Here is a 57671-nt window from a genome sequence, read left to right as displayed (position 1 = left end):
CGTGTAGTTCGACAGGCTCACACTCGGCGTGCCGTCGAACTTGAAGGCGCCCAGCGAGACCCACTTGTTGTTGTTGCCGTCCTGGTCGACGTACCGGTCGTACGGACCGCCGACGGCCCCGCTGATCTCGTAGTGAGCCTGATGCGCCTGCGCCCCGGTGTCCGGAACGTACACGTAGACCTCGGCGAGGTCCAAGGTGCGGCTGGGGGTCCACGTGCCGCGGATCGTCATCGAGCCGGACGTCTTACCGCCCAGATAGTCCTCGTTGCGGGTGTGCGTGTACCAGAAGTGGCCGCCGTAGCCGCCGCCGATCTGGTGCAGGTCGGCTTTCGCGTCGTACTGCCCGAGGCCCGGTCCGGTGGCCTTGGGATCGGCGTAGAAGGTGAACTGGAATGATCCGTCGGTCGTGGTGGTGCCGCAGCCGCCCCAGGTGTCGGTTCCGGCCGGTACGGACTCGACGACCTGCGCGCCCGAGGGTGCGCCGGTGCAGACGGGCGTGCCGTACTGGAGGCGGTAACCGCGGCCGGGCTCGCTGACCAAGGTGAGGTACTTGATGTGCTCGTTGCCGCAGCTGGTGGCGCAGTCGGATTTCCAGGTGACGTTGGATTCGTGCCACCAGTACTGGGCGTAGCAGGCGGCGGTGGGGCAGTTGGGCGGGTTGGCCGTGTTGCAGTTGTTCTTGGTGTTGCAGAACGCGTCGAGCGGCGGCGACACATGGGCCCGGCGGTATTTCCCGCTGGCCGGGTCGATGACGGTCCCGGCGGTGCCGTTCCAGGAGGCGGGGTAGAAGCCGGCGGAGGAGAAGCCGGACTCGCCGGGCCAGTCCTGGCGGCCGGAGGTGGCGTAGGAGTGGCCGGTGTCCTGGGACCATGCGGCCCAGCCCATCACCTTCTCCTCGTAGGGCCAGTTCTGGGGATGTGCGGCGTCCTTGGCGGCCAGCGGGTCGAGGTCCGTGTTCAGGAAGGCCAGCCGGGAGGCGGGGTAGACGGGGTTGGCGGGGTTGTTGTACCAGCCCAGGCCCCAGTTGCCGTTGGTTCCCGCGTCCGCCTTCTTGTTGAAGCCGAGGTTGTAGTTCCACACGGCGGTGAACCAGTTCTCGGGCTTGGACGGGTCGTCGTTGTTGACGGTGATCGTCTGACCGGACTGGTGCACCTCGTTCCACTTGTCGGCGAGGATGTAGAGCGAGGCGGCGATGTTGGTGGCGTAGTCAAGGGCGATCGCGCGCTGTGTGGTGACGTCCTTGGACTTCTCACCCGGCTTCTCGTGTCCGGCCTTGCGCATGCCGTCGGTGACCTGGCCGACGCCGTAGCCGCAGTCGGACTTGTCCCAGTGGATGACCCAGAAGTCGGCGAGGGAGCCGCCGGACTGGTGGCCGTAGTAGCCGTCGACGGCAGCGAGGGGGCTGCCCATCTGGCCGGGGACGGCGCCGGATTCGGCCTGCCACAGGTTGGACTCCTGGGCGAGGATACCCAGTTCGACCTGGGCGGGTATGCGTTGTCCGCTGCCGGTGTTCAGCGGCGGGTCGGGAAACATACCCTGGGGGTCGATGGTGGCGAGCCCGGTCTGCGAGCGCCAGCCGCCCTGGGTGAGGTAGCTGGAGCGCAGATCGTTCCGGACGGCCATGTCCACGGCCCATTCGACCTGGTTCGGGGTCGGCTGGAGGGCCTGGGACTTGACGTCGTTGCGGGGCACGGAGCACCAGGCGTCGGTGTCGACCGGGTCATGCGCCCTGGCGTCGTCGGCCGTGGTCAGCATGCTCATCGTGGACAGCTGCGGCTTGGAGGAGCCGGTCAGCGCCGGCGACGGCGTACCGCCCGCGGTGGTGTCGGGTTCGGCGGTCTGCTGCTTCGTGTGCCGACCCGTGCCCGCCACCGTGCCGGTGACCGTCAGGGCATGGTCGGTGTGGCCCGTCGTCTTCTCGGCCGCGGGTTCCTTGGTCGAGGTCTTGGTGAAGTCGCGGCCGGCGTTCGCGACGTTGTCGACACCCGCCTGTACGGCCGGGGAGACCACCGGGTCGACAGCGAGGCGGCCACGGGTGGAGAGCTCCGCATCGGGTGACACGTTCAACTGCTTGATACCGCTGGCCGCGAAGCTCTTGCCGTGGCTGGCGCTGCCGGTGAGGTAGACGGTGCCGTCCGTGCCCTGGCGCAGGTTCATCGCGGTGAGTCTGCCGCTGGCGACGGTCGTCTTCCTGCCGTGCGCGTAGGTCTGCACGTTGGCGTCGGTGTCACCGGTGCGGTCGATGTAGCTGACCGTGCCGTCACCGCTCACACGGATGCCGTACGGCGCGTGTTTCGTGGCGGCGAGCTGGGCTGTCCGGCCCTTGCGGTCGACGTGGACGAGCCGGTTCCCGGCGGCGGCGATCACACCGTCCCTGGTGGGGACGGCGGAGGTTATCTCGCCCTTCGCGGTGGTGTCCGCGACCGTGGCACCCTTGATGTTCACCGTGATCAGACGGGTCTTGGTGTCGCGCAGCGCGGTGAAGACGGCGGTGTGCGTGGCCGGGCTGCACGTGGGGTCGAAGTAGGCCAGGGACGCGGTGAACGGCAGCTTGGTGACGCTGCCGTCGTCCAGGTTCACGATCGCCGCGAACCCGCCGCCCATCATCAGGTCGGGCTTGTTGGCGAAGGTACGGGGAGCGTAGACGACAGCAGCGTGATGGTCGTCCATGACGCATTGGTTGCCGATCCAGGTGTCGGCCGGCAGCTGAGGCTCACTCAGCACCGCAGCCGTCTTCCAGCTGTAGCCGTTCCTGCTGTCGGCGACCATCAGATGGAGGCCGTCGCTGTCGGCGACGGCGGTCACAGCCCGGTCCGCGGAGGTCTTCCAGCCCTTCCCGAGAACGGTGTCACGATCTTTCAGCGGGACCGCCGACGCGGGCTTCTTCTCCGGTGTGACGGCCTGCTTTTGCGCCGACTTCTTCGGAGAGTTCGGTATCGCTGCTTGTGCGGCGGTCGTGGTGAAGGTCGAAGCAATCAACGCGGTCGCTGCAGAGACAACGAGCACGGATGACTGTCTCCTCCTTCTTCTTTGTGATGGATAGCGCATGATCTGCCGGTTTATCCTTCCAGTAAGTGGCCAGCCAGCTAATGCGGTTGCTGGCTTCTGGGGAGTGGGTCAGTAGTCACGGCGCCGTACGCCTACCGTGCTGGCCTGGCTCTTGACGCCATGGGCGGGCACGCCTTCGCTGCGCAGCCTGTTCGAGGCGACGCGGCAAGCTCCGTCGCCGATAGGTCGTAATTGACAGTTCGCTGGATGCAGACGAGGGCAATGGCGCACTCGGCTGTGCGGGTTCCGTTACCGGATGCGGAACTCCACATGGGTGGAGTGCCCGTGGCAGCCCGCACCAGGTGCGAGGCGGGCATGACAAGTCATGGAGTGTTGCCGAACGCCGCGCCCTGTACGAGGCCGGTCATGATCGCCATGGCCGCCAGGCACGCGACCACCGCGTGGCTCTGACGGGCTGGTCTGGGTACGTTCAACACACTCGTCCCCTCCCTGGTGCAACGCAATAATGGGCATGACAAAACGCCGCGCCCCTCCTTCGACTACATACAGGGGAGATCGGAAGAAAGGGGGCGGCGGTCGACGGGGGAAAGGGTCGGTTACGACCCGTCAAGAACCTTCTGGACGTCGCGGACGCGGACTCCCGTGAAGGCGTCCTGTTTGTCCCACGGCACGGTGGTGGTCCCGGTGTAGGTGCCACCAGGGAGGACGTGCTGCCGGACCGTCTTGTCAGGTCCGCCGAAGTCGAACGAGATCACGTAGGTGGCGGGGGCGTGCCCGGTGTTGTGGACGACGTATTCGGCGATTGCCGTGAGCTGCCCGTGGCGGGTTTCGGTGTCGTACTGGGTGACCTCGACCTCCGCCTTCTGGGAGACGGGTGCCGGGTCGGTGTTGATCTGGGTCCTGGCATACCAGGCGGTTCCGCCGACGACGACGGCGGCGGCCAGCAGCCAGCCAAGAACCGTCCTTTTGCTCGGTATCACGGTATGTCCCAGTGGGCGTCAGCGAGTGGCGGCGGCGGCGAGGACGGCATGAGCCTTCTGGACCAGCCTCTGGTTGTGGGCCCTCTCCGCCTGCAGCTCCTTCAGATGGGAGGTGATCTGTTTCTTCTGGTAGGCGGATTCGGCCTGGTACCAGGCCGGCACGAGGTCCGCGGCCTGCTTGCAGTCCACGTCGACGGTGGCCATCGCAAATTCGTCCCTGGCCGGCTTCAGACCGTGCAGCTTCGGTGTGGCGAACCGGCCCTCGGCGTCGTCGATGCTCTTGACCTGATAGCCATGCTTCTTCATGCACGAGGACCATGACGTGAGCGCGGCCTTGACGGCGGGCCGGGTGCTGGTCGCCTCGTAGGACTGCGACGCCAGATCCCCGGAAAGGTCGGTCTCGAACAGGACGCCGACCTTGTTGTTCGCCTCCGGGATGCAGGTGTCGTTCATCGCCGTGTCCCACCCCGAAACGGAAGACTCCGCGTCCTCCTTGGCCAACTCGGCGTCCTCGGACTGGGTGTCGTCCTCGGGGTCCTGCGGTGCGGCGAAGCCGAGCCGGGCGGCCTCGGTGCGGTCGCTTATGCCGTAGCGGCGCTTCATGTTCATCGCGTCGTACGCGCTTGCGGGATTCAGACCGGACGGCTCGGGAGTGAAGCTGAGGCCGAGGTGCTGCATGCACTGCTGCTTGACCAGGTCCCTGGCGTTCTCCACGTCCACGACGTCGGAGGAGGCCATCATGTAGTCCTGAAGCGGGAGCCGCATCCCCTTCGCCAGGCCCCGATCCACCTGGGCCTTCGGCCACGTGGCGCGGACCTTCGCGTCCGGCAGCACCATCGCCTGCGCCACCAACTGCCGGCTCTTGCCTCCGGTTGAGTCGTCGTGTGAGGCGCTGCACGCAGAGGTGAACACGGCCGCGGTGGCGGCAGCGGCGATGGTGAGGGTGGCCGCCCTCATTCGTGTGGTCGGCATGATCCTCAACTCCTCTTGTGTGAGCTATTGCTGTTCTGCAGGCCAGACCCGAGGTTGCGGGCGTAGCCGTCCGCCTTCGGGTAGTACTTGCTCGTGCCGCTGTAACCGGTCTTGGCGTACACCGTGTACGCGGCGTAGGGGTCCTGGTTCCACGCCGAGGCCGCGTTGTGGTAGACGGCCTGCCCTGCTCCTCTGTCGTCGCAGGGATGCGGCATGCCGTGATATGCGTCCGAGGGGAAGGCGCCGAACTCGAACCGGACAACGGACGCCCCATTGGGCGAGTAGCTGTCCTCGTTCGATCGGGAATGACGGGTCGCGAGGCAGCCGCTGAGGGACTGCAGAGTTGTTTCCGACCGTGAGTTGAAGTTGATGCGGAAGCAGTGGGTCGGATTGCTGGTGTCACTGGCGGTGCAGTCGTTGTGGACGTATGACGTGGCGGCTGACGCGGGCAGCGCCGTACAGACCACTACTGCGGTAGAGGCGACGGCAGCAGCGAGAGCGGCGGCTGATGTGGACCGGCGCAAGGATTCCCCCTCCGTGAACGAACGCAGCAGGGAAGGGGCGTGCCGGTACAGACGCTCCCCCCGGTGCGTGTGGCCAGCCGTGACGCGGAATGGTTGGTCTGATCCAATCGCCCACGGCCACGCCACCTTACCCATGGTCTGAACCAGTGGGGCAAGAGGTGACCGCAGGGATGGCGCGAAGGCGCCCTGTCGCCGGGGATTCAGGGATCCGGGGACCAGCCGCGCCGATCGCAAGATCTGTGGTTTTTCTGTGAATCAGATCTGGAAGCAGGGCGGCTGTCAGTTGATCAGGCTGGCTCAATCCCGTCCCATGCCTCGCCGCCCAGGACCTTCGCCGGAAGGTGGCCAACCCGGTCGCCGTAGGGATCGTCCCATTGTCGACGCAACGGACCATGTGGCCCATGCCCACCTCCACGATCTTCGACGACACCAGAGTGCACGCGGACACGCTGGACGCTGCCGCCACCCTCACGCAGCCCAGCCAGGTCGAGCTGTACGCCCGAGCCTTTGACCGACTCTCTCAGGGGGCCGCGCGGGGAGCTGCGGCACGTTCCCTGATAGCAGGTGCATTGGCATCCCTGGACTGAGTGGGCGTGGTTCTCGAACGGGTTGGCCACGTGACCAACGCATGACCAACAGCGGTCGGGAACGGGCAGAAACAGCAGGTGAGCATGACCAACCCGCACAGCCTCGAAGGGCGCCGAGAGGGTACGTTTTCGCAGGTCAGTCAGCTAGTGGGCGGATGCCCGAGTGGAGAGTTCAAGTGCCCCCTCGGACACCAGCTGAGACACCACTTCATGTGGGGTTTTCTGCTTGTCAGGAGGCCCTCAGCCCCGGCAGGAACTCCTTTGCCCCGAACGCCGGGCGCAGGTCGGTGAACCAGGTCGCCGTGGGGTCGTACGCGGCGAAGAAGGGTCTGCCGACCAGGTCCGGGTCACGTGCCTGGACCAGGTGGAGGGCGAGGAGCCGGGTACCCGTGACGTCCGCGACGCCGTCGACGCAGACCTTGCCCGCGGTCGTCGACATCACCGGTCCGCGGACCGTCCGGGCCAGCCCTGACACCTGGGCGTAGGCGTCACGGAAGATCTCGTGGGCACGGACCAGCGGCACCGCGAAGTAGTCCCGGGGGCCGGTGTCGCGCTCCACGAACTGGTAGTAGGGCACCGCGCCCCACCGGGTCACCGTGTTCCACAGCTCGGCCCACACGGCCGGGTCGTCGTTGATGCCGCGCACCACCGGGCCCTGGCAGCGCACGACGGCACCGGTGTCGAGGATCCGGCGCAGCGCGGTGTGCGCGATCCGCGGCCGCAGCTCCTGCGGATGGGTGAGATGCACCACCACCGCCAGGTGCCGCCCCCGCTGGACCACCTTGGCGAACAGCCGCAGCAGGGCGTCGGCGTCCGGATCGGTGACGAAACGGTACGGCCAGAAGGTCAGCACCCGGGTGCCCACCCGCACCGACTGCACCGAGTCGATCTCCAGCAGCGGCTCGATGTACCGCCGCAGCACCTCGGCCGTCATCACCAGAGGGTCGCCGCCGGTCAGCAACACGCTGGTGATCTCGGGATGGGCCCGTACGTAGGCGAGCGCGTCGTCGGCATCGTCGGTCGCGATCCGCAGCTCCGGCTCGCCGACGAACTGCGGCCAGCGGAAGCAGTACGTGCAGTAGGCGTGGCAGGTCTGCCCCTGCCGGGGGAACACCAGCGCGGTCTCGGCGTACTTGTGCTGCACCCCCGGCACCGGCCTGCCGTCCAACGTGGCGCTGTTGAGGTCGAGTTGTCCGGCGGGGTGCGGATTCAGCCCGGCCCGGACCGTGTTCGCGGCCCGCCGCACCTCGGCCGGCGGGGCCTGCCCGGCCACCAGCCGTGTCATCCGGGCCAGCTCGGGTGCGGAGAGCATGCCGGGCTGCGGGAAGGTCAGGCGGAAGACCGGGTCGGCGAGTGGCCGCGACCAGTCGATCAGCTCGTCCACGACATAGGAGTTGGTGCGGAAGGGCAGTACCGCGGCCACTGCCCGCAGGGACAGCCGGTCCATGGCGGACAGCCCGGCGCGCTTCGCCAGCGCGTCGAGATCCCGGGCCGTGAAGGCCCGGAACCGCGGCGCGGGGGGCCGCCCGCGTCCGGCCGGTCGGGTACCGGCGGACACGGAGGCAATCGGCTCGCTCATCCGGTCCGCCCCCTCCGCCACGTGACCACCCACACCCCGGCGGCGACCCCCAGCGCCGCCGGCACGCTCACCCCCGGCGGAGCCACCCCGTACCCCGCCAGCCGGGCGGCCAGTGTGACCGCCGTCCAGGTGGCCGTGGCCCCCAGCGCGCCGCCCGCCAGCGCGTCCACCCACCGGTACGGGGCACCGGCCGGCACCCCGCCGATCCAGCGCAGCAGCACCAGCGGGAGAGCGAACGCCAATGCCGCCGACAGGGCGACGAGGCAGGTCTGCAACGCGGCCGGCACGGGCAGCCGGTAGGTGAAGGCCTGCACGGTGGTCAGGGCGGTGACGACCGCGCTCAGCACGGACGTCTGGATCAGGGTGATGCGTTCGCGGTGCTCGCGGACGGCACGGTCGACAGCCTCCGCCACCACCGCGCGCGCCGCGTCCGCCCGCTCCCGCGCTGCCTCCAAATGGACCAGGTCTCCGTCCACTTGGCGGGCCAGGGCCTGCGCGGCCCCGCTGTCGCGGGCGAACAGCGTGGGCCCTTCGCCGTACCGGCGGACCTCGGGGACATGGCGCCTCATGTTCTCCAGTGCCGTGTCGACGTTCCGCCGCAGCTGACGCAGCCGGGTGATCCGCCAGAGCAGGCCCGTCGGAAGCAGGCGGTCGGCGTCCAGCCGCTGTTGGGCCCGGGACAGGTCCGGCAGTGACGGCGCCCAGCCGGCGTCCTGCGGGCGTACGGCGGTCAGCACGGAGCGCACCGCCTCGTCGGAGGACGCGACGAGTTCGTCGGCGGCGGCCGACGCCCGGTGCACCCGCGCCGCGTGCCGGACCTTCGCCGCGTGCAACAGGTACCGGGCGAACGGCATCAGCCCGCTGTGCCCGGCCGTCGCCCACACCCACCGGTCCAGCGCCCGTTCCGCCGTGTCCGGGGCGAGCACCGCCAGGGTTCGGTGGACGGCGACGGCATCGGTGTCCGCGGCCTCCCAGAGATAGAAGCCGTCCCGAGTACGGTCGTGCCCCGCACGCAGGGAGCCCGGAGCGACCGGCAGCGCCGCACGCACCGCCGCGTCCAGACGGCCCGCCGTCGTCTCGCGGCCCCGCCGGAACAGCGCCTGGTAGAGCAGGACTTCACCGAGTTCCTCGTTTGAGGGCGTCGTGGGATCCGGCACCGCGCTCCGCCACTGCTCACCCAGGGCGGTCCAGCCGTCGGCCAGTGTGCCGCCGTCGGCGTTCGGCGCCAGCATCGCGACCAGGCCCAGCACATCGTGCTCGACGAACACGAACGCCACGTACACCTCGCCGCCGCCGAGCGGCCGGCACGCCGTGGCGACGAGCCGGAACCCCGAGTCGGCGTACGGCCCCGGGGGCAGTTCGGGGCCGACGGCCGCGCCGGGCAGCGCCCCTGTCATGCCGAGGGCGCGGCAGCCCCGCCACAGCGTGCCGAGGCGGGCATGCGCCGCCTCCGACCCGGCGCGAGCGGGCGCGAAGCAGACCACGAGCAGTGCCGGCTTACTGGTTGTCGGGACTCGACGTATCACCGGTTCCGGACCCCCGTCCCGGCTCCAGCACCAGATCCAGGCCGGTGACGAGCGTGTTGCGCTCCTCGACGAGCTCCGGCGGGGCGGGCAGCTCCGCCGGACCGGGCACCTCCGAGACGCGCCGGGACAGCACCTCGATCCTGCCCAGGTGGAAGCGGAACCCGGAGGTGTCGCCCCGCTCCCCGGCCTTCCGCAACTCCGCGAGATGGTTGCCGAGCCGACGCCACTGCTCGGCGGTCAGGGTGAGCCGTTCCCCGGTGTCCGGGTCCGGCTCGGTCAAGCTGTTCAGAGCCTGCTGGGCCTGGTCCTTGTCCTCGGCGTCGAGCGGGGCCATCGATTTCCTCCCACGGGCGTGCAGGCGGCGGTTGGGACCATGAATACGCCAACTGACGCATGGCTGACTACCCATGACGCAGCGTTACCATTCAGGTGTGGGTGGGCCGGTCCGGGCCCGGGGGGACCGAACGGGGACATGCCGGATGACCGAGCGCAAGGATCGCGAACGACTACTCACCGATCTGGGCAAGCGGCTCACCCTGGCCATGCGGAGCGGCGACGCGTCCGAGCTCTTCGATCCCGCGTGCGCCGAGGACATCGGCCTGGTGCGCGCGCTCACCGTCGGGGTACGGCCGGGCACGGGATTCGAGGTCGACGTCGCGGCCGCCCACCTTGCGGCCTGGGCCTGCTTCGTTCGGGCCCGTGCACTGGAGAGCGTGCCCGGGGCGGCGGAACGGGCGGCGGTGCAGGAACACGCTCTCGGTCTCGGTCTCGCCGTCCATCTGCACGGGGTGTCCGGATGGACGCTGCCACCGCTGTACGACCTCCTCCTCGACGCTGTACTCGCCCAGAGGCCGGACGCGGCGGACCTCGGCGACCTGGAGGACGTCTACGACCAGCTCACCGGAACGCTGTTCGGGGTCTGGCAGGAGACCGAGGCCATGGACGCCCTGGCCGGGACGATCGGCCTCTGGCGCGGGGCGCTCCGGTACGCCCGGCCCGGCCCCCGCCGTACCGCCTGCCTCACCGGGCTCGGTACCGTCCTGCACGCCGCGGCCGCGTCGACCGGGGCGATGGCACAGCTCGGCGAGGCGGCCGAAGCCCTGAGCGAGGCGGCCGCGAGCGCCGCCGGGGACGACGGCAACCGCGGCATCGCCCTCAACAACCTGGGCCAAGTGCATGTGACCCGGGCGGAGCTCCACCCGGGGGGCACCGGCCTCGACGACGCCGTCACCGCCTTCCGCCGCGCCGCCGGCGCCGCGGAACCCGGCAGCCACGACCGCGCCCTGCGGCTGTCCAACCTCGGCGCCGCCCTGCTGCGGCGCGCAGAGCGAGACGGCGGCACGGCAGATGTACGGGCCGCCGTCGACGCGCGGCGGGCCGCGGTGGGAGAGGCCCCGCCCGACGACCCGTTCCGCGCCGAGTGGCTGACCGGCCTGGCCGAGGCCCTGCGTGCGCTGGGCGAGCGGGGCGACGACGGGGCGGCCGGCGAGGCACTCGACGTCCACGAGGAGGCGCTCGCGGCGAGGCCGCCGGACCCGGACGGGCCACCGCTGATCCTGGGGCTGGGCCTGCTCGCCGCCCAGCTGGCCGGACGGACGGGCGCCGTCGCCGACGTCGACCGCGCGATCCGTCTCCTGCGCACCGCGCTGCGGGAGCTGGACGACGACTCCGAGGCGCTGAGGGACGTACACATCTCCCTCGGCGAGATGCTGAGCCGCCGCCACGGCCACAGCCCCGACCGGCAAGCCCTCGACGAGGCGATCGGGCTCCTGCGGGCGACCGAGCCCAGCCGCTCCCCCCACCGGCTCGACAGCAGCCGGATCATTCTCGGCCAGGCCTTGTACCAGAGCTTCCTGGACGACGGCGACGAGACCGCCCTCGACGAGGCGGTGGAACTCCTCGACGCCGCGCTGCCGGCCGACGCACACCCCGACGAACATCCCGGCCCCCGTCTCACCCTCGTCCACGCGCTGCGGGCACGCCACGGCCGCACCCGTGACCCGGCCGATCTCGACCACGCCATCGCCCACTGCCGGGTGGCCGTGCGGATCGCCGCCGTCCGGGACCCGTCCGGCGGCCCGGACCGTGTCCCGGGTCTCCTGCTGGCCGCCATGGTGGTCAGCAGGTACACCGGTTGGTTCGACTGGGACGGCCCGCCGGGCCCGGACCTGCCGCCCGGCGGCTTCTTCGCGCTCGCCCCGGAAGGCCGGACCGGGGACCCGGCACTGCTCCACGAAGCCCTGGACGTCCTCCGGCCCACCGCGCCCCCCGGTAACGCGGACGGCGCCGGCCCGGACGACGACGGCAGGCGCACCGCCCTCGTGTCCCTGCTGACCGGGCTGCTGTGCCGGCAGTACGACCGCACGGGCGACCGCACCGCCCTGGACGCGTCCGTCGCCGCGCTGGAGCGAGAACTGCCGGCCGGCCTCGGCGACGCCCCGGAACCTGGCCTGCGCACCGGCCTGGCCGATGCCCTCAAGCGGCGCTACGAACTCGACGGCGACCCGGCCGACTTCGAGCGTGCCCGGGCTCTGCTGCAAGCCGCGGTGGACCGGAAGCCGCCAGGCAGTACCCGACTCGACGACATCCACGCCCGCATCCACCTCGGCACCATCCTCATGTCGCGTGGCATCCGCGCGGGCGACCTGGCAGCCTCCGACGAGGCGGTCACGGTCCTGCGGACCGCCCTCGCCGAACTGCCGTCCGACACCGAACCGATGATCAGGTCCTGGTGCGCCGACAGCCTCGGCAACGCGCTCCTGGAACGCCATGAGCGGGCCGACGACGACGAGGCCCTCGACGAGGCGCTGCGCAGCTACCGCATCGCCGTGGACCACACCGACGACCCGGAGTCCCGGCCGGCCCGGCTGTCCAACCTGGGCAACGCGCTCACCCGGCGGTACGAGCGCACCGGCGACACGGAGGCCCTGCGCGAGGGTGTGGACCGGCTCATGGAGGCGGTCCGCCTCACCGGCGACGGGCATCCGGAGGCGGCAGGGCACCGGCACAACCTCGGCGGTGCCCTGTTCCGGCTGGCCGAGTTCTCCGCCGACCCCGAGATCGCGCAGCGAGCCGTCGCCGTACTGCGGGAGGGAGCCGAACTGGCCCCGGCGGACTCCATGCTGCGGAGCAAGCTGCTCAGCACGCTCGGCTCGGCGCTGCGCACGTGGAGCGAGCTCAGCGGCGGATTCGACCGTCTCGCCGAGGCCGTGGACATCCACGAGCGGGCCGCCGCCGCCATGGCGGCGGACGACCCCGACCGGCACGCCCAATGGGTCAGCGCCGCCGGCGCGCGCGTCGACCACGCGGCCCGTACGGCCGACCCCGCGGCCCTGGACGAGTCGATCGAGCGGCTGCGCGAACTCGCGGAGCAAATTCCCCGCACTTCGGCATGGGCGGCGGTCCGGTTCACCCTGGGCGAGGCGCTGCGCATCCGGCTGAACTACCAGGACAGCGCAGAGGACCGGGCCGAGGCGCTACGGCACTATCGCGCGGCGTACGACACGCCGACCGCCGCGCCCCCGGCCCGAGCCCGGGCCGCCGTCAGCGCGGGGCGACTGGCCCTGCGGTGCGGTGACGTCCCGGCGGCGGGCGAGGACTTCGCCCGTGCCGTGGAACTCCTGGACGAGGTGGCCTGGCGCGGGCTCGGCCGGCCGGACCGGGAGCGACTGCTCTCGGAGTTCGGGGGTGTGGCGTGCGACGCCGCCGCGTGCGCGATCGCCCAGGGCCACGCGGACCGGGCCGTGGAACTGCTCGAACACGGCCGCGGCGTACTGCTGGCACAGACCCTGGACGCGACGTCCTCCCTCGACGTCCTGCGCTCCGCACATCCGGCCCTCGCGGACACCTATGCCGAGCTGACGAGGGAACTGGAACGCCCGTCCGAGGCCGGCTCCGGTGACGTGCACGGCACAGCACGCCGTACGGCGGCCCAGGACGCCGGCGCATGGGCCGAACTCGCCCGCAGGCGCGAGGAGGTCCTGTGTGAGATCCGCGCCCTGCCGGGGCAGGAGGGCTTCCAACGGCCACCGGCCCTGCCGGATCTCCTCACCGTCGGCCGCGAAGGCCCGGTCGTCCTCGTCAACGTCAGCGAACTGCGCTGCGACGCCCTCGTGGTCACGGCGGACACCGTCACCGCCGTGCCGCTGCCCACCCTGACCCGGTCGGCGGTCAACCGCCGCACCGACCTCTTCCTGCAGGCCGTCGGCACGGCCGCGGACACGACGGCCGACGACCACCTGCTCACGGTCGCCGAACGCGAGATCCTGGGCACCCTCGCCTGGCTGTGGACCGCGGTCGCCGAACCGGTGCTGACCGCGATCGGGTGCACGGAACCAGCGGCGGCCGACCGTCCCGCACCCCGGCTGTGGTGGTGTCCCACCGGCCTCCTCACCCTGCTGCCCCTGCACGCCGCCGGACCCTACGCCGAGGACGGGACGGGTACCGGTGCGCTCGACCTCGTCGTGTCGTCGTACACCCCGACCCTGCGCGCCCTCGTGCACAGCAGACGCGCGCGTGCCCCGCGTTCCCCGGCGAACAGGGCGCCCCTGGTCGTGGCGCTGCCGACGACCCCGGGCGCACGGCCGCTGGCGGGTGCCCGGCGCGAGCTGGAGCAGCTCAAGAAGCTCAGGCCGGACGGGCGGTACCTCGTCGGACCGGACGCGGTCGTGGAGCAGGTCGTGGAACTGGTGGCCGCCCACCCCTGGGTCCACTTCGCCTGCCACGGCGAGCAGGACCGGAACAAGCCCGGCGAGGGCGCCCTGCGCCTGTACGACGGGCCGCTGCCGCTGCGCCGGATCGCCCGGCTCGACCTGGCGGACGCCGACCTCGCCTACGCCTCGGCCTGTTCGACCTCGGGCGGCGGCCCACCGCTCGCCGACGAATGCCTCACCGTCGCCAACGCCCTGGTCCTCGCCGGTTACCGGCACGTGGTCGGCACCCTGTGGGAGATGACCGACGCCTCCGGCCCACGGGTCGCCGCCACCGTCTACGACACGCTGACGTCCGGCGGGTCGGCGGACCTCGACAGCGGCCGCTGCCCCTACGCCCTGCACGCAGCCGTACGGGAACTGCGCAGCCGGCGGCCCGCGCACCCGGCCGCCTGGGCCGCCCATGTCCACGTGGGCGTCTGACGCGTACCCGAGGAGAGAAGCCCATGGCCGAGCCGGACGGAAGCGCGCGGCTGCGTCGGCTGATGGACCGTTACGTCGACGGCGACACCGAGGCCCTGATCGGCCCCGAGGCGTCCGGTCACGCGACGGCCCTGCTGTCGGCGACGGCACCGCCCGTGCCGTACCGCACGCTGAGCGCGGAAGGGCTTGCCGGAGTGCGTCTGGACGAACCGGTGCTGGACGCCTTCCACCTGCTCGCCCGCTTCCACGCCTACCGGTCCCAGGAGTACGCCGGCCGCGGCCCCGAGGCGCCGCTGGCCGTGGACGCGGCGCAGGCGTCGGCGGTGCTCTTCGCGCTCGTGCACCGGGTGCGGCCGGGATCGGTGCCCCCACGGCTGCGCGGCAGCGTCAGTGAACTCGCCGGTGACCTGGCCGACTTGTGGCGGTCGTACGCCGTCCTGCTCTGCGGACAGGGCCGCGCCCATGGAGACGCCGGCCTCGAGGACCGCGGGATCGCCTGGCTCCGCGGACTCGCCGGGCACCTGCCGCCGGGAGACCCGCAGCGCTCGGACGCCCTGGTCGGCCTCAGCGGCGCCTTGTACTCCCGTTACCAGCACCGGGGAAACCGGGCCGACCTCGACGAGGCCGTCGAGACGGGACTGCGCGGCGCCGAGGGCCGGCCGCCGCTGGACACCGGCCGCGGCACCGCGCTGATCAACGTCTCCCTCGCCCTGCGCACCCGCTTCGAGCACTTCGGCCTGCCCGCCGACATCCACTGGGCCGTCGACACCGGCCGCCGGGCTCTGGCCGCGTACCCCGCCGACGCCGCCGACCGGCCCCTCGTCCTGGGCACGCTCGGGGCCACCGTCCGGGTCCTGAACGAACACACCGGAAACCCCGCCGAACTGACCGAGGCCGTGTCACTGCTGCGCCGGGCGGTCGCCACCATCCCCGGCGGGCACCCCTTCCTCGCCACGCACCGCAACAACCTCGGCTGCGCCCTTGTGCGGCAGTACGAGTGCGGTCCGCGTGACGGTCCGCTGCTCGACGAGGCGATCGAGCACCTCCGGCGTGGCGCCGCCCAGCCGCACCCTCGCCGGGGCGCCTACCTGGCGAACCTGGGCTCCGCGCTGTACCGCCGCTGGACCGACGACCCCCGCCCGCGCGCGGCCGACCTCCGCGAGTCGGCGCGCGTCCTCGCCGAGGCCTACCTCGCCCTGGGCCCCCACGACCCCGACCGCCACACGATCGGCCTCCTGCTCGGTGAGGTGCGTCGAGCCCTGCGACGGGCGGAGGAGTGACACCACGGTCTGCCAGGCGGCGAGAGCGGTGGAGGGCGCCAAGTCACGTCACCTCCGCGGTGAGCGCGTCGTCGGTGCCATCGCGCAGGGCCCGGTAATAGCGCAGGGCCACGACTTCCGCGATCATCAGCACCAGCAGGCTGCCCGGCGTCTGTACCGGCTCGAACCGTTCCCCCGGCTGCCCGGCGTCTGTACCGGCCGGCTTCCGGCTCGGTGGCCGGATCGGAGGCGCTTCCGGCGCTTTCAGCCGTCGCGGCCGTTCCGGAACGGGGCCGAGCCACGCGCCAACAGGATGCAGCCGACGATGCCGCGTGGTCTCTCCGCATCCGGCTCGGCGACTCCGGGAAAACCCTTTGGCGGACGAGGGCGAGCACTGCTACGTTTCCGGGGCCGTGCAAGAGAACGAGGAGGTGGTACCCGTGAACGCAGAATCGACATGGGTGCTCCCCTCCGGGGTCACGGTCGGGCGATAGGCAGGTCGTCCGGGAGCGCCGTTCCAGTGCACTCCCGAAAGGCACGACCATGCATTTCACTTCCGAGAAGCGCCTCGACGACGGCGTCCTCGAACGCGAATTCACCCTCGATGAGATCCCCGGCATCCTGTGGACACCCGCATCCGCATCCGCACCGGTACCGCTGATCCTGCTCGGCCACCCTCCCCTCGGGCTGCGCAGGATGTACCCCCGACTGGCGGCCCGGGCCCGGCACTCCGCGGCGGAGGGCATCGCCACGGCCACCATCGAACTCCCCGGAAGCGGCGACCGGCCCCGTTGGCCCGCCGTCGAGCAGGCCCGCGCCGACCTGCGCCGGGCGATGGAGGCCGGCGAGCCGGTCAGCGACGAGATCGTCGACGCCCTCGTCCTCCCGCTGGTGGACAAGGCGGTCCCGGAATGGCAGGCCGCCCTGGACGCAGTCCTTTCGCTGCCCGAGATCGGCGGACCGGTCGGGTACTCGGGGGGAGTGATCTCCATCGGCATCCGGCTGGCGGTGGTCGAACCCCGTATCTCGGCCGCCGTTCTGTTCGCCGGGAGTTTCGTGCCCCGCGCCCTGGTCGAGGAGGCCCGGCAGGTCACCATTCCCCTGCACGTCCTGCTGCAGTGGGACGACGAAGGCAACGACCGGCAGGCGGCGCTGGACCTGTTCGACGCCTTCGGCTCCCACGAGAAGTCCCTGCACGCCCATCTCGGCGGCCACACCGGCGTCCCGCAGTTCGCGGGGGACGCCGCGGCCCAGTTCTTCACCCGGCATCTGAAGTGAGGCCGGGCCGTCGGACCGGCGGCAGACGGTAGCTGATGTCGGCCGGCATGCCCCTCATCAAGGACAGGTCCCGGCCCCCGCGGCTCTCCGCACCGTGGGCCCCTGCCGAACCCTCGGCAGGGGCCCGTCCTGGCCGAAGCCATGAACTGTTCGACGTCCGCGGAACAAAAAGCACAAGCATGCCCATCACGGCCGCCACCTCACCGGAACTCCCCGGTCGCAGCGCCGCAGAACCACCGGTCTTCCTCAGTCGCGGATCCTGATACCCCCCGGGGCCTCGCGGGCGGGGCCGGCCACCGGAGTGCGGAGGGGTGCGATCGCCGTCAGGACGCCTTGCGCTGCCGCCACTCCTACGCCGCTGACCTCGGCCTTCGACGTCGGTGCAGTTCCCCTGGCGCGGCATCTCGCTCGCCGGGCCCTTTCAAGGAGGGCGCACGGGTGGTCCGCGTCGCACGCGTTCGGGCGCGCGCCGTCCGTGGCCGGCTTCCGCAGCCGGTACGTGTTCCCTCCTCGACCACGAGCCTCCCCGGGCCCCCGGTGGGCGGGCGGATCAGCGCAGGCCGGCGAAGAGGTCGTTCTCGGGCACGGCCGCGCCGGTGGTGTCCTGGACCCGTACGAAGGTCTCGACGCCCATCAACTCGGTGAACCTCTCCCGGCCCATCCTGAGGAAGAAGATGTTCTCGCCCTGGCTGGCGTGCGCGGCCAGCGCGTCGAACTTCTGGCCGCCGAACGCGGTGGTGTCCACCCAGGTGGTGATCTCCTCGTCGGGCAGCCCGATCTTCGCCAGCTCGGCGGCCTGGGCGGGATCCGGCTCCGGTACGTCCTCACCGAACTCGCGCATGGCCTCCCCGAACCGCTGCATCATCGAGCGGGGCGCCGTCGTCCAGTACACCTTCGGAGTCGGCGTGGTCATCGCCAGCGCCGCCATCGTGATGCGGTTGGCCTGGATGTGGTCGGGGTGGCCGTAGAAGCCGTTCTCGTCGTAGGTGACGACCACATCGGGCTGGTAGCGCCGCAGGAGTTCCGCGAGTTTGGCGGCACCCTCCGCCACGGGTGTGTGCCAGAAGGATCCGGGGGCGTCGTTGGTCGGCCAGCCCATCATTCCGGAGTCGGCGTAGTCCAGCGTCTCCAGATGGCTGATCTTCAGGACCTCGCAGCTTGCCTCGAGTTCCTGCCGCCGGATCAAGGCGACGGCGGCCGGATCGTGTCCGGGGTCGCCCGGCTTGACACCCCCCGGTCCGTCACCGCAACCGCCGTCGGTACACGTCACGAGCACCGTGCGCATGCCTTCCGCCGCGTACCGCGCGAGGACGCCTCCCGTTCCCGTGGCCTCGTCGTCGGGGTGAGCGTGTACCGCCATGAGCGTCAAGGGTCGGTCGTTCATGTAACAGTCCTCCTGTGTGAAGCGGCCTGGTCCGGGTCCGCGGCGCACCTGGCCGGAGCCCCTCAATAGCAGATGAAAGGGTGAACCGCGGACCCGAGGGCACCGGATCACGCCGGAACGGACGATCTTTCTGTCTCTGTGTCCCCCCGCTCACGCGGCGCCGGTCTCCCCGCCGGTGCAACACCGTCGGCCGGGCGGGCTGTTCCCGCCGTGGAAGGGACTCAGGCAACGGCCTTCGATCACGCGCTCGAACCGCTCCCCGCCTGCGTTCAGCCCGCGTGCAGGGGTCGGTGGATCTCGCGGGAGCGCGGTGGCGGCTTCGGCCGCTCCGGTGCCCATGCCGCAACAGATCAGTGATTCTTGCACCGTTGGGGGATGCCTGGTAGGACTGTGGCGCGCCGTCACCGTCACATGTTCGATCTCGCGGGGGTTCATGTGGTCGCCACGGCCTTCACGACTTCGCCGCGGCGACGCCCGGGTGCTCCGCGCCCGGCCCGACGGCTTCCCGCCGTGGCCAGGCGGGCCACCCAGCACGGACTGGTACTGACCGCTGTCGCGGTGACCGTGCTGCTGTGCGCGACGGCGCTGGCCGCGCTCGCGGCGCTGGCCGGGAGTTCGGTGCAGGCCGGGGCCGTGCGGCGGCTGGCCGCCGACCTCGACGCTCAGGTGGCCGTCAACGCGTCCTTCCGCGCCGGGGGAATGGCCGCCGCCGACCGAGACGTGCGGGCCGCCGGCGACCGGGTGTTCGCCGGGGTGCCGCACCGGACCTATGTGGGGCTGCTGGGCACGTCGCCTGTCTCGGTGACGGGGATCGACGGGATCGCGGGGCCGCCGCGCGGTCCCGGGGGCAGCGGGCTGCACCCGGTCGCGGTGCAGGACGGCGGGAGTTTCGGGCAGTTGGTCGCAGGCCGATGGCCGGCCGGCACGACCGGCGCCCCGGCCGGCGCGTTCACCTCGCTGCCCGATGTCCGGTCCGCCACCGGGTCCACCGCCCCGGTCGACGCTGCGGTGCCCGACGCGCTGGCCAGACGCCTGGGCGTCACGGCCGGTTCCGGCCTCCAGGTGCGGGACGCCTTCGACCGCGTCATGACCCTGCGGATCACCGGCGTCTTCCGGGCGAGCGGTGCCGTCGGGTTCTGGCCCGCGATGGCCGGCGTCCTGACCCAGGGGGAGACCGCCGACCAGGACCTGCTGGTGGTCTCGGCGTCGGATCTCAACGGCAGCGCCGTCCTGAACGGGCATCTGACGGTCCACTGGAGTGTGCAGCCCGACTTCTCCCGTCTCGACGCGGGCAGCCTCGCCGGGCTGCACGACCGGCTGCGTGCCTTCTCCGGCAGCCAGAGCCGTGTGTCGGTCTTCGGCGGGCGGCAGCCGTCGCTGGACGATCTGACCGTGGTCTCCGGTCTGCCGGGCGCGATCGAGGACCTGACGGTGCCGATGGTGGCGGCCCGCTCCTCGCTGTACCTGCCGAGCGTGCTGCTCGCGGTCCTCGCCCTGGCCACCTTGCTGCTGGCCGCTCGCCAGTTGACCGTGCGTCGGCGCGGTGAGCTGGCCCTCCAGCAGGCCAGAGGCGCCGGCACCCTGAGGTTGCTGCGCGGCGCGGTAGCCGAGTGGGCGCTCACCGGCGTCCCGGCCGCCGTCGTCGCGCCCTTCCTGGCCGGGCTGCTGCACCCCGGCAGCCGGGGCACCGGCGCATGGGCGGCGGTGGGTCTGACCCTGCTGGTGCACGCCGCGGCGGTGCTGCTGCCCGTGCTGCCGTCGGCTCGGTCGCGGCCGGCCCGCGGCGCACGGGCCGCCGCCGCGCAGCGGCTGGGCGCCGACCTGGCGTTGCTGGCCATCGCGGCCCTGGGATATCTGGAGCTACGGCGGCACCATTCGCTGATCGCCGACTCCGGCACCGGCGGCGCGTCCGCGGACCCCGTGCTGGTCCTGGTGCCGACCCTGGTGGCCGGCGCCGCCGCGCTCCTGCTGCTACGGCTGCTGCCGCTGACCTCCCTGCTGCTGGACGCGTTCGGCCGTCGTAGCCGGGGCCTGGTGCTCGCGCTGGCCGGCTGGCAGCTGGGCCGGCGGGCCGCGCGCAACGCGGGACCGGTGGTGCTGATGTGCCTGGCCGTGTCGGTGAGTTCCTTCGCCACCACCGCGCTGGCCTGCCTGGGAGGCCTGGCGTCCGAGCAGGCCGCGTTCACGGTCGGCGCGGATGTGCGGATCTCCGCGTCCCCGGACGACGGCTACCCCTCCGCCGTACTGGGCGCCGCCTATCGAGCCCTGCCGGCGGTGACCGCCGTGACCCCGGTGACGCAGTCGACGGCGAACCTGCCCGGCGGCGCCACCGAAACCCTGGTCGGCACGATCGGCGGGCCCGCTCCCCGCACCCCGTCACCGGCCGTCTTCGGGATACCGCTCCCCGGGCGTCCGACCGCGCTGCTGCTGGACGAGCGGCTGCGCAGCGACGGCAGCCGCGCGGCACCGAGCCTGGAACTGGCCGTGCAGGACGCGTCCGGACTCGTCAGCACCGTGACGACCCACCTGCCCGCCGCGGACGGAGCCAGGCACACCGTCGTCATCCCGCTCGACGTGGCGCTGAGCGGCGGCCACCCGCGGACGTATCCGCTGACGGTGACCGCCGTCGGCGTCCTGCCGCAGCCGAACATGCGTCCCGCGCGGCTGGACCTCGAACTGCTCCGCGTGGGCGCGCGCGGCACTGCGGACACCTGGGTTCCCCGCCTGCCCGGCGGGCAGGTCTGGGCCGACGGCACGGACCACGCCGCCGACTCCACCGCGGGGGCGTGCGAAGGAAAGCCGGCCGGCAGCTACGATCCCGGCACCCCCGGGGTGTGCTCGATCGCTCCCGGCGGCTCCGCGGCGCTCCGGACCATCATCAGCACCGGCAGCCGGCCCTCCCGGGCCATCAGCGACGCCTTCGGCGGCCTGGCCGACACCGACTACGACACCCGGCCAGGCAGCCAGGTGCGGCTCCTGGCCCACTCGGTCGGCGATCCGGCGCCGCTGCCGGTACGCGCCGACGCGACGGCGCTGCGCGACGCGCGCCTGAGCGTGGGCAGCACCACCACACTGGATCTGGGCAGCGCCCGGGTCACCGCCACGATCGTGGGCCGGGTCGACTCGCTGCCCGGACTGGGCCGCGGACAGGGACATCTCATCGCCGACCAGCGCCGACTCGCCACCGCGACAACGCTGGCCGGCGCCGACCAGGAGGATCCCGCGTTCTGGTGGATCGGCAGCACCGACAGCGCGCGCACGGCCGCCGCCGCCGAGGCGCAGCCCGCGCTGGGCCGCGTCACCACCACGGTGCGCACCGCCGCGGCCCTGCAGGCCGACCCGTTCCGCAGCGGACTGCGCCGGGTGCTGGAACTGGTCCGCTATCTGGCCCCCGGTTTCGCGGTCATCGCCTTCACCGTGCACGCGGTGGTCTCCACCCGCCAGCGCCGCAAGGAGTTCGCCCTGCTGCGGGCGATCGGCGTCCGTTCCCAGAACCTGTCCGGGCTGCTGGGCGCCGAGCAGCTGAGTCTGGCGCTGTTCGCGGTGGTGCCCGGGGCGCTGATGGGCATGGGCCTGGCATCGGCGGTGCTGCCACTGGTCACCGTGGACGACAGCGGACAGGCCCCCTATCCGCCGCTGCCGCAGGTCATCCCCTGGGGCACCGTGGCGCTGACCGCGGTGGCGACCGCACTGGCCATCAGCGCGGTCGTGCTGGCACTGGCCCGGCTGCTGGCCCGGGTGGACCTGGTACGGGTACTGCGAGCGGGGGAAGACCGTTGAGCCGGGCGGCCGGACACGACCGGAAAGAGCGGACAGCGCCGCGGCCGGTGGGCACGGGCGCGGCGGTGCCCCCACCCAGGGGCACGGGCGCGGCGGTGACCCAGCGCTTGATACGCAAGGAGACCCGCGGCGATCTGCCGCTGCTGGCCTGCCTGGCGGTGCTGGTCCTGGTGCTGACGGCCCTGTGCGCCTGGGCGCCCGTCTTCGCGGGCCGTCAGGAGGACCGGGCGCTGCGGCAGCGCGTCGACGCCGCGCAGGTTCAGGCGCCCCTGATCAGCCTGAGTACGACACCGGAGGTCTTCAACACCCAGCCGCCCGCGGTGCACATGGCCACCCTGCTCGGCGCCGGCCGCACCCTCACCGACCACCTCGGCGGCTCCGCCGCGCGGCATCTGACCTTCGCCGGCGGCGGCAGCTACGACTACAACCAGGCGTCCCTGATCGCGCCGCGGCCGCCGGGACCGACGAACACCAGCACCCGGCTGACGGTCAGTTACCTGCCGTCCGCGCGGGCCCATCTGCACTACGTCAGCGGTCGGCCGCCCGCCGACCACACACCGCTCGGCACCGCGCCCCAGATCGGGTTGTCGCAGGCCACCGCGGAGGCGCTGGGCGTCCGAACCGGCAGCCGGCTGACCCTCGAGTTCGCCAAGACGCTCGGACCGCAGAGCACACCGCCCCACGCGGGGCTGCTGGTGAGCGGCGTCTACCGCACCACGGCCGCGGCCGACGACTTCTGGACCGGCCGGGAGACGCTGGACCAGCCGTCGCGCTACCCGGCGGAGCGCTCCGCCGGTACGGTGCTCGCCGTCCGCGGCCTCGTCGGCCTCGACGCCGCCGACCTGCTGGCCGGCGCCGGTGTGGGCGGCCCGCGGGTGACCTGGCAGGTGCGCGCCGACCTGTCCGGGGCGGCGCTCGACCGGGCCCGCGCACTGACCGGGCCACTGTCCCATTACAGCGCGGACCTGAGCGCCACCCTGTGCCAGGGGCTCGACCCGATCACCGGCGACATCAGCTGCCAGGTCGGCGGCCAGGCCACCGGGCCCCTGCTGGTGACCGACTTCCTGACGCCGCTGCTCGCCGCGTTCAGCGCTCAGGACCAACAGGCCAGGGCGCTCGCGACGTTCGCCGTCGACGCGCTGGCCGCGGTCGCGCTGGCCACCGTAACCGTCGCGGTACGTCTGCTGCTGCGCCGGAGACAGGCGCACCTGCGGTTGCAGCGCGCGCGGGGCGCGTCCACCGCGCGGCTGGTGCTGCTGCGCTGCGCCGTGGCCTGGCCGGTGGTGCTGCTCGCCGCCCTGCTCGGCTGGACGGCCGGACGGGCCCTCGCCCCCACCGGCACGTCCGGATCACCGCACCCGGTGCCCGCCGCCCTGGTCGCAGCGGTGGTGGCGCTGACGGTGCCGTCGATGACCTGGCTCGCGGTCCGCGAGCCGCGCAGACCCGGCCGGCTGCGGCGCTCGCGCCGGAGGACCGCCATCGGCCGGCGCGTGGTCCTGGAGTCGACGGTGCTGTTCGCGGCAGCGGCGGGCGTGGTCGCGCTGCGCGCGCAGGGCCCCGACGGGATTCTGGGCGCGGTGCCGGTGCTGGTGGCGCTGGCCGTCGTCCTGATCCTGCTGCGGATCTACCCGCTCGTACTGCGCCTGGTGCTGCGGCAGGCCCGGCGCGGCCGGGGAACGGTGGGCTTCATCGGGGCGGGCCGGGCCGCCCACGACGCCCCGGCGACCGGGCTGGCCCTGTTCGTCCTGGTCCTGACCCTGGGCACGGCCGTGTTCGGCGGCCTCGTGCAACGTACGATCGGCGACGGCCTGAACACGGGGGCGGCCTGGACCACCGGCGCAGACGCGAGCGCGACCGTGGCCGGAACCGTAGCCTCCGCACCCCGGGCGGACACCGGGATACGGACGGCCCTCCAGCATCTGCACACCCTCGACCTGGTGGGACAGGCCGACGGCGCGGTGATCTCCCGGGTCGCCGTGATCACCCTGGATCCCCGGCAACTGGCCGCCATCGCCCCGAAGTCGCCGCTGGCCGGCGCCCTGCTGTCCGGGCTGGCCACGCCGTCGGGGACCCGGGCCGGCGCGAGCGCCCCACTGCCGGTCTTCCTCTCGCCCGACCTGCGGGCGAGCGAGCGCACCGGGGGCTTCACCGCCACGGTGGTGACCCAGGGAGAGTCCCCGGTGGACCTGAACCTCGAGCCGGTCGGCACCCTCACCGCCGCGGAACTGCGCGACCCGCTCCTCGGACCGGTCACGGCGCAGATCGCCGCCGGAACGCCCCTGCTGATCACCAGCGCCACCGCCGAGCATCTGATGCCCCAGCAGTCCTCGGGAAGCACCGTCCTGCTCCTCGAGGATGGTGCTTCCCGAGGGCCCGCCACCGCAGAGCCCGCCGCACTGCGGTCGGCGGCGGCCAAGGCGCTCGGGCCGCTGGCCCGGATCCGCGTCCGCTCCGAGGTACTGAGCACCCTGCGCGCGGACGGCCTGACGCGGGGACTCGGCACGATCTACACCACCACCTCGATCCTGGCCGCGCTCTGCGGTCTGCTCGCGCTCGCCCTGGAACTGACCCTCACCTCCCACGAGCGAGGCCGCACCACCTCGTTCCTGCGCACGCTCGGACTCAGCGGCAAGGAGGCGGGGGCGCTGCACTTCCTGCAACTACTGCCGCTGGCGGTGGCCTCGGCGGTGGGCGGCACGCTGCTCGGGCTGCTCGAACCGCGGCTCATGGCACCGGCACTGGACCTGCGGCAGTTCACCGGCGGCCCCGCCCAACCGGCGCTGCGGACCGACTACTCGCTGACCGTCGCCCTCGTCGTCGGCGTGACCGCGCTGATCCTGGCCGCCGCGGCCACCGAGACCGTCCTCGCCCGCCGGCGCCGGCTGGGGGCCGTACTGCGCCTCATGTGAACGGCCGCGCTCGCGGCGGCTGCTGCGGGAACCACCTACTGCGCGCTCGCGGCGTTCGGGCCGCCGTCCGCCGCGTCCGCCGCGTTCTCCGGGCTCTCCGGGTTCTCCGGGTTCTTCGCGTTCTTCGCGTTCTTCGCGTTCTTCGGGTTCTTCGCGTTCTCCGCGTCGGACTTCGCCCGCCGGGCGGCCTCGTCGGGCCATACGCCGATGTGGTCGCTCTCCAGGGCCAGCCGCACTCGCCTGCGCATGTGCAGGCGCTCGGTGAACTCGCCCGGCAGCTGCAGCCGACCGCTGGCGTCCAGTACCGCGTACTCCTCGGCGGTGAGCACATCGACGCCGTCCGCGCCGGGGGCGACCCGGCGCAGCACCTCGGTCGAGGTGCGGCCGTTGCGGATCCGTACGGTGCGCTGGACCTGCTCGGACACCAGCGCGTCATGGGTGACCACGATCACGGTGACGCCCAGGTCCTCGTTGGCCCGGCGCAGCGCGGCGAAGACCTCGTCGCTGGTGGCGGTGTCGAGTTCGCCGGTGGGTTCGTCGGCGAACAGCACCCGGGGCTCGTTGGCGTTGGCGACGGCTACGGCGACCCGCTGCTGCTCGCCGCCGGAGAGCGTGTCGGGCATACGGTCCCGGCAGTGGCCGACGGACAGCAGGTCGAGCAGTTCCTCGGCCCGGGCCCGGCGCCGGGAGCGCTTGACCCCGGTGTACGTCATCGGAAGCATCACGTTCTCGGCCGCCGAGAGGTAGGGCAGCAGGTTACGGGAGGTCTGCTGCCAGACGAAGCCCACGGTGGTACGCCGGTACGCCAGCCGCTCGCGGCGCTTCATCGCCAGCAGGTCGTGTCCGGCGACCTCGGCGGCACCCGCGGTGGGCACGTCCTGGCCGGAGAGGATGCCCAGCAGGGTGGACTTGCCGGAGCCGGAGGCCCCGATCACCGCGATCATCTCCCCCTGGGCCACGGCCAGGTCGAGGCCCTGGAGGGCCTGCACTTCGACGCCCTCGGTCTGGTAGATCCGCACCAGGTTCTCGCAGACGACCAGCCCCTCCTCGCGCTGCGGGGCGGCGGCCGCGGCGGCCCGCCGACGCAGCTCGTCCAAGTCCGGTATCCCGGCCGGCTGTTGGTGAACTGCCACGCGGTCCCCCGAGGAGGTGAAGTCTGCGGATGACACTGTCGGACAGCGGCCAGGGTAGTGCGGAAGTCCGTGCCGGGGACTCGCCGTCCAGGGCGTTCCACACGGGGACGTAGCCGTCGCCGCCCGCCGAGCCCAGGACGAGTCGCGGGTGGTCAGGTCCACGGCCAGGGCCAGACCATGACCAGACCAGACCAGGCCAGGCCAGACCAGACCAGACCAGACCAGGCCAGGCCGGGGCGGGCCGGGGGCGCGCTTGCCGTCCCGAACGCCCGGCGTCGGCTCTCACCGCCGGGCAGCGGGCGGTGGCGTCAGCCGTCCTCGACGATGCGGCCGTCGCGGAGTTCGAGCACGCGGTCGGCCAGTGCCAGGAGTTGCGTGTCGTGGGTGGCGACGAGGGCGGTGACGGATTCGCTGCGGACGACGGCGCGCAGCAGGTCCATCACCGTGAGACCGGTGTCGGCGTCGAGCTGGCCGGTGGGTTCGTCGGCGATGATCAGCGCCGGGTTGTTGGCGAGCGCGCGGGCGATCGCGACCCGCTGCTGCTGGCCGCCGGACAGCTCGCCCGGACGCTGGTCGGCGTGGTCGGAGAGGCCGACAAGGGAGAGGAGAAGGTCGACGCGGGCTTCGCGGTCGCGGGCCGGGACCTTCCGCAGGCGCAACGGGACCCCGACGTTCTCGGCGGCGGTCAGAATCGGGATGAGGCCGAAGGACTGGAAGACGAAGCCGATGCGGTCGCGGCGCAGTGCCAGCAGGTCGTCCTCGCCGAGGCCGGCCAGGTCGGTGCCGTCCAGGATGATCCGGCCGGCGTCCGGCGTGTCGAGGCCACCGACCAGGTTGAGCACCGTGGTCTTGCCGGAGCCGGAACGGCCTCTGAGGGCGACGAGTTCGCCGCGCGCCACGCTGAAGGAGACGCCGCGCAGCGCGTGGACGGCGGTGGCACCGCTGCCGTAGGTGCGGCGCAGGTCCTCGACCACCACCATCACGCCGGCCGGTGGCCCGACATCCGCAACAGCGCTGTGACCGCTGGACTGTTCGCTCATACTTCCCCTCCCGCCCCGCCCGGCTCGGCCGGAGCGGTCCCGCCTCCGCACCGTACGGCACGCCGGACCTCCGCCGGAAGGTCGGCCAGGGACGCACCACCGGGCGGAACGCGCTCGGCACGGCGACCTGACACGCCCACTCCGCGATCCTGACCGTTCGCACCATCCGAGATTTGCGTCGACAGGCAAGAATCTTGCGGCAAGTTGGGAGATTCATTCCTTACTTCATCAGAATCTAGCGGGGCGGATGCGTGCTCTGTACGGTCGGGGCGCCGACTTCCCCTCTTCTCTGCAGGAGCATCAGATGCTGACGATCTCCAGACCCCGGCGACTGGCGGTGACCGTCGTCGCCGCGGTCGGCGCCCTGTGCGTGTCCGCCTTACCGGCCTCCGCCGCCCAGGAGGCCCCGCCCTCCAAGGCGCTCCGGGCCGGGCCGACGGCCCCCGCTCCCCGGCAGGGGACTACGGCCCCCGCTCCCCGGCAGGCGCGGGCCGCGGCGGTGGGTGCGACGACGCCGTTCTCGGTCTACGAGGCCGAGGCCGGAACGCCGGGCGGCGGTGCGGCCGTCCGGTCGCTGACCTCGGCGCCGACGACGCAGTACGCGAGCGCCGCCCTGGAGGCCTCGGGCCATTCCTACGTCCACCTGGGTGGCACCGGTCAGTCGGTGCAGTGGACGAACACCACCGGGCGGCCGATCTCCTTCCTCAACGTCCGCGCGAGCATCCCGGATTCGGTGTCCGGCGGCGGCGTCACCGGAACGCTGGACCTGTACGTCAACGGGGTGTTCCGGCAGGCGCTGAACCTCAACTCGAAGCAGAGCTGGGTGTACGAGGGCAACGGCAACTACAACACGAGCGACAACCAGAACCCGGCCGACGGCGACCCGAGGGTCTTCTGGGACGAGTCGCACACCTTCGTCACCGGGTCCCCGATCCCGGCGGGCGCCACGTTCTCGCTCCGGAAGGACTCCGACAACAGCGCGTCCTTCTACGACGTGGACTCCGTCGACGTGGAGAACCCGCCGGTGCCGCTGACGCAGCCGGCGAACTCGATCTCGATCACGAGCTGCGGCGCGGTGGCGGACAACAACCCGACCAACGGCGCGGCCGACGGCCAGTCGGTGGACAGCCGGGCCGCCATCCAGAACTGCATCGACCAGGCCCAGCAGCAGGGCAGGACCCTGTGGATCCCCCAGGGCACCTTCTACGTGAAGGGCACCGCGGGACTGAGCGCGCGGGGGATCACCATCGCGGGCGCGGGGCTCTGGTACAGCACGATCTACCGTGACGTCCCGGTCCCCAACAGCACACCGCTGGCGGCCCTGTTCGACCTGACCTCCTGCACTGTGCGTGACTTCCACATCGACGCCAACGCGGTCAGCCGGAGCACCATCGGCGGGGACGGCGGCGCGATGGACACCACCGGCACCGGCTGGCTGGCCGACGGCATCTGGACCCAGCACACCATGTCGGGCTTCTGGGCCTCCGGCACCGGCGGCAAGGTGCAGAACAGCAGGCTGACGTCGATCTGGGCGGACGGGATCAACGTCAACAACGTCTCGCTGGGAGCGGACACCGGGAACAACCTCACGGTCACGAACAACTTCGTCCGCGGCACCGGGGACGACGCGATCGCCATCAACTCGGTCAACTACAACACCAACGGCGACGGTTCCAAGACCTACTACAACCCGATGAGCAATGTCACCGTCAGCGACAACACCTCGATCGCGCCGTGGGGCGGCAAGGGTGTCGGGATCTACGGCGGCAGCGGCCACCAGGTCAGGAACAACTACATCAGCGACACGGCCCGTTACATCGGTCTGGGCGCCGGGCGCTTCGGTGTCAACGGCAGCGACCTGCTGTCCGCGACCGTGACGGGCAACACCGTGGTCCGCTCCGGCGGCAACGCCTACAGCCAGGGCCAGCCCGCCCTGCACATCGGCAACGGCGGCGACGGTCAGAACACCGGGATCGTCGACAAGGTCACGGTGACCGGCAACACCGTCACCGACTCCCTCTACGACGGGATCGGCTTCTCCACCTCGACCAACACCCTGCTGCAGGACAACACGGTCAACAGTCCCGGCCGCAACGGCATCGCGATCGCGCCGTCGTTCTACCCGGCGCCCACCGGCTCCGCGACGATCACCGGCAACACGGTCACCGGGCTCACCGCCGGCGCCTCGGCCTTCGTCAACAACTCCACCGGGTACGTCGCGACGTTGAGCGACAACCACTGGCCGCCGGCCGCTCCCGAGGCTCCCTACGGCGGCACCCCGGCCGCCGTGCCCGGCACGGTGCAGGCGGAGAACTACGACACCGGCGGCCAGGGGGTCGCGTACAACGTCACGTCGGTCAACGGCAACGCCAACTCCTACCGCGCCGACGGCGTGGACCTGGACAACACCTCGGACACCGGCGGCGGTTACAACCTGGGCTGGACCGGCGCCGGACAGTGGTTCCGCTACACCGTGGACGTCGCCGCGGCCGGCACCTACACCGTCAGCCTGCGCGTCGCGGCCCCGGCCGCGGTGACAGGCGCGCTGCACCTGTCGGACGCCTCCGGCACCGATCTCACCGGAGCCGTCGACCTGCCCGCCACCGGCGACTGGCAGACCTGGGGTACCGCGACCACCCAGGTGACCCTGCCCGCAGGCCGGCAGACTCTGACACTCCACCAGGACACCGGTGGCTGGAACATCAACCACCTCGGCTTCACCGCCGGCACCGTCACCCCCGGGACCGACCTCGCCGCCGGCAGGCCCACCAGCGAGTCCAGCCACACCGACGTCTACGCGTCCTCGAACGTGACGGACGGCAACCAGGGCTCCTACTGGGAAAGCGCCAACAACACGTTTCCGCAGTGGGTCCAGGTCGACCTGGGCTCGGCCCGGAGCGCCTCCCGCGTGGTCCTGCAACTGCCCGCCACCTGGGGCGCCCGCAGCCAGACCCTCACTCTCAGCGGCAGCACGGACGGCACCACCTTCACCACCCTGAAGTCCTCGGCCGCCCACACCTTCGACCCGAGCGCCAAGAACACCGTCACGCTCACCTTCCCCGCCGCCACCCAGCGCTACTACCGCGTCACCATCACCGCCAACAGCGGCTGGCCCGCGGGCCAGGTGTCCGAGTTCCAGATCTGGAACTCCTGACCCACCCGCTCCACGGTGCCGCCGGACCCCCGTCCGGCGGCACCGCCATGTGAGCGGCCGGCACCGGATGCGGCCTCAGAGCGACGCATTAGATCTTGCAGCTGGAATTTTTATTGTTGCAATGCTCTGTCTAGTTCTTGCGCACCCATGTCGAGGATATTACGGTCCCCCTCGCGTCGTTACCGCCCCGTGTCTCCCCCCCTCTCCCTTTGGGTCCCCTCCCTCTCTCCGGCGGTGTCAGCGGCACAGTTCCGGTATTTCATGATCAAAGGAGTGGCAAGTGTTCCATTCCATCCGAGATCTGAGACGAGTCCTCGTCTGGGCGGTGAGCACCGCGATGGTGGCTGCCGTCGGCGTCGTCGCTCTGGCTGTCCCACCGGCCTGGGCGGCGACCGCCGCCACCGGCGGCAGCGGTGCGAGCCTGCCGTACGTCGAGGTGCAGGCGGAGAACTCCGCCACCAACGGCTCACCCATCGGCCCGAGTTACACCCAGGGCCAGTTGGCCGACGAGGCGTCGTACCGCAAGGCGACGACGCTCCAGGGCACCGGCAAGTACGTCACGTTCACCACGCCGGTGGCCACCAACTCGATCAACTTCCGCTACAGCATCCCCGACACCTCGAACGGCTCGGTCTACACCGCCGCGCTGTCCCTGTACATCGACGGCGTCAAGCAGCCCGACTTCACCCTGACCAACGCCTACAGCTGGTACTACGGCAGCTATCCCTTCACCAACTCGCCGGGCAGCAACCCGCACCACTTCTACGACGAGGCCCACCGCCTGTTCGCCACCACGTATCCAGCGGGCACGACCTTCAAGCTCCAGGTCGACGCGGGCGACACCGCCTCCTCGTACACGATCGACTTCGCCGACTTCGAGCAGGTCGGCGCCGCCCTGACCGCACCCTCGGGGTCGGTGTCGGTGACCAGCAAGGGCGCGGACTCGACCGGTGTGGCCGACGCGACCAGCGCGTTCAACGCCGCGATCAGCTCGGCGGGACCCGGCGGCACCGTGTGGATCCCGCCGGGCACCTACAACATCCCCGGCCACATCAGCGTCAACAACGTCACCATCGCCGGCGCCGGCATGTGGTACTCCACCGTCACCGGCACGGCACCCGGCTTCTACGGCAACTCCGCGCCCTCGGCCAGCACCGGCGTGCGTCTCCAGAACTTCGCCATCTTCGGCAACGTGCAGGAGCGCAACGACAGCGCCCAGGTCAACGGCATCGGCGGCGCGATGAGCGACTCGACCGTCTCCAACCTGTGGATCGACCACATGAAGGTCGGCGCCTGGATGGACGGGCCGATGGACGGGCTGACCTTCACCGGCCTGCGCATCCGGGACACCACCGCCGACGGCATCAACTTCCACGGCGGCGTCACCAACTCCAAGGTGACCAACAGCGACATCCGCAACACCGGCGACGACGGGATCGCCACCTGGGCGGACTCCGCCATCGGAGCCGACGCCAACGACACGATCTCCAACAACACCGTGTCCCTGCAGATCCTCGCCAACGGCATCGCGATCTACGGCGGCCACGACAACACCGTGAGCGGCAACCGGGTGGTGGACTCCGGCATCACCCAGGGCGGCGGCATCCATGTGGGGCAACGCTTCACGTCGACGCCGGTCGGCACCACCACGATCTCCGACAACACCCTGATCCGGGACGGCAGCCTCGACCCGAACTGGCAGTTCGGCGTCGGCGCACTGTGGTTCGACGGCAGCCAGGGCGCGATCAACGGCCCCATCAACGTGACCAACGCGCTGATCCAGCAGAGCCCGTACGAAGCCGTCCAGTGGGTCGAGGGCACCATCAGCGGGGTCAACCTCAACAACGTGACCATCGCCGGCACCGGAACCTTCGCCTTGCAGGAACAGACCGGCGGCGCGGCCAAATTCACCAACGTCACGGCGACCGGAGTCGGTTACTCGTCCCCGGTGTACAACTGCTCGGGCGGCAACTTCGTCGTCACCGACGGCGGCGGCAACTCCGGCATCAGCGGCACGCCGTACTGCGGCGGCTGGCCGGCTCCGGTCTACCCGCCCTACCCGTCGGAGGGCGTGACGGCCACCCCCGGCGCGCTCAACTTCGGGTCCGTCGCGACCGGTTCGACGAGCGCCGCACAGACCGTGACGGTCTCCAACCCGACCAACACGGCCGCGGCCGTCTCGTCGATCTCCGCCGGCGGCGACTACTCCCAGACCAACACGTGCGGCTCGTCGATCGCGGCGAACGGCTCGTGCACCGTCAGCGTGAAGTTCGCGCCGACCGCGACCGGCAGCCGTACCGGCACTCTGACCGTCAACGCGGGCGGGACCACCAGCACGGTCAGCCTCTCCGGTACCGGCACCGCGCCGGGCCCGGTGCTGAACACCGACCCGGCGAGCCTGTCCTTCGAGAGTACGGTGGTCGGCTCGTCGGCCACCGCGCAAACGGTGAAGGTGACGAACTCGGGCACCGCGTCGGCGACCGTCTCGGCCGTCTCGGCGACCGGTGACTTCAGCCAGACCAACAACTGCTCCACCCTCGCGGTCGGTGCGTCCTGCACGGTGACCGTCGGCTTCAAGCCCACCACGGGCGGATCGCGCACGGGCAACCTGACCGTCACCAGCAACGCCAACAACAGCCCGACCGTGGTCTCCCTGACCGGCAGCGGCATCGACAGCACCACCAACATCGCCGCCGGGCGTCCGGCGACGGCGAGTTCGAGCAGCAGTCCGTACGTCGCCTCGAACCTCACCGACCCGGACGCCTCGACGTACTGGGAGGGCACGAACGGCTCGTTCCCGCAGTGGGCCCAGGTCGACCTCGGTCAGAACTACAGCGTCGGCAAGGTCGTGCTCAAGCTCCCGCCGGCGACGGCGTGGTCGGCTCGTACCCAGACCCTGTCGGTGCAGGGATCCACGGACGGCTCCAGCTTCTCGACGATCAAGGCCTCGGCCGGGTACACCTTCGACCCGAACACCAACAACAACACGGTGACCATCACGTTCAACGCCGCCACGGCGCGATACGTGCGGGTGAACATCACCGCCAACACCGGCTGGAACGCCGCTCAGTTGTCGGACTTCCAGGTGTTCCCCAGCTCTGGCGGCTCCTCGCCGGCGACCTTGTCGACCAGCCCGACGTCGTTGTCGTATCCCACCCAGGCGCTCAACACCACCAGCAGTGCGCAGACGGTCACGGTGACCAATACCGGAACCGCCGCGGCGACCGTCTCCGGCATCACCGTCACGGGTGACTTCGCGCAGACCAACAACTGCGGGACGTCGATCGCGGCGAACGCCTCCTGCACGGTCAGCGTCACGTTCAGGCCCACCGCGTCCGGCACCCGCACCGGTGATCTCAGCATCGCCAGCAACGCGTCCAACGGCACGACCACGGTCGGGCTGACCGGTACCGGGGCCGGCACGGTGAGCCGGAACCTGGCGGCCGGCGCGGCCACCACCGAGTCCAGCCACACCGACGTCTACGCGTCCTCGAACGTGACGGACGGCAACCAGGGCTCCTACTGGGAGAGCGCCAACAACGCCTTCCCCCAGTGGGTCCAGGTCGACCTCGGTTCCGCGCAGAGTGCGAGCCGCGTCGTCCTCCAGCTCCCGGCGACCTGGGGTGCCCGCAACCAGACGCTGTCCCTGTCGGGCAGCACCGACGGCTCCGCCTTCACCACCATCAAGTCATCGGCCACGTACACCTTCGACCCCACCACCAACAACACGGTCACCATCACGTTCACCGCGACCACCCAGCGCTACGTCCGGGTGAACATCACGGCGAACAACGGCTGGCCGGCCGGTCAGATCTCCGAGTTCCAGGTCTGGAACACCTGAACCGACCCGATGGTGCCGCCGAGCGCGGGTGCGCTCGGCGGCACCGACCACCGACGAGGAGTCCAGATGGGTGTCACACGCAGAGTCTTCTTGAGGGCCGCGGTCGCGGCCACCGCGGTGGGAACCGTGGGCGCCACCGAGACGGTACTCGCCCAGACCGCGTCGGCGGCCGGCCAGCCGGGCGACGTGGTCGGCAAGATCACCGTCGGCTACCAGGGCTGGTTCGCCTGCGTCGGCGACGGCGCGCCCATCAACGGCTGGTGGCACTGGACCCAGAACTGGGGCCAGCCGCCGTCCCCGACCAACACCGGCATCAGCTGCTGGCCCGACGTGCGGGAGTACACCAACACGTACCAGACGTCGTACGCCGCCCTCGGCAACGGCCAGCCCGCCAAGCTGTTCTCCTCCTACGACCAGCAGACGGTGAACACCCACTTCCTGTGGATGCAGCAGAACAACATCGACACCGCGGCACTCCAACGCTTCAACCCCACCGGCGGTGAGGGCCCCACCCGAGACGCCATGGCGACGAAGGTGCGCAGCGCCGCCGAGTCGTACGGGCGGAAGTTCTACATCATGTACGACGTCTCCAACTGGACGAACATGCAGTCCGAGATCAAGACGGACTGGACGAACAAGATGTCCGCGCACACCGCGTCCTCGGCGTACGCGAAGCAGAACGGCAAGCCGGTCGTCTGCATCTGGGGCTTCGGCTTCAACGATCTCAACCACCCCTTCACCGCCGATGCCTGCCTCGACGTCGTCAACTGGTTCAAGGGACAGGGCTGTTACGTCATCGGCGGCGTCCCGCGCGAATGGCGGACCGGCACCGGGGGCTCACGGCCCGGCTACCTGGGCGTCTACCACGCCTTCAACATGATCTCGCCGTGGATGGTCGGCGCGATCGGCAATGTGACCGAGGCCGACAACGCGTACACCACCTACACCGTCCCCGACCAGGCCGACTGCAACGCCAACGGCATCGACTTCCAGCCCTGCGTCCTGCCCGGCGACGTCTCCGGCCGGCAGCGCGCGCACGGTGACTTCATGTGGCGGCAGTTCTACAACATGGTGCGGGCCGGGGTGCAGGGCATCTACATCTCGATGTTCGACGAGTACAACGAGGGCAACCAGATCGCCAAGACCGCCGAGACCCAGGCGTGGGTGCCCACCAACTCCGGCTTCCTCGCCCTCGACGAGGACGGCACCGTCTGCTCCTCCGACTACTACCTTCGCCTGACCGGCGACGGCGGCCGCATGCTCAAGGGCCAGATCGCGCTGACCGCCACCCGCCCCACCCAGCCGACCCTGCCCACCGGCGGCGACACCACACCGCCTGCCGCGCCGGGCGCCCTGACGGTCACCGGACACACCGGCAACTCCGTCTCGCTGACCTGGAACCCGTCGACGGACAACGTGGGCGTGACCGGCTACCGGATCCTTCAGGTGTCCGGCTCGACCAGTACCCAGGTGGGCACCACCAGCTCAACCTCCTTCACCGTCACCGGACTCGGCGCGTCCACCGCGTACACCTTCGACGTCGTCGCCCTCGACGCGGCCGGAAACGTGTCGCAGCCCTCCAACCAGGTCACCGTCACCACCGACCCCCCGTCCGGCACCACCAACCTCGCCCTCCACCGCCCGACCTCGGAGAGCAGCCACACCCAGATCTACGCCTCGGGCAATGCGACCGACGGCGACGCCAACACCTACTGGGAGTCCGCCAACAACGCCTTCCCGCAGTGGGTCCAGGTCGACCTGGGCGCCGCCACCGGCGTCAGACGGATCGTCCTCAACCTCCCCCCGTCGACCGCCTGGGCCACCCGTACCCAGACCATCTCCGTCCAGGGCGGCACGGACGCCGGCACCTCCACCCAACTCCTCGCCGCTGCGGGCTACACCTTCAACCCGGCGACCGGCAACACCGCGACCCTCACGCTCCCCGCCACCGTCACCACCCGCTACGTACGACTCACCTTCACCGCAAACAACGGCTGGCCGGCCGCGCAGGTCTCGGAGTTCCAGGTCTTCGGCGCGTGATGCCTGCCGGTCCCCGCAGTCTCGGCCGCCGCCGCGATCTCACCCCTTCTCAACGCCTACGCCGGTGAGTACGAGACCGCCCTGGCCGCGCTGGACAGGGCCCTCACCCTGGTCGGCGAACCGGGCCCCGGCAAGGACCAGGCGGGCGAGCGGGCCGGGTGCGTCCGGCCCGCGGCTGTCGTGGAGGGCATCTACCTGGAACGCCCCGTCCCCGCGCTCACTCGCCTCGACGCGGCGATCTCCCGTCTCACCCCCTGGGCCACACCGTGGAGACCGAGCCTCTGACCTCCCTGGCGGCCCAGCTGCGCGACGAGGGATGACAGCGCGGGGAGCCGGGGACCGCGGGGCACTGCCGCCGGAACTCGCCGTCCCCGAGAAAGAAGCCTTTGCTGTGGAGCGGTAACTCCCGCAAGGAATCGCCCGGTTCGGCGCGGCCGTCGGTCCCTTCCGCGGCGAAGGCGGGCTCGCGTCCTCGACGGCGCGGGCCCGTGCGGACGGGTGGGCCGGGGTGCGGCCGCCGGAGGGTCGGTACCCGGCCGTTCGTGAACTTCGCACTCAGAAAGTCTTGTTGGCCTCGTTGACACGCCCCAAGCACAGGCGTTTCACTCGACACTCGTGCATGGCAACGTTGTCAGGCCGTGGGAGCGACTCGGACCGTTGCCTGTCGCCGGCATTCCGGTGTTTTTCGGCGCGCCGACACCTGATGTGCGAAGCACGAACCGCTGCGGAGGCAACCGATGGTGAGACCCCGACGTTCAGCTGCACCAGCCGACCGAGCAAGATTGCGCCGACGCCTCGTTGTGGTCTGCGTCCTGGGCATGGCAGCCCTTCCGCTTCCGGCGACCGGAAGCGCCCAGGCCGCGGGCAACGCGACGCCGCCCCTCGTGAAGGACCCCGCGTCCCTCGTCAACCCCCTCATCGGCACCTCCGGTGCGGTGGACACCTTCCCCGGCCCCGACATGCCGGCCGGCATGGTGCAGTGGGGCCCCGACACCACCCCGCACCGTGCCGACGGCGGCGGCTACGAGTACGCCGACAGCAAGATCTCCGGCTTCAGCCTCACCCACGTCTCGGGACCGGGCTGCCCGGTCGCGGGCGACCTGCCCGTCCTGCCGGTGACCGGCGCGCTGTCGGGCGATCTCGCCGGCACGTCCGTCGGCTTCAGCCACGACGACGAGCAGGCCGGCATCGGGTCCTACAAGGTCACCGACGCCAACGGGGTCAGCACCGAGCTGACCGACACCACCCGGGCCGGTCTTGGCAGCTTCACCTTTCCCTCGGGGCAGCAGGCGAACCTGCTGTTCAAGCTGAGCGGGGGCGCCACCCAGGTGGACGGAACCCGCGTCCAGGTGGTGAACAGCAAGGAGATCAGCGGCGCGATCGACAGCGGTCACTTCTGCGGCGCGAGCAACCGGTACACGCTGCACTTCGACATCAAGTTCGACCGGCCGTTCGCCGCGAGCGGCACCTGGGTCGGCAGCACCATCACCCCCGACGCCAAATCGCTGAAGGCGGGCAAGGTCAGCCGGGCCCCGCAGGCGTCCAAGTCGGCCCCGCTGAAGGAGAAGCACTTCACCGTCCCCGCGAGGCCGGCCCCGACGATCCACGGCAGCGCTGCCAAGGCCTCCGGCACGGCCTCCCTGACACCGAGCGCCAGTGCCGCCTCCCGGCTGTCCAAGGCCGCCCAGGCCGCCCAGCCGCCCACGACCGGCGCGAACGGCATGTACCTGACCTTCGACACCTCCGCGAACCCCACGGTGACGGCGAAGGTCGGCATCTCGTACACGAGCGACGCCAACGCGGCGGACAACCTCGGCACGGAGATCAGGAACTGGAACGTCGGCGCCGTCGAGAAGGCCAACCACGACGCCTGGAACGCGGTGCTGAAGAAGATCGAGGTGGGCGGCGGAACCGCCGACCAGCAGACGCAGTTCTACACCGCGCTCTACCACGCCCTGCTGCACCCGAACGTGTTCTCCGACGCCAACGGCCAGTACATGGGCATGGACAACCAGATCCACGAACTGGCCAAGGGGCAGAAGGCCCAGTACGCCACCTACTCGGGCTGGGACACCTACCGCTCCCAGACCCAGCTGATGGCGATGGTCGAGCCCAAGGTCACGAGCGACGTCGTCACCTCGATGCTCAACGGCTACGACCAGACGGGCCTGCTGCCCAAGTGGGCCTCGAACAACGGCGAGAGCTATGTGATGGTCGGTGACCCGGCCGCCGGCATCATCGCCGGCGCGTACGCCTTCGGCGCGACGGACTTCGACACGGGCAAGGCCCTCGCGGCCCTCCAGCACGAGGCCACCGTCCCGAACAACGACCGACCCGGCGAGTCGGTGCGGGACGCCAAGGGCTACCTCCCGCTGGACGAGAACGACTACAACTGCTGCAACTTCTACGGCCCGGTCTCCACCCAGCTGGAGTACGACTCCGCCGACTATGCTCTCGCCGCCCTCGCGAAGTCGCTGGGCAAAACGGCCGTCTACGAGAAGTTCGCCGCCCGCGCCCAGGACTGGATGAACGTCTTCAACCCGCAGACCGGTTACCTCCAGGCCAAGAACAAGGACGGCCAGTTCGCGACCGGTTTCACCCCCGGCACCTCCAACGGCTTCGTGGAGGGCACCTCCGCCCAGTACACCCCCATGGTGCCGTTCAATCTGAAGCAGCTCATCCAGGCCCGTGGGGGCCCCAAGGCGTACTCGTCCTACCTGGACAGCCTGCTCGACAACATCACGAGCCCCGGCGGCACCGACGCCGACCTGAGCAACGAGCCCAGCGTGGAGATCCCCTGGGAGTACGACTACACCGGTCAGCCGTGGAAGACCCAGGCGGCCGTCCGCGACGCCCAGCAGAACCTGTACTTCAACGCGCCGGTCGGCTCGTTCGGCAACGACGACCTCGGCGCCATGAGCTCCTGGTACGTCTGGTCCGAGCTGGGCATGTACCCGGAGACCCCGGGCACGGACACCCTGGTGCTCGGCAGCCCGGTGTTCCCGGTGGCCCAGGTGGCCCTCGGGAACGGCAAGACGGTGCGGATCAACGCGCCGCAGGCCGCGCCCGGCGCGCCGTACGTGCAGTCACTGAACGTCAAGGGCAAGGCGTGGAACACCTCCTGGCTGACATACCGGCAGTTCAAGGGCGCGGGCACGCTCGACTACACGCTCGGCACCCAGCCGAACACCTCCTGGGCGTCCGGCCCGTCGGCGGTGCCGCCGTCGGACACCACGGGCGGCGGCCGGGTGCTGGCGGCGACCGGTCCGTCCAACGGCCTGGTCCTCCAGCCGGGTGCCGGCGGTGACGGGACCCTCGACGTGACCAACCTCGGCAGTGCGGCCGTCACGGTCGACTGGACGGCGACGGCGCCCTCCGGCGTCACACTGGACACCGCGTCCGGCTCGCTGACGGTGGCCGCCTCGGGCAGCGCGGAGGCGAAGGTCCACGTGACGGCGGGCGCGAGCGAGGGGACGTACCCGGTCACCTTCGCCCTGACCGACCACGGCACCGGTACGGCACTGTCCGGGGCGACGCTCCGCGTGGCCGTCGCCAAGCCCGGCGCGCTGTGGCCGTACGCCACCAACGAGGGCATCTACCCCGACGGCGCCAGCTACTCGGGCGGGTTCGACGGCGGCGGCTGGGCCTACTCGCAGAACGCGCTGGCGGCGGCCGGCGTCACGAGCGGATCCACCCTCACGGTCGACGGCGTCTCCTACACCTGGCCGGCGGTGACCTCCGGTCAGCTGGACAACCTGGAGATGGCCGGCCAGACCCTCCCGATGCCGGCCGGCACCTCGGGGGCGTCGCTGGGCCTGCTGGGCGCGGCGGTCAACGCGCCGACCGACGGCAGCGGGGTCTCGGGCACGCTGACCGTCACCTACACCGACGGCACCACCTCCCAGGCGACGGTCGGCTTCTCGGACTGGACGCTCAACGGCGGACCGAGCAAGCCGCTGCCGGGTGACACGACGGCCGTCACCACCGCCTACCGGAACACCGGGAGCGGGGGCCGGGACGGCGTGAAGACCTATGTCTTCGCCACGAAGGTCCCGCTGGATCCGTCCAAGCAGGTGGCGTCGGTGACGCTGCCGGTGACCGGGTCCTCGGGCACCGACCACCTGTTCGCCTACGGCTTCGGTCAGTAGGGCGCGCGGCGGCACGGACGAGGGGGCCGGTTCCCGGGCACACGCCCGGGAACCGGCCCCCTCTCCGATGCGCCTGTGCTCAACGCAGTGTGAAGTCGTCCGCGTTCACGTTGGACTGGCCGTACCAGCCGTGGGTGTAGACGGTGACCGTTCCGCTGCTGCCGGTGGTGAAACTGACCGTGAGCTGGTTCCAGCTGCTGCTGTTCGACCAGGTGCTCGCGGTGGCGCCGCCGCTGACCCCCAGGTAGGCGTACGGGCCCTGCACCCAGGCGGTCAGCGTGTAGGTGTGGTTGGCGGACAGGGTGACGGTCTGGTCGCACTCGCCGGTGCTGCTGGAACTCGGCGTGACCTGGAGGCTGTGGCTGCCGCTGTGGACCGGGCTGGAGACCACCGAGCTGCCGCCCGTGCAGGTCCACGGGCTCAGACCGCCGGTCTCGAAGCCCGCGTTGGTCAGCGAGCCCCCACCACCGCCCCCTCCGCCGCCGGAAGACGTGACCGTGAGCGAGTAGGTCGCGCTGTGGCTGCCGCCGGCGGCGGTACCGGTGACGGTGATCGGGTAGGTGCCCGCGGCCACGGACGATCCGACCGTCGCCGTCAGCGTCGAACTACCCCCGGATGTCACGGAGCTGGGGCTGAAGGAGACGCTGACGCCCGAGGGTGCGCCGGAGGCGGCGAGGCTGACCGACTCGGCGCTGCCGGAGGTGACGGCCGTGGCGACGGTCGCGGTCACCGAACCGCCTTGGGTGACCGAGGCGGAGCCCGGCGACAGCGACAGGGAGAAGTCGGTGGTGGTGCCTCCGCCGCCGCCCGAGCTGCCCTCGTAGGGCACGAACGCGTCGGTGAACGCGAGCGGGTTCTGGCTGATCTCACTGCACGTGGACAGCGAGTTGGCGGTTCCGCTGCACGGCTGGTCCCGGTTGGCCGACCAGAACGACAGCCGTCCGACGCCGTTCTGCGCGGCGAAGCTCTCCACCGTCTGGGCGTCCGCGAGGGTGAAGGTGGACCCGTCGTCGTTCTTGCCGATCATCGGGGTGATGCCGAGGTTGGCGTAGGTGTAGCCGGAATCGACGGACTGCATCTGCGCCAGCGTGGCCCGGGACGCGGAGAGGGCGGCCTGGCCCATCCCGGTGCCGGTGCCGGCGTAGTAGTCCATGGTCATGATGTTGACGACGTCGATCTTGACGCCGGCGTTCTTGGCGGCCTTCAGGATGTTGACCCCGTCGCCGGTCAGCCCGCTCGTCAGCACCGGCAGGGTCATGGAGAACTGAAGGCCCGGGTTGGCGGCCTTGAGGTCCTTCATCGCCTGCATCTGACGGGCCGCGGCCGCGGTGTCCGCCACGGCGGCGCCCTCGACGTCGAAGTCGAGCTGGGTGACGCCGTAGTCGTTGATGATGGCCTGGTACCCGGCGTCGATGCTGCTCTGGTTCGAGCACGTCCACGCGAGCGGCTCGCCGGCCGCCCCGCCGGAGGAGATGATCACGGAGGCGCCCTCGGCCTTCGCCCTGGCGATCTCCGGGTCGGTGTAGGAGTCGTTGCCGATGGGGAGCGTGTCGCCCCAGATCTGGGTGCAGCCGACACCGAGGACGAAGGCCGCCGTGTAGGCCTTGAGGTGGTGGCCGGTGATGGCCGTGTCGAGCATGCCTTCCTGACCGTTCGACATGTCGACGTAGGGCGCCACGGAGTAGACGCTGCCCGCCGCGGCGTTGCCGGCGGGGGCCAGTGCGACGGCGGCGCCGGTGGCCGTGAGGGCGAGGGCGCACGCGGAAGCCGCGAGTCTTGCCAGGTGCATGACAGTGGCCCTTTCGGGATGCCCAACGAGGGCGGAGAGGTGGGGGAGGGGCCGCGAGCGGTATTGGTACATACCAAACTCCCCGGGGTCTCCGTCGTCAAGAGGACTAGACCAAAGGCTCTCCCAAGACGCGCGTCTCCCGTCAGGGGCGCGGTTCCCCTCTCCGGCCGGCCGGCCGGCGGGCCGGAGACGGGAGGCGCCGGGCCACTTCGCGGTCAGGAACTCGTCCCCGGACAGCGGGCGAAAGACCCGCGCGTGCACCGTCGTTCGGCCCGGCCGCTCTCCGGCCGGACGGTCGCTCAGGCCGAGGTCTCGGTCACCGTGTGCTCGCCGCGCCGGACGGTGACGAGGCCCGCCCACGCGATGGCGACCAGCGGAATGACACCCGAGATGATCACCTGGCCCTGGCTGGAGACCAGGCTGTTCGGGGTGCCCAGCAGAAAGCCGAGGCCGATGCAGCTGCGGGACAGCGCCTGGAAGCAGGCCCAGGCGCTGCCGTGCACCTCGGCCGGTACCCGCGAGTGCACCGCGTTGCGCAGGCCGACGTTGCAGGCGCCGTTGCCGAAGCCCGCGATCAGGAACAGCGGGAAGATCACCGCGGCGACCGGGATCAGACCGGTGAGGAGGAGGCCCAGGCCCATGCCCGTGATGCCGCCGAGGATCAGCAGGGTGTGCCGGTCCGCCCAGCGCACGCGGCCCGCGAGCAGGGCCCCGGGGACGGACCCCAGGGCCCAGGTCGCCAGGAAGAGACCGAAGACGGTGTCGTTGCCGTCGACGACGTCCCGGAGATAGAAGACGCCCGCGACGTTCTCGATGCTGATGGCCAGTATCGATGCCGCCAGCGCCGGCATCAGCGTGCCCACCACCGGGGCGTCGCGCAGCGCCCGGTAGCCGTCCGCGAGTCTCGTGGCGGGGCGGCGGCCGATCGCCACGTCGACGCTCCTCGGCACCGCCAGCATGGTGCAGCCCGCGAGCACGAGGAAGGACACGGCGTCCACCGCGAGCAGCACGCCGGTGCCCCACTGGGAGTTGAGGAAGCCGGCCAGCGGAGGCCCGATCAGCCCCGCCACGGAGAGGCCGGCCGTCAGCAGGCTGTTCGCCCGGCCCGTGTGCCGTTCACCGGCGACGGCGGGCAGCATCTTGAACCCGGCGGCCACCGAGGCCACTCCGGCCAGGGCCGACAGGGCGATCAGCACGACCCTCACATGGAACCCGCCGGCGACGGTGGCCGCACCGAGGGACAGCGACTGGGCCAGCAGCGCCCACAGACACACCGCGCGCGCACTGAACCGGTCCACCACGGAGCCGATCAGCGGTGCCGCGAGCACCGTGGGGATGAGTTCGGCGAGCATCACCTCGGTCACCCCGAAGCGGATGTCCCGGTCCGCCGCGTGCAGCACCAGCCCCAGTGAGGCGAGGGTGTCGCCGACACGGGAGAAAAGCGTTCCCGCGATGAGCACCTGCGCGGCGACCGGCATCGCGGTACCCCGGCGCAGCGCGGCGAACGGCGCTCTCCGCGTCTTTTGCGTGTCCAATCCAGTCCTGTCCGTCCACTTGCTGTGCTCATTCAGTCTGCTCGCCGATCAGATTAGGCTTACTCGCAGAGTGGTGGAGCGTTCACCGGCCACCTGGACGGGCCGCTTTCCGGCCTTTGTACGCCCTCTCGGAATCCGGGCGCGATCCTGATTTCTCAGCCATGCGCGGTGCTTCACCGAAAATCCACACATGTTCCACACCGGCTCCGGCCGGGCCGCGGCGGATCGGCGTGTTCCGGGTGTCACCCGCGACGATGTGCATCCGGGGCGTTCCGGACGTCCATTCCAGGGTCGGCCGGGCAGGCGAAGGGGATGAACGTCCTGATGTCCCGCTGGGCGCCGTAAAGCGTGGTTTTCGGCCAATCGCTGGAGTTGCGGCGGTCTCTTCCGGTGAACCTGCTCCGCCGACGTTCACCGCCCCGGAAAGCGCCTTCCGGGACAGCGGAGTTATCGATGCCGGTCAGGTGAATGTCCGGAAAATGTCGGGACTGCGAGCCGCCCCATTCCCCGGGGGGTGGCGAAAAGGGAACGAACCGGTATCTCCGGGAAGCGCAAGTCCCCTGGTCGGAAAACCGGGTGCCGTGTCCCGCGCCCCCTGCCTACACTCGCTCGGTATCACGCACCGTAGCCGCGGAAGGCGGTCGCGGTGCTTTGCCGTGACGAGTTCGGACGATTGAGGGGAGAGGGCCATGCGCGACCGCGCGACTGCCGTCTCTTCCCGTTCCCGGTACGAGGTGATCCTCGTGTCCCCGTCCCCCCGGTGCCCGCTGCGCGGCCGGCGCCGGACTCCGTGACGCCCGACCGGCCTCTTCAACTCCTGGCATATGCCAAGACATTGACGCTACGTCAGTCGTAGGCCGGTGAACTTCGCCGCACGGAAATTGCGCCGCCCATTCCGGGCCCCGTCCGGGAACCGCATTCGAAAGGCAACGGGCCATGCGCACCGAACTCCACCCGAACTCCGTCAATCCCCTTGCGGCCGTTCGTAACCTGGGCATCCTCGCCCACGTCGACGCCGGAAAGACCACCGTCACCGAACGCATCCTCTTCGCCACCGGCACCATCCACAGACGCGGTGAGGTCCACGACGGCACCACCGTCACCGATTTCGACCCCCAGGAACGCGACCGCGGCATCACCATCTTCGCCGCGGCCGTCAGCTGCGCCTGGGCCGGCCACCGCGTCAACCTCATCGACACCCCGGGCCATGTCGACTTCGCCGACGAGGTCGAACGCTCCCTGCGGGTCCTCGACGGCGCGATCGCCGTGTTCGACGCGGTGGCCGGCGTGGAGCCGCAGAGCGAGTCGGTGTGGCGGCAGGCCGACCGGCACGGCGTGCCTCGGATCGCCTTCGTCAACAAGCTGGACCGCGCGGGCGCCACGCTCGACACAGCCGTCGAGTCGATCCGCGCCCGGCTGCACCCGGCCCCCCTCGTCGTCCAGCTGCCCGTCGGCGCGGAGGACGGCTTCACCGGCGTCGTCGACCTCGTACGCATGCGTGCGCTGCTCTGGCCGGACGACAGCGGTACGGCCGTGACGGGACCGGTCCCCGAAGCGCTGCGCGCGGAGGCGGAGCGCCGGCGGCACGCCCTGGAGGAGGCGGTGGCCGCGCTGCACCCGGCCGCGCTGGAGGAGTTCTGCGCGCCGGCCGGCCGGCTGTCCGACGGCATGCTGGCCACCGCCCTGCGCGACCTCACCCTGACCGGTGAGGGCGTCGTCGTCCTGTGCGGCTCCGCCTACCGCAACCGGGGCATCGAACCACTGCTGGACGCGGTCGTGGCCTATCTGCCCGCACCGGTCGACGTCCCCGCCGCGCGCGGCACCCACGAGGGCGCCGAGCGCCGGCGGGCCGCCGACCCCGAAGGGCCTTTCGCGGCGCTCGTGTTCAAGGTGACCGCGACGCCCACCGGACGCCTCACCCATGTCCGCGTCTACTCGGGCACGATCGAGAAAGGAGACACCGTGTGGAACCCCGCGACCCGCCGCACCGAACGCGTCGCCCGCATCCTGCGCGTCATGGCCGGCCGGCACGAGCCCCTCGACCGGGCGGTGGCCGGTGACATCGTCGCCGTCGTCGGACCGAAGTCGGCCCGTCCCGGCGCCACGCTGTGCACTCCGGACGCCCCACTGCTCCTGGAGCCGCCCGTCGCCCCGGAACCGGTGGTGTCCGTCGCCGTCGAGGCCCGCCGCCGTACCGACACCGGCCGGCTGGCCCAGGCGCTGGCCCGGCTGGCCGAGGAGGACCCCTCGCTGGTGGTGCGCACCGACGCGGAGACCGGGCAGACCGTGCTGTCCGGGATGGGCGAACTGCACCTGGAGGTCGCCGTGGAGAAGATCCGCGGGGACGGCGGCCCCGAGGTCGCGGTGGGCCGGCCGCGGGTCGCCCTCAGGGAGGCCGTGGTGCGCGGGGTGACCGGCTTCGTGCACCGGCACGTCCATCAGACCGGCGGTGCCGGGCAGTTCGCGCACGTCGTGCTGGACGTCGAACCGCTGGGGCACGAGGCGGGCTTCGAGTTCCGGTCGGCGGTCGCAGGCGGCCGGGTGCCCCAGGAGTACGTCCGCGCGGTCGAGGCCGGCTGCCGGGACGCGCTCACCGAGGGTCCCCTCGGCGGCCACCCGGTCACCGGAGTGCGGGTGACCCTCACCGACGGCTCGACGCATGTGAAGGACTCCTCCGACACCGCGTTCCGTACGGCGGGCAGGCTCGGTCTCCGGGAGGCCCTGCGCGGGTGCGCCATGGTCCTGCTGGAGCCGGTCGCCGAGGTCACGGTCACCGCGCCCGAGGACGCGGTCGGCGGGGTACTGGGCGACCTGGCCGCCCGGCGCGGCCGGGTCACCGGCTCCGCGGCCCGGGGCGGGTCGGCGGTGCTGACCGCCACCGTGCCGCTGGCCGAACTCTTCGGCTACGCGAGCCGCCTCCGCGGCCGCACCCAGGGCCGGGGCACCTTCACCACCCGCCCGACCGGCTACGCCCCGGTACCGCCCACGGCAACCGCCCGCTGACACCGGAAGGGGGCCCGGGGAGACACCGGAAAGGGGCCCGGGGACCACCTCCCCGGGCCCCGTCGCCATGGCCGACGACCCGCGTCCGCCGTGCCCGGTGGCCCGCGTCCGCCGTGCCCAGTGGCCCGCCCCCGCCGTGCGCGGTGGCCCGCCCCCGCGGTTCGCGGTGGCCCGCCCCCCACGGTTCGCGGTGGCCCGCCCCCCACGGTTCGCGGTGGCGCGCCCCTGCCGTGCCCGATCGCCGCATCCCCCGCCGTAAGCCACGGCCCGCCCGCCCTGCCGTATCCCCCGCCGCACCGCGCCCCCCGCCCCCCGCCGCACCGCGTCCCCGCCGCACCGCGTCCCCCCGCCGCACCGCGTCCCTCCGTCGAAACACAACCGTTGTGGAACGCCCCGCCGGCCCTCTCTGCCCAGGTCACGTGTCTTCGGCGCAGGTCACGACGCCTGGCGTGGGCGTACCACCGGCTCGGAACCCGGCGTTCCCGGCCCGCCTGCGCGGATACCCGTGCCGGATCCCTTGACGAGTCACTGTTCGGGGGGTTAACTCACGTCCTAAATTAAGCCATGAGGGGCTTCGGAAGCCGAACGGTGGTCTAGGCCTTCGCAATCGCGGGCGCCGGCCTTCGCGAAGCCCTCTCGGGGTTCTCGACTCCCGGAAAGGCACAGCAGGAGCCATGCGCAGCATCCGAGCCGCGGCCGTAGGCGCCGTCACCATGTCTCTCGCCCTCGCGGCCACGGCCTGCGGTGGCGGTTCGTCCACCGGGGGCGGGTCCAACGACTCCCCGAAGACGCTCACATACTGGGCCTCCAACCAGGGTGCCAGCATCGAGATCGACAAGAAGGTACTCCAGCCGGAACTCGACAAGTTCCAGAAGCAGACCGGCATCAAGGTCAAGCTGGAGGTCGTGCCCTGGTCGGACCTGCTCAACCGGATCCTGACCGCGACCACTTCCGGCCAGGGCCCCGACGTGCTGAACATCGGCAACACCTGGAGCGCCTCGCTCCAGGCCACCGGTGCGCTGCTGCCCTGGGACGCCAAGAACTTCGACAAGATCGGCGGCAAGGACCGCTTCGTCGACTCCGCGCTCGGCTCCACGGGCGCCGAGGGCAAGGACCCGGCGGCCGTACCGCTGTACTCGATGGCCTACGCCCTCTACTACAACAAGAAGATCTTCGCCGACGCGGGGATCGCCAAGCCGCCGGTCACCTGGGACGAGCTGATCGCCGACGGCAAGAAGATATCCGCCAAGGGCAAGTCGGTGCTCGGCGCCGAGGGCGGCAACGTGTCGGAGAACATCCACCACACCTTCGTCTTCGCCAAGCAGCACGGCGCCGACTTCTTCACCGCCGACCGCAAGCCCAACTTCACCGACGACAAGGTCGTCGCCGCGGTGAAGCAGTACGTCGACCTCATGGCCAAGGACAAGGCCATCCCGACCAGCGACGCCGAGTACGCGCAGAACCAGTCGGTGAGCGACTTCGCCAAGGGCAAGCTGGCGATGCTGCTGTGGCAGTCGGCGTCCTCCAACCTCAAGTCGCAGGGCATGAGCGACAGCGACTACGGCATCGCCCCCGTGCCCGTGCAGTCCGGCACCCCCGGCACCGGCGCCCAGGTCAACTCGATGGTCGCCGGCATCAACCTGGCGGTCTTCAAGAACACCAAGAACCTCGACGGCGCGACGAAGTTCGTGAAGTTCATGACCAGCGACGACGAGCAGAAGATCCTCAACACCGCTTACACCTCCATCCCGCCGGTCAAGGCGGCCCAGGAGGACCCGGCCTTCAACACCCCGGCCAACTCGGTCCTGAAGAACACGCTCGCCACCAGCGCCGCGGCGCTGCCCCAGGTGGCCGCCGAGTCGCAGTTCGAGACGACCGTCGGTACGGCCGTGAAGAACCTGTTCGCCGCCGCGGCCGCCGGCCACGCCGTCACCACCGACTCCGTGAAGGCCGAGCTGGAGAAGGCCCAGCAGCAGATGCCGGCGGCCTGAGCACCATGACGACCACCACCACCGCCGTGCACGAGCCGGTGCGTGCGAACTCCCCCGGGGCGGCGGGCGGCTCGGGCCGCCGCCCCGGGCGGATCCGCCGGATCGGACTGCCCTACCTGCTGCTCCTGCCCGCCCTGCTGCTCGAACTCCTCGTCCATCTGATACCGATGGTCATCGGCGTCGTGATGAGCTTCAAGGAGCTGACCCAGTTCTACATCCGCGACTGGGGCACCGCCCCCTGGTCCGGGTTCGACAACTACCGGACGTCGATCGAGTTCAACGCCCCGGTCGGCAAGGCCCTGTTGCACTCCTTCCTCGTCACCGTCGGCTTCACCCTGCTCTCGGTCGGCCTGTGCTGGCTGATCGGCACCGCGGCCGCGGTGTTCATGCAGGACACCTTCCGCGGCCGGGGCCTGTTGCGGACCCTGTTCCTGGTGCCGTACGCGCTGCCGGTCTACGCGGCCGTCATCACCTGGGTGTTCATGTTCCAGCACGACAACGGCCTGGTGAACCACGTCCTGCACGACCAGCTGCACCTCACCGACAAGCCGTCCTTCTGGCTGATCGGCGACAACAGCTTCTACGCCCTGCTGACCGTGTCGGTGTGGAAGGGCTGGCCGTTCGCTTTCCTGATCGTGATGGCCGGACTCCAGAACATCCCGAGGGAGCTGTACGAGGCGGCCGCCCTGGACGGCGCCGGCATGGTGCAGCAGATCCGCCGGATCACGCTGCCCTCGCTGCGCCCGGTCAACCAGGTGCTGATCCTGGTCCTGTTCCTGTGGACGTTCAACGACTTCAACACGCCGTACGTCCTGTTCGGCAAGGCCGCTCCGGAGGCCGCCGACCTCATCTCGGTCCACATCTACCAGGCCTCCTTCGTCACCTGGAACTTCGGCACCGGCTCGGCGATGTCCGTGCTCCTGCTGCTCTTCCTGCTGGTCGTGACCGGCGTCTACCTCGCGCTCACCTCACGCGGACGGAGGACCGCCGATGTCTAGCCCCAGTTCGCCGATGGCCCCGCCGCGCTCCTTCCTCTGGGCCCGGGCGATCTTCCTCACGCTGCTCACCGGGTTCGTGCTGATCCCCGTGTACGTGATGATCTCCAGCTCGCTGAAGCCGCTCGCGGACGTCACCGGCAAGTTCCGGTGGCTGCCCAGCGGGCTGACCATCCGCCCGTACATCGACATCTGGTCGACGGTCCCGCTCGCGCGGTACTTCGTGAACTCGCTGATCGTGGCGGTCGCGGCGACCGTCTGCTCGGTCGTGGTCGCGGTGTTCGCCGCCTACGCGGTCAGCCGCTACGAGTTCCGCGGCAAGCGGATCTTCACGGTCACCGTGCTGTCCACGCAGATGTTCCCGGGCATCCTCTTCCTGCTCCCGCTGTTCCTGATGTACGTCAACATCGGCAACGCCACCGGCATCGCGCTGTTCGGCTCCCGCGGCGGCCTGATCCTCACCTACCTGACGTTCTCGCTGCCGTTCTCGATCTGGATGCTGATCGGGTACCTCGACTCGGTGCCCAGGGACCTGGACGAGGCGGCGCTGGTGGACGGCTGTGGGCCGCTCGGCGCGCTGTTCCGGGTGGTCGTGCCGGCCGCGATCCCGGGGATCGTCGCGGTCGCCGTCTACGCCTTCATGACCGCCTGGGGCGAGGTGCTCTTCGCGTCGGTCATGACCAACGACACCACCCGCACCCTCGCCGTCGGCCTGCAGGGCTACTCCACGCAGTACGACGTCTACTGGAACCAGATCATGGCCGCCTCGCTCGTGGTGAGCGTCCCCGTCGTGGCCGGCTTCCTGCTGCTCCAGCGCTACCTCGTCGCCGGGCTGACGGCGGGCGCCGTCAAGTGAACCCCTTTAGTTCCGAAGCTTGTCGCGAAAGGAATTACGTGACCATCGACCTCGCCGCACTCCCGCACGACTTCCTGTGGGGCACGGCAACCGCGGCGTACCAGATCGAGGGAGCCGTCGCCGAGGACGGCCGCTCACCCTCCATCTGGGACACCTTCTCGCACACGCCGGGGAAGATCGCGGGCGACGACAACGGCGACATCGCCTGCGACCACTACCACCGCTGGCGCGAGGACATCGCCCTGATGGGCCGGCTCGGCACCAACGCCTACCGGTTGTCGATCGCCTGGCCGCGGGTGCGGCCCGGCGGCGACGGCCCGGTCAACGCCAAGGGCCTCGACTTCTACGACGAATTGATCGACGCCCTGCTGGCGGCGGGGATCACGCCGTCGGTCACCCTCTACCACTGGGACCTGCCGCAGGCCCTGCAGGACCGGGGCGGCTGGCCCGAGCGGGCGACCGCCGAGCACTTCGCCGCCTACGCCTCCGTGGTCGCCGAACGCCTCGGTGACCGGGTCCGGCACTGGACCACCCTCAACGAGCCCTCCTGCTCGGCCTGGATCGGCCACCTGGAGGGCACCATGGCCCCGGGCCTGACCGACCTCACGGCCGCCGTCCGCGCCTCCTACCACCTGCTCCTCGGCCACGGTCTGGCCGCCCAGGCGATCCGCGCCGCCGCGCCGGGCGCCGAGGTCGGCATCGTGAACAACCTCTCCACGGTGTTCGCCGCCTCGGACCGTCCCGAGGACCAGGCCGCCGTCCGCCGCCACGACGGGCACGTCAACCGCTGGTGGCTCGACCCGGTGCACGGCCGCGGCTTCCCGGCCGACATGGTCGAGACGTACGGCGTCGAACTCCCCGAGCGCCCCGGCGACCTGGAGACCATCGCCACCCCGCTCGACTGGCTGGGCCTGAACTACTACTTCCCGGCGTACATCGAGAACGACCCCGACGGGCCTGCCCCCTACGCCCGTTCGGTGCGCCGCCCCGACGTGCCGCGGACCGGCATGGACTGGGAGATCGACGCGAGCGGCATCGAGACGCTGCTGCTGCGCCTCACCGAGGAGTACGGCGCCCGCAAGCTCTACGTCACCGAGAACGGCTCGGCCTACCCGGACGTGGTCCGTCCCGACGGCACGATCGACGACCCCGAGCGCCAGGAGTACCTGGCCGGCCACCTCGCCGCCTGTGCCTCGGCGGCCCGCAAGGGCGCCCCGCTGGCCGGGTACTTCGCCTGGTCGCTGCTGGACAACTTCGAGTGGGCGTACGGCTACGAGAAGCGGTTCGGCCTGGTCCACGTCGACTACCGCACCCAGGTCCGCACCATCAAGGGCAGCGGCCACCGGTACGCGGACATCATCCGCGACCACCGGGGATCGGCCCGCCGGGCGGCCTGACCGGAACCGCGGTGGGCGCGGACCAGGGGAGTTCCGCGCCCACCGCACCGCACTCTCACACGCATGCACGACGGTCCGTGGACACCGCACTCTGATCTGTCATGAACACAACAGGTGCACCATCGACACTCGGGAGACCCGCATGCCAACCCGCATCCCCCGCACCCTCCTGGCCGCCCTCGCGACAGCCGCCCTGCTGGCCTCGGGCCCGGTTCTGGCCGTACCGGCGTCCGCCGCCGCTGCCGCCGTGACCTGGGACACCGATCGGGCGAACACCGCCTACACGGCGAACCCGAACGCCGTCACCGCCTCCGGCAGCGAGAACGGCGGCACCAGCCCCGGCCTGGCCTTCGACGGCAACGGCGCGACCCGCTGGTCCAGCAACTTCGCGGACGACGCCTGGATCCGGATCGACCTCGGCACCACCATCCGCATCGACCGCGTGGTTCTCGACTGGGAGGCCGCCTACGGCAAGAGGTACGTCCTGGAGGCCTCGAAGAACGGCACGGACTGGACGCCGTTCTACACCGAGACCGCGGGCACCGGTGGCTCCGTCACCGCGAGCACCTACCCGCAGGAGGTCACCGGCCGCTACGTCCGGATGCGCGGCCTCGAACGCGCCACCCCCTACGGCTACTCGCTCTGGAACTTCAAGGTCTACGGCGGCGAACCGGCCCCGGCGTCGACCATCCGGAGCAACCTCGCCCTGAACCACCCGGCGTACTCCAACTACTACCAGCACGCGGGCAATTCACCGGCGTTCGCCACCGACGGCGGCTGGCCGGCCGACCTGAAGGGCGACTACACCCGCTGGTCGAGCGACTGGAACGCCGACCGCTGGATCTCGGTCGACCTGGGCGCCACCTCCACGATCTCCTCCGTGGACCTGTACTGGGAGTCCGCGTTCGCGGTCGACTACCTGCTCCAGGTCTCCGACGACAACGTCAACTGGCGCACGGTGTACGAACCTTCGGCCGCGGCCATCGCCGCCCGCCGCGCGAACGTCGCCGCCCCCGGGGACGCGGCGGGCCTGCACGACACCGTCACCCTGCCCTCCCCGGCGACCGGCCGCTACGTCCGGATGCTCGGCAAGGAGCGCCGCAGCTTCTACAACCCGGCCCCCTACACCGCCCAGTTCGGCTACTCCCTCTATGAGTTCCAGGTCTGGGGCACCGGCGGCAGCGCGTCGGCGGCCTACCCAGCCCTCCCGGGCGACCAGTCGGGCACCTACCAGACCACGTTCTTCGACGACTTCACCGGCGCCGCACTCGACCGCTCCAAGTGGCGGGTCGTCCGCACCGGCACCGAGATGGGCCCGGTCAACGGCGAGTCCCAGGCGTACGTCGACTCGACGAACAATATCCAGACGCAGAACGGCGAGTTGCTCCTGAAGGCGAAGTACTGCAAGGGCTGCACCCAGGCGGGCGGCGGCACCTACGACTTCACGTCCGGCCGCATCGACACCAACACCCACTTCGACTTCACGTACGGCAAGGTCAGCGCCCGCATGAAACTCCCGGTCGGCGACGGTTACTGGCCCGCCTTCTGGCTGCTGGGCAGCAACGTCGACAACCCGTCGGTCTCCTGGCCCGCCTCCGGCGAGACCGACATCATGGAGAACATCGGCTACCCGACGTGGACCAGCACCGCGCTGCACGGCCCCGGCTACTCGGCCGACGGCAACATCGGCGCCCGCCAGACCTTCCCCAACGGCGGCACCGTCGACCAGTGGCACACCTACGCGGTCGAGTGGACGCCGACGGCGATGCGCTTCTACGTCGACGCGACCCTGGTCCAGGAGACGACCCGCAACAAGGTGGAGTCCACGCGCGGCCAGTGGGTCTACGACCACAACCAGTACGTCATCCTCAACCTCGCCCTCGGCGGCGCCTACCCGGCCGGCTGGAACCAGGTGACGAGCCCCTACTGGGGCCTGCCCCAGTCCAGCGTGGACAAGATCGCGGCCGGGGGAGTGCAGGCGGAGGTGGACTGGGTGCGGGTGGAGCAGAAGAAGTAGCCGGGGCACAGGCCCCCTCGGGCCCGGCCCCCTCGGGCCCGGCCCCCTCGGGCCCGGCCCCCTCGGGCCCGGCCCCCTCGGGCCCGGCCCCCTCGGGCCCGGCCCTCTGGGCGCTGCTCTGTGTCGCCGGTGCGGTCGAGGCCGTGGCGTCGTCCCCCGCCGTCTCCAAGGCGACGACGACCGCGTCGGCCGACTCCAACGACTCCACCGCGCGCGGCCTCGGCATCGCGGGCCTGATCGTCGGCGCGCTGGGCCTGGCGGCGGCACGTTCGCCTTCGTGCGGGCGCGGGGGCACGGTCGTAGGTGCCAACGGCCGTAGGCCCGCACGCGTAGGCGTCAACGGCCGTAGGCCCACACGCGTAGGCCCATACATGTTGGCCCACGCGCGTAGGCCAACGCCCGTAGGTCAACAGCGGTAGGCCAACGAACCTTGACGCCACGCCTGTTGGCCCACGCTCGTAGGCACACAGAAACAGCAAGGGCCCGGACCATCCCCCGGTCCGGGCCCCGCGCCGTGCTCGGTCAGTTCACCGAACCGCCAGTTCCAGCATCTCCCTCTCCTCCGCGCGCACCTCGACCCGCGCCTCCACACGCACCGTCAGCCGCATCTCGGCCGCACGGGCCTCCATGCGCTCCTCCTCCACGACCGCGGCCCCCGTCGGCGTCGCCTCGCGCCCCATCACCGCTACCGCCCCCGTCGGCGCCGTCTCCCGCTCCGTCACCGTCGCCTCCGCCTCCCGCGAGTTCCGCCACAGCCACACCACATCGCGCCCGAACGACCACAGCAGGGAGCCGAGGGCCAGGAGCGCCACGCCCAGGTTGGCCAGGTACGGGAGCAGGTCGGCGCCCGCGAGGAGCAGGCAGATGCCCTGGATCGCGGCGACGGTCTTGCGGGCCATCGACGGCGGCAGCGGGGCGTTCAGCCAGGGCGCGACCTTCGCCGCCGCGACGAACGCGTAGCGCATCGCGCCGATCAGCAGCACCCACGGGCCCAGCTGCGTCGAGACATACACGCTCAGCACCAGGATCAGGAATGCGTCGACCTCCATGTCGAAGCGCGCGCCGAGGGCCGTGGAGGTACCCGTGTGGCGGGCCACCTTGCCGTCGACGCCGTCGAGGATGAGGGCGACGGCGGTCAGGCCGACCAGGAGGGTGACCGGCGGGGAGCTCTCGAAGGAGTCGGCGACCAGGGCCGTCACACCGCCGACCAGGATCGCGCGGCCGAGGGTGACCCGGTTCGCCGGGCCGAAGGTGCGCGGCCGGGTGCGGTGCAGGGCCCGGGAGAGCACCGCCCAGGTGGCGACGGCGAACGCGAGCCCCGTCAGCCATCCGGCCGGACCCATGCCGATCGCCGACCCGAGCAGGACCAGCAACAGGATCTGTACGCCCGCTCCCACAGCGGTCTCCTGCTGGACCAGCCTGGCTTCGTAAGTGTTGTTCAGGGCCACCGCACGTTCCTCCGGCCGAGTGACAGAGTCGATCAACGCCGCGTACTGTGCGCGGACTGTGCACTTCTCGCTGTGCACATCTCGGTACGTGAACAACTTCCCGATCGTTCAGGAGGATGCCGATGAACTCCTCGGCCCGCGCGTTCTGGCTCCGCTCTCCGGGCCACGGAGAGCTGCGTGACGTCACCCTCGCGGAGCCCGGCGAGGGCGAGGTGCTGGTGCGCGCGCTGTACTCGGGAGTCAGCAGGGGCACCGAGACACTGGTGTTCAGGGGCGGGGTGCCGGAGAGCCAACACGCGGTGATGCGGGCGCCGTTCCAGGAGGGCGAGTTCCCCGGGCCGGTGAAGTACGGCTACCTCAGCGTCGGCGTCGTGGAGGCGGGCCCTGCTGAGCTGATCGGGCGTACGGTGTTCTGCCTGTATCCGCATCAGACGCGTTACGTCGTTCCGGTGACCGCGGTGACGGTGGTACCGGAGCGGGTACCACCGGCGCGTGCGGTGCTCGCGGGCACCGTGGAGACCGCCGTGAACGCCCTCTGGGACGCCGCGCCCCTGGTCGGCGACCGGATCGCGGTGATCGGCGGCGGCATGGTCGGCTGCTCGGTCACCGCCCTCCTCGCCCGCTTCCCCGGCGTACGGCTCCAGCTGGTCGACGCCGACCCGGCCCGGGCGAAGACCGCCGAGGCGCTGGGGGTGGACTTCGCGACGCCCGAGGACGCCCTCGACGGCTGCGACCTGGTCGTCCACGCCAGCGCCACCGAACAGGGCCTCACCCGCGCCCTGGAGCTCCTCGCCCCCGAGGGCACGGTCCTCGAACTGAGCTGGTACGGCGACCGGCGCATCGCCCTGCCGCTCGGCGAGGCCTTCCACTCCCGCCGCCTCACCGTGCGCAGCAGCCAGGTCGGCACCGTCTCCCCGGCCGCCCGGGCCGGCCGTACCTACGCCGACCGGCTCGCCCTGGCCCTCGACCTGCTCGCCGATCCCGCGCTGGACGCCCTCATCACCGGGGAAAGCGCGTTCGAAGAGCTGCCGGAGGTGCTCCCGAAACTCGCCTCCGGGCAGATCCCGGCGCTCTGCCACCGGGTCCGCTACGGCGATATCGGCTGACGGAACGTCCAATGCGGGCGGCCAAGAGGTCCTGACCTGAGAAAAGAGTGAGAGTGGACTGAACACGGGGAAGCCGAGAGCCGTATTAAGGGCATCCCCCGGCAGGGATCAGCCGGGGGACCAGACGCGCCGCACCTGGAGGGTCGTCCGTTGTTCAGCATCACCGTCCGCGATCACATCATGATCGCCCACAGTTTCCGCGGCGACGTGTTCGGGCCCGCGCAGCGCCTGCATGGCGCCACGTTCCTCGTGGACGCCACCTTCCGCCGTGAGCAGCTCGACGACGACAACATCGTCGTCGACATCGGTCTTGCCACCCAGGAACTCGGCGCCGTGGTCAGCGAGCTGAACTACCGAAACCTGGACAACGAGCCGGACTTCGCCGGGATCAACACCTCCACGGAGTTCCTGGCCAAGGTCATCGCCGACCGGCTCGCCGAGCGGATCGAGAAGGGCGCCCTGGGCGAGGGCGCCCGCGGCCTCGCGGGCCTGACCGTCACCCTGCACGAGTCGCATGTCGCCTGGGCGAGTTACGAGCGTGCCCTGTGACCGACGTGAGCATCGGCCGGGCACCGGCCCTCACCTACGTGCCCGCGCAGCGCGCGGCGACCACCGACCCGGCCGGCGAGAACGCCCCCGCGAACATCGGGATCCTCCCCATGTCCCTGCGTATCGTGCACTTCGTCATGCCGGGCGGTGTCGACGACCTGGCCACCCCGAGCGGCGGCAACGCCTACGACCGGCGGGTCTGCCTGGACCTGCCCGGTTTCGGCTGGCAGGTCACCAGGCACCCGGTGGCCGGCTCCTGGCCGCGCCCCGACGCGGCCGCCCGGGACACCCTCGCCCGCACCCTGCGGGAGCTGCCCGACGGCGCGGTCGTCCTGCTTGACGGCCTGGTGGCGTGCGGGGTCCCCGAGATCGTCGTACCGGAGGCCGAACGGCTGCGGCTCGCCGTCCTGGTGCACCTCCCGCTCGGCGACGAGACCGGGCTGGAGCCGGCCGTGGCCGCCGACCTGGACGCCCGGGAGCGCATGGTGCTGCGCGCCGTGCCTGCCGTGGTGGCGACCAGCGACTGGGCGGTACGACGGCTGGTCTCGCACCACGGCCTGGCACCCGAACGGGTGCACGTCGCCGCCCCGGGTGCCGACATCGCCCCGCTGGCCGGTGGCACCGACGGGGTCTCGCACCTGCTGTGCGTCGCCACCGTCAGCCCGCGCAAGGGCCAGCACCGGCTGGTCGAGGCGCTCGCCGTGGTCCGG

The 57671-nt window shown here is 71.2% G+C and carries 31 protein-coding genes and 3 pseudogenes (2 of these 34 only partly in view); 20 read left to right on the top strand and 14 right to left on the bottom strand.

The window, feature by feature from the left end:
• From AB0N16_RS20050 to AB0N16_RS20035, 4 genes are all read right to left on the bottom strand, one after another.
• A protein-coding gene (locus AB0N16_RS20050; protein WP_365798401.1) for a Tat pathway signal protein crosses the window boundary here: on the bottom strand, nt 1–3006 show its 5' portion. 1428 nt of this gene lie to the left of the window's left edge; only the first 3006 of its 4434 coding nucleotides appear in the window; it begins with the start codon at nt 3004–3006; its stop codon lies beyond the left edge, outside the window.
• Between the two features lie 599 nt (nt 3007–3605).
• Nucleotides 3606–3989: a hypothetical protein gene (locus AB0N16_RS20045; RefSeq protein ID WP_365798399.1), complete on the bottom strand. Its 384-nt coding sequence runs from the start codon at nt 3987–3989 to the stop codon at nt 3606–3608.
• Nucleotides 3990–4007: 18 nt separating this feature from the next.
• On the bottom strand, nt 4008–4961 hold the full coding sequence (locus tag AB0N16_RS20040) for a hypothetical protein (protein WP_365798397.1): 954 nt from the start codon (nt 4959–4961) through the stop codon (nt 4008–4010).
• 5 nt (nt 4962–4966) lie between these two features.
• On the bottom strand, nt 4967–5176 hold the full coding sequence (locus AB0N16_RS20035; RefSeq protein WP_361334949.1) for a hypothetical protein: 210 nt from the start codon (nt 5174–5176) through the stop codon (nt 4967–4969).
• A gap of 662 nt (nt 5177–5838) precedes the next feature.
• On the opposite strand from AB0N16_RS20035, the pseudogene AB0N16_RS20030 reads away from it, so the two are divergent.
• Nucleotides 5839–6072, top strand: a pseudogene (locus AB0N16_RS20030) (Scr1 family TA system antitoxin-like transcriptional regulator); the annotation flags it as partial.
• Between the two features lie 229 nt (nt 6073–6301).
• Here AB0N16_RS20030 and AB0N16_RS20025 read toward each other — a convergent pair.
• From AB0N16_RS20025 to AB0N16_RS20015, 3 genes are read right to left on the bottom strand one after another with little or no spacing between them, the layout of a single operon-like run.
• Nucleotides 6302–7651, bottom strand: a complete 1350-nt coding sequence (locus AB0N16_RS20025; RefSeq protein WP_365798395.1) for a lysine 2,3-aminomutase — start codon at nt 7649–7651, stop codon at nt 6302–6304.
• Nucleotides 7648–9177, bottom strand: coding sequence for a CATRA conflict system CASPASE/TPR repeat-associated protein (locus tag AB0N16_RS20020; RefSeq protein ID WP_365798393.1), 1530 nt, complete (start codon nt 9175–9177; stop codon nt 7648–7650). The genes AB0N16_RS20025 and AB0N16_RS20020 overlap by 4 nt, the downstream gene beginning before the upstream one ends.
• Nucleotides 9149–9511, bottom strand: a complete 363-nt coding sequence (locus AB0N16_RS20015) for a CATRA system-associated protein (RefSeq protein ID WP_365798391.1) — start codon at nt 9509–9511, stop codon at nt 9149–9151. Before AB0N16_RS20015 ends, AB0N16_RS20020 begins: the two co-directional genes overlap by 29 nt.
• Nucleotides 9512–9656: 145 nt before the next feature.
• On the opposite strand from AB0N16_RS20015, the gene AB0N16_RS20010 reads away from it, so the two are divergent.
• Both AB0N16_RS20010 and AB0N16_RS20005 read left to right on the top strand, forming a co-directional pair.
• Nucleotides 9657–14309 carry a CHAT domain-containing protein gene (locus AB0N16_RS20010; protein ID WP_365798389.1) on the top strand — a complete coding sequence of 1551 codons (4653 nt, stop codon included), beginning with the start codon at nt 9657–9659 and terminating at the stop codon, nt 14307–14309.
• A gap of 23 nt (nt 14310–14332) precedes the next feature.
• On the top strand, nt 14333–15589 hold the full coding sequence (locus AB0N16_RS20005; RefSeq protein ID WP_365798387.1) for a hypothetical protein: 1257 nt from the start codon (nt 14333–14335) through the stop codon (nt 15587–15589).
• Nucleotides 15590–15638: 49 nt separating this feature from the next.
• Here the strand turns inward: AB0N16_RS20005 and AB0N16_RS20000 are convergent.
• Nucleotides 15639–15728, bottom strand: a pseudogene (locus tag AB0N16_RS20000) (ferritin-like domain-containing protein); the annotation flags it as partial.
• 383 nt (nt 15729–16111) lie between these two features.
• On the opposite strand from AB0N16_RS20000, the gene AB0N16_RS19995 reads away from it, so the two are divergent.
• The gene (locus AB0N16_RS19995; RefSeq protein ID WP_365798385.1) at nt 16112–16846 is read left to right on the top strand and encodes an alpha/beta hydrolase; all 735 of its coding nucleotides are present in this window, start codon (nt 16112–16114) and stop codon (nt 16844–16846) included.
• A gap of 550 nt (nt 16847–17396) precedes the next feature.
• On the opposite strand, the gene AB0N16_RS19990 is transcribed toward AB0N16_RS19995, so the two are convergent.
• On the bottom strand, nt 17397–18230 hold the full coding sequence (locus AB0N16_RS19990; protein ID WP_365798383.1) for a PIG-L family deacetylase: 834 nt from the start codon (nt 18228–18230) through the stop codon (nt 17397–17399).
• 510 nt (nt 18231–18740) lie between these two features.
• Here AB0N16_RS19990 and AB0N16_RS19985 point away from each other — a divergent pair.
• Nucleotides 18741–22010, top strand: a complete 3270-nt coding sequence (locus AB0N16_RS19985) for an ABC transporter permease (protein WP_365798382.1) — start codon at nt 18741–18743, stop codon at nt 22008–22010.
• 95 nt (nt 22011–22105) lie between these two features.
• A complete protein-coding gene (locus tag AB0N16_RS19980; RefSeq protein WP_365798380.1) occupies nt 22106–24919 on the top strand; it encodes a hypothetical protein in 2814 nt (937 codons plus the stop codon).
• Nucleotides 24920–24954: 35 nt separating this feature from the next.
• Here the strand turns inward: AB0N16_RS19980 and AB0N16_RS19975 are convergent, their stop codons facing one another.
• Together AB0N16_RS19975 and AB0N16_RS19970 are read right to left on the bottom strand one after the other, a co-directional pair.
• Complete coding sequence (locus AB0N16_RS19975; RefSeq protein WP_365798378.1) at nt 24955–26016, bottom strand: ABC transporter ATP-binding protein; 1062 nt, start codon at nt 26014–26016, stop codon at nt 24955–24957.
• A 344-nt stretch (nt 26017–26360) separates the two neighbouring features.
• On the bottom strand, nt 26361–27092 hold the full coding sequence (locus AB0N16_RS19970) for an ABC transporter ATP-binding protein (protein ID WP_365798376.1): 732 nt from the start codon (nt 27090–27092) through the stop codon (nt 26361–26363).
• 304 nt (nt 27093–27396) lie between these two features.
• On the opposite strand from AB0N16_RS19970, the gene AB0N16_RS19965 reads away from it, so the two are divergent.
• The 5 genes and pseudogenes from AB0N16_RS19965 (at nt 27397) to AB0N16_RS19945 (ending at nt 40275) form a co-directional block, all read left to right on the top strand.
• The gene (locus AB0N16_RS19965; RefSeq protein ID WP_365798374.1) at nt 27397–30246 is read left to right on the top strand and encodes a carbohydrate-binding protein; all 2850 of its coding nucleotides are present in this window, start codon (nt 27397–27399) and stop codon (nt 30244–30246) included.
• A gap of 280 nt (nt 30247–30526) precedes the next feature.
• Nucleotides 30527–34087, top strand: a complete 3561-nt coding sequence (locus AB0N16_RS19960) for a choice-of-anchor D domain-containing protein (protein ID WP_365798372.1) — start codon at nt 30527–30529, stop codon at nt 34085–34087.
• A 66-nt stretch (nt 34088–34153) separates the two neighbouring features.
• Nucleotides 34154–36127, top strand: a complete 1974-nt coding sequence (locus AB0N16_RS19955) for a discoidin domain-containing protein (protein WP_365798370.1) — start codon at nt 34154–34156, stop codon at nt 36125–36127.
• 48 nt (nt 36128–36175) lie between these two features.
• A pseudogene (locus tag AB0N16_RS19950) lies at nt 36176–36447 on the top strand (hypothetical protein); the annotation flags it as partial.
• Nucleotides 36448–36945: 498 nt separating this feature from the next.
• Complete coding sequence (locus AB0N16_RS19945; protein WP_365798368.1) at nt 36946–40275, top strand: lectin; 3330 nt, start codon at nt 36946–36948, stop codon at nt 40273–40275.
• A 79-nt stretch (nt 40276–40354) separates the two neighbouring features.
• Here the strand turns inward: AB0N16_RS19945 and AB0N16_RS19940 are convergent, their stop codons facing one another.
• Both AB0N16_RS19940 and AB0N16_RS19935 read right to left on the bottom strand, forming a co-directional pair.
• Complete coding sequence (locus AB0N16_RS19940) at nt 40355–42064, bottom strand: carbohydrate binding domain-containing protein (protein WP_365798366.1); 1710 nt, start codon at nt 42062–42064, stop codon at nt 40355–40357.
• Nucleotides 42065–42363: 299 nt separating this feature from the next.
• Entirely contained in the window at nt 42364–43599 is a 1236-nt protein-coding gene (locus tag AB0N16_RS19935; protein WP_365798364.1) for an MFS transporter, read from the bottom strand.
• Between the two features lie 936 nt (nt 43600–44535).
• Between AB0N16_RS19935 and fusA the strand changes: the two genes are divergently transcribed.
• The 6 genes from fusA to AB0N16_RS19905 all read left to right on the top strand — a co-directional run bounded on the left by fusA (nt 44536) and on the right by AB0N16_RS19905 (nt 53858).
• Complete coding sequence (gene fusA, locus AB0N16_RS19930) at nt 44536–46602, top strand: elongation factor G (RefSeq protein ID WP_365798362.1); 2067 nt, start codon at nt 44536–44538, stop codon at nt 46600–46602.
• A 674-nt stretch (nt 46603–47276) separates the two neighbouring features.
• Nucleotides 47277–48593: a sugar ABC transporter substrate-binding protein gene (locus tag AB0N16_RS19925; RefSeq protein WP_365798360.1), complete on the top strand. Its 1317-nt coding sequence runs from the start codon at nt 47277–47279 to the stop codon at nt 48591–48593.
• 5 nt (nt 48594–48598) lie between these two features.
• On the top strand, nt 48599–49591 hold the full coding sequence (locus tag AB0N16_RS19920; RefSeq protein WP_365798358.1) for a sugar ABC transporter permease: 993 nt from the start codon (nt 48599–48601) through the stop codon (nt 49589–49591).
• Complete coding sequence (locus AB0N16_RS19915) at nt 49584–50444, top strand: carbohydrate ABC transporter permease (RefSeq protein WP_365798356.1); 861 nt, start codon at nt 49584–49586, stop codon at nt 50442–50444. The genes AB0N16_RS19920 and AB0N16_RS19915 overlap by 8 nt, the downstream gene beginning before the upstream one ends.
• A gap of 38 nt (nt 50445–50482) precedes the next feature.
• Nucleotides 50483–51841 (top strand): GH1 family beta-glucosidase, encoded by a 1359-nt coding sequence (locus AB0N16_RS19910; RefSeq protein ID WP_365798354.1) that lies wholly within the window; start codon nt 50483–50485, stop codon nt 51839–51841.
• Nucleotides 51842–51983: 142 nt separating this feature from the next.
• Nucleotides 51984–53858, top strand: coding sequence for a discoidin domain-containing protein (locus AB0N16_RS19905; protein ID WP_365798352.1), 1875 nt, complete (start codon nt 51984–51986; stop codon nt 53856–53858).
• A gap of 527 nt (nt 53859–54385) precedes the next feature.
• On the opposite strand, the gene AB0N16_RS19900 is transcribed toward AB0N16_RS19905, so the two are convergent.
• Entirely contained in the window at nt 54386–55306 is a 921-nt protein-coding gene (locus tag AB0N16_RS19900) for a CDP-alcohol phosphatidyltransferase family protein (RefSeq protein WP_365798350.1), read from the bottom strand.
• Between the two features lie 122 nt (nt 55307–55428).
• On the opposite strand from AB0N16_RS19900, the gene AB0N16_RS19895 reads away from it, so the two are divergent.
• The 3 genes from AB0N16_RS19895 to AB0N16_RS19885 form a co-directional block, all read left to right on the top strand.
• Nucleotides 55429–56412 carry a dehydrogenase gene (locus tag AB0N16_RS19895; RefSeq protein ID WP_365798348.1) on the top strand — a complete coding sequence of 328 codons (984 nt, stop codon included), beginning with the start codon at nt 55429–55431 and terminating at the stop codon, nt 56410–56412.
• Nucleotides 56413–56562: 150 nt separating this feature from the next.
• A complete protein-coding gene (locus tag AB0N16_RS19890) occupies nt 56563–56961 on the top strand; it encodes a 6-carboxytetrahydropterin synthase (protein WP_351699293.1) in 399 nt (132 codons plus the stop codon).
• A protein-coding gene (locus AB0N16_RS19885; protein WP_365798346.1) for a glycosyltransferase family 4 protein crosses the window boundary here: on the top strand, nt 56958–57671 show its 5' portion. The gene runs 498 nt beyond the window's last position; 714 of the gene's 1212 nt are visible here — the first part of the coding sequence; the start codon lies at nt 56958–56960; its stop codon lies off the right edge, out of view. Before AB0N16_RS19890 ends, AB0N16_RS19885 begins: the two co-directional genes overlap by 4 nt.

The organism is Streptomyces sp. NPDC051105 (assembly GCF_040682795.1).
Classification (GTDB): Bacteria; Actinomycetota; Actinomycetes; order Streptomycetales; family Streptomycetaceae; genus Streptomyces.
Note: the sequence above shows the minus strand (reverse complement) of the source record. Positions and strands in the feature narration are given on the sequence as shown.

Bases quoted from the DNA above. Each gene is read 5' to 3' on its own strand.
- AB0N16_RS20040 (WP_365798397.1), bottom strand. From the start codon at position 4,961: ATGCCGACCACACGAATGAGGGCGGCCACCCTCACCATCGCCGCTGCC.
- AB0N16_RS20035 (WP_361334949.1), bottom strand. From the start codon at position 5,176: ATGCCGCATCCCTGCGACGACAGAGGAGCAGGGCAGGCCGTCTACCAC.
- AB0N16_RS20025 (WP_365798395.1), bottom strand. From the start codon at position 7,651: ATGAGCGAGCCGATTGCCTCCGTGTCCGCCGGTACCCGACCGGCCGGA.
- AB0N16_RS20015 (WP_365798391.1), bottom strand. From the start codon at position 9,511: ATGGCCCCGCTCGACGCCGAGGACAAGGACCAGGCCCAGCAGGCTCTG.
- AB0N16_RS20010 (WP_365798389.1), top strand. From the start codon at position 9,657: ATGACCGAGCGCAAGGATCGCGAACGACTACTCACCGATCTGGGCAAG.
- AB0N16_RS20005 (WP_365798387.1), top strand. From the start codon at position 14,333: ATGGCCGAGCCGGACGGAAGCGCGCGGCTGCGTCGGCTGATGGACCGT.
- AB0N16_RS19995 (WP_365798385.1), top strand. From the start codon at position 16,112: ATGCATTTCACTTCCGAGAAGCGCCTCGACGACGGCGTCCTCGAACGC.
- AB0N16_RS19990 (WP_365798383.1), bottom strand. From the start codon at position 18,230: ATGAACGACCGACCCTTGACGCTCATGGCGGTACACGCTCACCCCGAC.
- AB0N16_RS19970 (WP_365798376.1), bottom strand. From the start codon at position 27,092: ATGAGCGAACAGTCCAGCGGTCACAGCGCTGTTGCGGATGTCGGGCCA.
- AB0N16_RS19965 (WP_365798374.1), top strand. From the start codon at position 27,397: ATGCTGACGATCTCCAGACCCCGGCGACTGGCGGTGACCGTCGTCGCC.
- AB0N16_RS19955 (WP_365798370.1), top strand. From the start codon at position 34,154: ATGGGTGTCACACGCAGAGTCTTCTTGAGGGCCGCGGTCGCGGCCACC.
- AB0N16_RS19945 (WP_365798368.1), top strand. From the start codon at position 36,946: ATGGCAGCCCTTCCGCTTCCGGCGACCGGAAGCGCCCAGGCCGCGGGC.
- AB0N16_RS19940 (WP_365798366.1), bottom strand. From the start codon at position 42,064: ATGCACCTGGCAAGACTCGCGGCTTCCGCGTGCGCCCTCGCCCTCACG.
- fusA (WP_365798362.1), top strand. From the start codon at position 44,536: ATGCGCACCGAACTCCACCCGAACTCCGTCAATCCCCTTGCGGCCGTT.
- AB0N16_RS19925 (WP_365798360.1), top strand. From the start codon at position 47,277: ATGCGCAGCATCCGAGCCGCGGCCGTAGGCGCCGTCACCATGTCTCTC.
- AB0N16_RS19920 (WP_365798358.1), top strand. From the start codon at position 48,599: ATGACGACCACCACCACCGCCGTGCACGAGCCGGTGCGTGCGAACTCC.
- AB0N16_RS19915 (WP_365798356.1), top strand. From the start codon at position 49,584: ATGTCTAGCCCCAGTTCGCCGATGGCCCCGCCGCGCTCCTTCCTCTGG.
- AB0N16_RS19905 (WP_365798352.1), top strand. From the start codon at position 51,984: ATGCCAACCCGCATCCCCCGCACCCTCCTGGCCGCCCTCGCGACAGCC.
- AB0N16_RS19895 (WP_365798348.1), top strand. From the start codon at position 55,429: ATGAACTCCTCGGCCCGCGCGTTCTGGCTCCGCTCTCCGGGCCACGGA.